Source organism: Salinisphaera sp. S4-8, from assembly GCF_040361235.1.
Lineage (GTDB): Bacteria > Pseudomonadota > Gammaproteobacteria > Nevskiales > Salinisphaeraceae > Salinisphaera.
On the sequence record NZ_APNF01000017.1, the window covers coordinates 1 to 49,771 of the forward strand.

A 49,771-nucleotide genomic window follows, 5' to 3' on the forward strand; every position below is an offset into this window, starting at 1 on the left:
TAAAACACCCTATGACCCGGCCCTGGCTGCTCAAAATGCTTGATCGTCCAGACGGTATCTACGCGGCTGTCTTTTCGCCTTATTCGCGTGTATTCGTGGACTGTTTTTTTAAAGCCCTGGCGATGAGATCGGTCTGGCTGCGGCACGCGAAATTCGTCTTGCACATCCATTTCGCGGGCTGCGTTCTTTGTTGGATTACGCTGCGCTAATTCAACCTACGCGGCTGTAACGGCGCGACATGGGCCCGCTTGGCGGCCTGTCTTATTCGGCTCCGGCGACGCCCGGCAAGGCGCGCAAATGTATACTCGCGCCTTTGATTCGTTAGTGCCAATGCAACGCCAAGGGGCCGCGTGTGAGTTCCGAGATCGCCAAACCCATCGTTTTGTCCGGTATCCAGCCATCCGGCGAGCTCACGCTCGGTAACTATATCGGCGCGCTCAAGCACTGGGTGGCCATGCAGGACACCCACGACTGCCTGTTCGCGCTGGTGGACATGCATGCGATCACCGTACGCCAGGACCCGGCCGCGCTGCGCGAGCGCTGTCACGAGTTTCTGTGTCTGTATCTGGCTGCGGGCATCGACCCGGAGCGCGCGACCATGTTCGTGCAGTCGCACGTCCCGGCGCATGCGCAGCTGGCCTGGCTTTTGAACTGTCATACGTCGATGGGCGAGCTCAATCGCATGACCCAGTTCAAGGACAAGTCGGCCAAGAACGTCGACAACATCAACGCTGGCCTGTTCGACTACCCGGTGCTGATGGCCGCGGATATTCTGCTGTATCAGACCGATGCCGTGCCGGTGGGCAACGATCAGAAACAGCATCTGGAACTTGCCCGTAATCTGGCCGAGCGCTTCAATGCGCGCACCGGTGAAGACCTGTTTACCGTGCCCGAGCCGATCATCCCGGAAGTGGGCGCACGCATCATGAGTCTGGGCGATCCGACCGCGAAGATGTCGAAGTCTGACGATGTCGAGGCCAATGTCATCAAGCTACTCGACGAGCCCAAGCGCGTGGTCAAGAAGATCAAGCGCGCGGTGACCGATTCCGACGGCGAAATCCGTTTCGACGAGGCAGAAAAGCCGGGCGTGTCGAATCTGTTGTCGATTTATTCCGCGGTCACGGATGAAACCATCGCCGAGCTGGAAAACCGCTATGCGGGCCAAGGCTATGGCGCGCTCAAGGGCGATCTGGCCGATGCGGTGGTGGCGTTCCTGGAGCCGCTCCAGCAACGCTATGCCGAATACCGCGAAGACACCGCCGGCCTAGATGCGCTGCTGGCCCGGGGCGCGGCCGCAGCCCGCCAGCGCGCTGAGCCAACCCTGGAGCGCGCGTTCGCGTTGACCGGGTTCTTACCGTCGGCTTGATCTTGGGGGTGAAGTTCGGAAAGGCGGTCCGCAAATGAACGCGAATTAACGCAAATTAAGACAACGGTGAGCCGTGGGACGCGGCATGCGCTGTCGCTCGGTGAACCGCCTGCTTCAAGCCGTTGTTTTATTTGCGAACGTTTGTATTCGACAAACTGCGCCCGATAACCACTGAGCGAGCGATCATTGAGCGAACAGGCCATCGACGACCAATACACCCGGTCCGCCCCAGGCGAGCCGAGCGTGGCCGTGCGCGTCGCGGGCGAGCCGCTCGAACAGCTGCCGGAGGATCTGTATATCCCGCCGGATGCGCTGCGGGTGTTTCTGGAGACGTTCGAAGGTCCGCTCGATCTGTTGCTGTATCTGATCCGCAAGCAGAATCTGGATATCCTGGATATTCCGGTGCATACCATTGCGCATCAGTACATGACCTATATCGAGGTCATGCAGGAGATGGCGATCGAGCTGGCCGGCGAATACCTGCTCATGGCCGCCATGCTCGCCGAGATCAAGTCGCGCATGTTGCTGCCCAAGCCCACCGAGGAAGAAGAGGAGGGCGAGGACCCACGCGCGGAACTGGTGCGCCGGCTGCAGGAATACGAGCAGTTCAAACAGGCCGCCGAACAGCTGGACGAATGGCCGCGTGCGGGTCGCGATATCGCCGTGGTTCAGCATGGCCCGGAACGCCTGCATATCGAACGCCCGCAGCCGGAAACCGATCTGGCCGCGCTGCTGCATGCACTACACGACGTACTCACCCGCGCCGAACTGTTTACCGAGCACAAGATCGAGCGCGAGCCGCTGTCGGTACGCGAACACATGAGCCGTATTCTCGAACGCCTGGGCAACGGTCAGCCCTGTGCCTTCGTGGCCCTGGTGGAAAGCAGCGAAGGGCGCCTCGGCGTGGTCGTATCGTTTCTGGCGATTCTCGAACTGGCCCGCGAAGCGCTGATCGCCATCGACCAGGCCGAGCCCTACGCCCCGGTCGCGCTGCGCCTGGCCGGCCCGCGCCCCGAATGAATCTCGACAAAGAGCCGAGCCCGTGAACAACGATCCTTCCACCCAGCCCGATCCGCAGACCGATACGGTCGAGCGTGAGACCGAGCGCACCGACCCGAACGAGCCGGTACTGGCCGAATCCGTGCTGCGCTGTATCGAAGCGCTGCTCATGGCTGCGGATGCACCGCTGTCGGTTGACCAGATCGTACGGCTGCTGGAAACCACGCATGCGTTGGAGCGCGCCGACGTGCGCACCGGTATCGAGGCATTGCAGGCACGCTATGCCGACAGCGCCATGGATCTGGTCGAGGTCGCCAGCGGTTGGCGCTTTCAGGTGGGCGCCGATTATTCGTCGCTGGTGGCGCGGCTGTGGGAAGAACGGCCGCCGAAGCTATCTCGCGCCATGCTCGAAACGCTGGCGCTGATCTGCTATCGCCAGCCGATCGCGCGGTCCGACATCGAAGCCGTTCGCGGTGTGTCGGTGTCGTCGAACATCGTGAAAACGCTGCAGGAATTCGGCTGGATCAAGGTCGTGGGCTATCGCGATATGCCGGGGCGGCCTGCCTTGTTCGGCACCACGCCCCAGTTCCTGGATGATTTCGGCGTGACCCGACTGTCCGATCTGCCCAGCCTGCCCGAAATCCAGGATCTGGATGCCCTCGATGCCGCGCTCGCGCGTCTGCAGTCCGACAACGACGCCGATTTGGCCGACGATGCGCACGCGGACCAAGCGACACAGAGCCTGGCGCAAAACGACGACCAGCCGCCCGCCGAGGCAGACGAAACCTCGGATGGCGACGACGGTGCGGATGATGCAGGTCAACAGGCCGGCGACGCACGTCCGCCAGACTAGGGCAATAACGGCGTCGGCGCCTTGGAATCACAGCGCGCGCGCCCATTGTCGTCTCAGCAGTTTTCACGCCGTCGTGCCTGGCGCGACGATCCGTTTCAAGCTTTACAAGACCTCTCAACGCCATGGCCGCATTGAACTCCGAGCGTGTACTGAGCGTGCACCACTGGAACGATTCGCTGTTCAGCTTCACTACCACGCGCGATCGCGCACTGCGTTTTGAAAACGGTCAGTTCGTGATGATCGGCCTACAGCAGGAGAAAAAACCGCTGCTGCGCGCCTACAGCATCGTCTCGCCCAACTACGAAGACCATCTCGAGTTCTTCAGCATCAAGGTGCCCAACGGCCCGCTCACCTCGCAGTTGCAGCACCTGAAAGTGGGCGACGAGCTACTGGTCAGCCGCAAACCCACGGGCACACTGCTGATTAGCGATCTGCATCCGGGCCGCAATCTGTATCTGCTGTCCACGGGCACCGGGCTTGCGCCGTTTCTGTCGATCGTGCGCGATCCGGCCACCTACGAGCGCTTCGAGCGCGTGATCGTGCTGCACGGCGTGCGTTACGAAAACGATCTCGCCTACCACGAGCTGCTCTCGCAGACCCTGCCCAACGACGAACTGTTGGGCGAGATGGTCAGCGCGCAGATGCGCTACTACCCGGTCGTCAGCCGCGAGCCCTATCCGCACCACGGCCGGGTGACCGATCTGCTCGACCAGGGCCAGGTCTGCGAAGACCTCGACCTCGAGCCGCTGGACCCGAAACACGACCGTGCCATGATCTGCGGCAGCCCGGCCATGCTCGCCGACTCCGCCGCGCTGCTCGACGCCCGCGGCTTCGAAGTCTCACCGCATATCGGCGCCCCGGGCGACTACGTCATCGAACGCGCCTTCGTCGATAAATAGCTTCTTGATTATCTGGGTAACCCAGCTGGCTGTTCTCAAGCAAGCAGGTTGTCCGCGAATGAACGCGAAGAAAAGCAAATAAGGCAAAGACAGATCACTCGAAGTTCGGGTGATCGGATGTCCCCGCCGCTCGCCCAGCTTTGTACATAATCAAGTTAGTGCTTTAGAACAACTGGCCTTCGGCGAGACGTGAAAACGGCGCGAAGCGGTATTCATACCCGCTCAATCCAGCCGTAACCCCCCCAAATAATCTGTGCAATCGGCGTAATCTGCGGATAACCAAAACCGGCAGCTCGTCGACCTGGGCATTTCGGTTCGCAAAAATTATTAACCGCAGATCAACGCAGATTCACGCAGATCAATGACCGGCGAGCGTGGCGATCGTTGTCGACGAAACGCTGAGATACCACCGCAAAAGCGCACGTTCAAACACTTGCAGTCTCGCGCCCAAGGTTCGCCGCATTATCCTGCCCGGCCTTCGATCTGCGTTGCATCTGCGTCGATCTGCGGACAGCTCTTCGACTAGACGTGAAATCAGCGCGAAGCCGTATTCGTACCCGCTCGATCAGCCTTGCCCCCCGAGTAATCTGTGCAATCGGCGTAATCTGCGGATAACCAAAACCATCGGCCCGTTGATCTGCGCGGTTCGCAAGAACTATTAACCGCAGATCAACGCAGATTTACGCAGATCGTGATGGGCAAGGGTGGCGATCATTTTCGACGAAACGCCGAGATAACGCCGCAAAAGGCGCACGTTCAAACACCGGCATTCTCGCGCCCAAGGTTCCCCGCATTATTCTTCCCGGCCTTCGATCTGCGTTGCATCTGCGTCGATCTGCGGACAAGTCTTCGACTAGACGGGAAAACGGCGCGAAGTCGTATTCGTACCCGCTCAATCCAGCCGTGACCGCCCCACCAGAAAGATAATCTGTGCAATCTGCGTAATCTGCGGATAGCCTTCTTCGCCTTCGCCTTCGCCTTCGCCTTCGCCTTCGCCTTCGCCTTCGCCTTCGCCTTCGCCTTCGCCTTCGCCTTCGCCTTCGCCTTCGCCTTCGCCTTCGCCTTCGCCTTCGCCTTCGCCTTCGCCGAAGTCGGCCCCAACTTGAATCGCCCGGTTAAACTAGTGCATTCGCTCACCGGCGCCCACAGGAAGCCCCATGCCCGAACGTCTACAGAAGCTGCTTGCCAGTGCCGGCTATGGCTCGCGCCGTCAGCTCGAACAGGTTATCGAGGCCGGGCGTATACGTATCAATAACAAGGTGGCCACGCTTGGCGACAAGGCCGACGCGCGCGACGAGATCCGCATGGACGGCAAGCGCCTGAATCTGGACGAGCGCCTGAATACGCGTACGCGTGTGCTGGCTTACAAGAAGCACGTCGATCAGGTCGTCACCCGCAAGGACCCGGAAGGCCGGCCGACCATCTTCAAGAGCCTGCCCAAGATCAAGGCCGGGCGCTGGTTGGCCATCGGGCGCCTGGACGTGAACACCTCGGGTCTGCTGCTGGTGACCACCGACGGCGAACTCAAGCGCCGGCTCGAACACCCCAGCTACGAGATCGTGCGTAGTTACGCGGTACGGGTACGGGGCGAGGTGGACGACGCCATGATCGAGCGTTTGCTCGAAGGCGTGGAACTTGACGACGGCGTCGCCCGTTTCGATTCGATTCGTGTCGCCGACGATGCGCACAAGGCCAACCGCTGGTTCGAAGTGACCGTACGCCAGGGCCGTAATCGCGTGGTGCGCCGGCTGTGGGCCTCGCAGGGCGTGACGGTCTCCCGGCTCATGCGCATTGGCTTCGGTCCGGTCGCGCTGCCCAGTGGCGTCAAGGCCGGCGGTTGGCGCGAACTCGACCGCAAGGAAGTGCGCGAACTGGCAGCACTCGTCGACTTGCAACGCTAGGTGGCGAACGACGAGCCGAGTGCATCGACGCTACGCGAGTTCCACGATCGTCTGCGCGCAGCCTACGGGCCACAGCACTGGTGGCCGGTTCAGGACGCGGATAATCCGCGCTTCGAAATTCTCGTGGGCGCGGTGCTCACCCAGCATACGGCCTGGACCAATGTGGAAATGGCGATCGCCACGTTGCTTGAGGCCGGCCCCTTGCAAGCGCAGGCGCTGCTCGCCCACGAAGACCTACCGCAGCTGATTCGCCGCGCGGGACCGCACAACATCAAGGCCAAACGCCTGCGCGCACTGTGCACATGGTTCGTCGAGCAGGGCGGTTTCGACACGCTGCAAAAACGGGACAGCGCCACGCTGCGCCGTGAACTGCTGGCCCTGCACGGGATCGGCCATGAGACGGCAGACGTGATCCTGCTCTACGCCTTCCAACGCCCGGCATTCGTCGCGGATGCCTATGCCTTTCGCATCATGGAGCGTTACGGCTGGACGAGCGGTACACGCAATTACGAACGGCTGCGCCGGCGTATCGAACAGGCGGGTCCGGCGGGCGACGCCGCTTTCTACGACGAACTGCATGCGCTGATCGTCGCGCATGCCAAACAGCGCTGCCACAAGCGCAAGCCGGACTGCGAGCACTGTGTGCTTCACGATCGTTGTGATCACGGGCGGGCCACCATTGCTGGAGCCGAGCGCGCCGTATAGCCGTGTAGGTTGGCTTAGGCCGCAGGCCGTAAGCCAACAAGGGCGAGCACGGTTGCCGCTTTCGGAGCGTGCGAGCCTGAGCGGTCTTGTCGGCTGCGTTCTGTGTGGGATTACGCTTTGCTACTCCAACCTACGGCGCTTTGTTTTCGCGCCCTGAGGCTCTTCTCTTGTCGTCCGCAAATCTACGCGAATAGGCGCAAATGATGCAGTTTTGTAGGTCGGGTAGCCGTGTAGGTGGATGAGATGGATCCGCTCCTCCTAATCGGCGTCAATGCGCCAGACTGATGATTCAGACAACAGTCGAAAAGGAGCGGATCCATGCAACAGATTACGGAACTGGGTATCGACATCGCAAAGAACGTCTTCGAGCTGTGCGGTCTCAACGCCGCCCATGAGGTCGTCTACCGCAAGCGCGTGCGCCGGCGTCAGTTTCTGGCCACGGTGCTTAATCTCGACGCCAAGCGCATCTATATCGAAGCCTGCGGCAGCAGCCACCACTGGGCGCGCCAGCTGCAGCGCGAGAACCGGTCGGTGACGTTGCTGGCGCCGCATCAGGTCAAGCCGTTCAACACCGGCAACAAGAACGATGCCAACGACGCATTGGCCATCGCCGTGGCCGGCACCCAGGCCAAGATTCGCCCGGTGGCGATCAAAAGCTTCGAGCAACAGGATATTCAAGCGCTGCATCGGGTGCGCGAGCAGGTCAAGAAACAGCGCACCGAAGTCATCAACCAGGCCCGCGGCCTGCTGGCCGAGTATGGCCAGGTGCTGCCCGTGGGCGTCTCCGGTTTCCGCCGCGGCGTGCCGGAACTGCTGGAAGAGGCCGACAACGGCCTGACCGATCGCCTGCGCGCGCTGGTGGCCGATCTGTACGATCATTTTCATGCGCTCGAAGCGCGCATGCAGCAATACGATCGGGACATCAAGGCGCTGGCGAATCAGATCGACTTCTGTCGCCGGGCGATGTCGGTCGGCGGTATCGGAGCCCAGACTGCGACCGCCTTTTACGCTACGGTCGGCGATGCGGCGTTGTTTGACAACGGCCGGCAGGTCTCGGCGTGGGTGGGACTGGTGCCCAAACAGCATTCCAGCGGCGATCGCCAATGGCTGGGCTCGATTACCAAACGCGGCTCGCGCTATCTGCGCACGCTGCTGGTTCACGGCGCCCGTGCGCTGTTGACCCGGGTTGCGCATTTGCCGGGGCGACGTGGCGACTGGGTACGTCAACGCGTGGCGCGCAACGGGCGCAACAAGGCGGCCGTGGCGCTGGCGAACAAGAACGCCCGCATTCTCTGGGCGCGGATGGACAGCGGCGACCGCTATCGCGCGGCCTAAGCCATGCGGGTGCAGACGAACATCAAAGCCACACCCAGCAATAGCCAAGGGCTGTGTATGCACTGACAACCGATCACGCGGGGCCCTGAATCGGTCACCGCCACGTGTCGGCAATCGCGCCTGATGAACAACAGGGCAAACCGACGCCCTTGAAACGCCGACTAAGCCACAGGCCTGCGAGGCCGATAGATCGATTTTGCGCTCGGGCGTACGCATACTCATCAAGGCCCGGCACCCAAGGATGTGCCAACACCGAGGCCGAATATACGGACGCCGCCTGCTCTGTTGATGATCGAGGTTGCTTACCGGAGCGGATCCATATATGGCTTAGGCCGATAGGCCGTAAGCCAACACGGCCGATGCCACGGGTGCCGGGCCAAACCCCGCGAGTCGAAAACTCAGTTGCAAAGCATTCGATGACGGTGCGACCACTGCAAGCGGGCAACGTATGGCGGCCAGCGACGTCTTGAATTGCGCCGGCCGTATCAACACCTATCAGCTTCGTTCTTTGTTGGATTACGCTTCGCTAATCCAACCTGCGGCACTGACGGGGTGTGAATACAGGCAGGCGCGTTTTCGATCGCTCAAGGTCGCGTTTATGCGCGGACCCGCCTGCTTTTGTCTTCGGGTTCGCAAGCGCGCTCCACAAGCGCGAAGCCGATCCTAGGTTGCGATTGGCTGCCCGTCGGCACCGACGATCTGGCCGGTGGTGCCGCGTGCGTTTGCCGAGAGCAGGTGGACATAGGTATCGGCGGCGGCTTCGGGCGCTTGCGCGTTGGGGTCGTCGCTTGGAAAGGCCTTGGCGCGGAGCGGGGTCTTGCGCGGGCCGGGGTCGATGCCGTTGAAGCGCAGGCGTCCGCTTTGTTCGTGTTCGACGGCGAACATCTGCACGAGCGCGGCCAGCGCCGCCTTGCTGACGCCGTAGGCGCCCCAGAAGGCTTTGGGCGTGGCCGCCGCCTCGTCGAGCGTAAAGATCACCGAGGCATCGTCCACGGATTGCAGCAGCGGCAGGCAGATCTGGGTGAGGGTGAAGGCAGCGGTCAGGTTGATATGCATGATCCGCTGCCAGCCGTCGATCGGGTGCGTGGCCAGTGGCATGAGGCCGTCGAAACGGGCGGCCAGATGCACGATTCCGTCGAGACGGCCGCAGTCGGCGGCGATGCCGTCGACCAGGCGCTGGTAGTCGTCTTCGCCGGCGCGGGTCACGTCGAGCGGAAACAGCGCCGGTTCCGGGCTGCCGTCAGCAACGATGGTGTCGAAAACGGGGGTGAGCGTGCGTTCACGTCGGCCCAGCAGCACACACTCGGCACCGGCGGCGGCGACTGCGCGCGCCACCACGGCCCCCAGGCCGCCCCCGGCGCCGGTTATCAGAATCACGCGGTCGGCGAGCGGTTTCGAGTCGGAAGATACAGTCATTGGGTTGGGTCGTTGGCTCTCAAGTCGGATGGGCGCCGGCCACGGCCTGGGCGTCGAGTTGTTCGAGTGCGGCACGCAGGCCCGCCACGGTGTCGACCACGACATCGGCCTGCCAGCCGTGGATGTCGTCGCCGGGCGGAATATAGCCGTAGGCCACGCCAATCGTGGCCATGCCGGCGACGCGCCCGGCTTCGATATCGCGATCGGAATCGCCGATATAGACACAGCGCGTGGCATCCACGCCAATACGTTCGCAGGCCAGATACATTGGCGCCGGGTCGGGCTTGGCCACGCCCGCGGAATCACCGCCGATCACACACCCCGGCGGCGGGTCGAAATCCATATGCGTCATTAACGGCAGCGCGAGCGCTTCGAGTTTGTTGGTCACCACGCCCCAGGCCAGGCCGCTGTCGGCGAGCTGGCGTACGAATTCGCGCATGCCGTCGAAGGGCTGGGTGTCACGGGTCATGCGCGCGCGATAGGTCTCGATGAAACGGTCGTAGTTGGCACGATAGTCGGCATCCTCGGGGGTGAGATCGAGGCCCTTGCCGAGCATGCCGCGCCCGCCAAAGGAGCACATGCGTGCCAATTCGGATAGTGGCATGGCATCGAGCCCAAGCTCGGCGCGCATATCGTTGATCGCGCCGGCCAGGTCCGGGGCGGTATCGAGCAGGGTGCCGTCGAGATCGAACAGCACCGCATCGAAGGCCTGTAACTTCATGCCGGGCTCGCCGCGGGTTTGCGCGCGTGCAGGAAGTAATTCACGTCCGGGCTTTGCGCCAGGCTGGCCCGCCGGGTGAGCGGGTTGTAGTGCATGCCGGCGATCTCCGCGACTTCCAGATGGGCACGTCGGCACCAGGCACCCAGCTCCGACGGACGAATCAGCTTATTGTATTCGTGGGTGCCGCGCGGCAGCAGGCCGAGCACGTATTCGGCGCCGCCGATCGCCAGCAGCCAGGCCTTGGCGCTGCGGTTGATCGTGGAAAAGAACAGATGGCCGCCGGGGGCAGCGAGCATGGCGCAGTCGTCGACCACATAGGCCGGCGTATCGACATGTTCGAGCATTTCGTAGCACACCACGATGTCGAAGGCGCCCGGCGCTTCGCGCATGAGATCACCGCTGGAGATGCAGCGATAGTCGATATCCAGCTCGCTTTGTTCGGCGTGTGCCTTGGCTGCTTCGATGAGTTCGGGGGCCAGATCGAGCCCGGTCACCTGGGCGCCGCGCCGGGCCAGTGCTTCCGAAAGAATACCCGCGCCACAGCCGACATCGAGCACGCGCTTGCCGGCCAGCGGCGCACGCCGGTCGATGAAATCGGTGCGCAGCGGGTTGATATCGTGCAGCGGACGCATTTCGCCCGTCGTGTCCCACCAGTGGTCGGCGAGACGCCCGAATTTGGCCAGTTCGGCATTCTGGTCGCTTGTCATGAGGGCTTCCTTGCATGGCTGGACAGCCGTTGCTGCCATTCGGCGGCACGTACTGCGATATCGGCTTCGTCGAGCGTGGTCAGTTGGCGGTCGGCGAGCAGCCGTTGTCCGGCCACCCAGGTGTCGCTGACCTGTTCGCGGGACACGTTATAAACCAGAGCGGCGATCGGGTCGAAGACAGGCCGGGTTTCGAGCGCGTTGAGATCGATGGCGCACAGATCGGCCATCTTGCCCGGCTCGATGGAGCCGGTGGTGTCGGCGATGCCCAGGGCTTCGGCGCCGCCCATCGTGGCCATGCGCAGCACCGTGTCGGCACTGACTGCGGCGGCGTCATCGGCGGCGATCTTGCCGATGAAGGCCGCGGTGCGCATTTCGCCGATCATGTCCAGATCGTTGTTCGAGGCGGCGCCGTCGGTGCCGAGTGCCACATTGATGCCGGCATCGAGAAGCTTCTGCACCGGGCACAGCCCGCTGGCCAGCTTGAGATTGGACTCGGGCGAATGCAGCACATGCACGCCGTTACGCGCGCACAGCGCGATCTCTTCGTCGGTGAGCTGAGTCATGTGCACGGCCAGAAAGTTCGGCGTGAGCAGACCCAGATCGTCGAGACGCGCGAGCGGACGCTGGCCATTCTTTTCCTGCGCGTCGTTCACTTCGAACGCGGTTTCGTGAACATGCATATGCACCCGCAGATCCATTTCGTCGGCATAGGTACGGATCTTTTTGAGCGGCGCGTCGGACACGGTATAGGGCGCGTGCGGGGCAAACACGGTGGAAATGCGTTCATGGCCGCGCCAGGCGTCGCGCAGGGCCAGACCTTTTTGTAGATATTCGTCTGCGTTGGCCGCCCACACGGTGGGGAAGTCGATCACGATCATGCCGACGCTCGCGCGCATGCCCGCAGCTTCCACACGTTCCGCGACCACGTCGGGGAAGAAGTACATGTCGTTGAAGCAGGTCGTGCCGCCTCTGAGCATTTCCGCCATCGCCAGATCGGTGCCGTCGGCGACGAACTCGGGCGACATGAACTCGCCCTCGGTTGGCCAGATGTATTCGGTCAGCCACGGCATGAGCGGCATGTCGTCGGCGATGCCGCGCATGAGATTCATTGCCGCGTGGGTATGGGTGTTGATCAGCCCCGGGATGAGCAGGTGCGTGTCGCGCTCGATGACCTCGCGGGCATCAAAGCGCGTGCGCGCCTCGTCGCTGGGCAACACGGCTTCGATCAGGCCGTGGCGAATGGCCACGGCATGGTTTTCGAGCAGCCGGGCATTGCCGCTTAGCGGGGCCACCCAGCGGGCATGAATAAGGGTATCGATCTGGCGCATGGAAACAGGCGTTCAGTGGGGAGCGCGAACGCCCGACACTCTAGCGCAGTCAAGCGGTTTTGGCACACGCGCTGTGCTAACATGACCGGCTTTACGCGACGGCGCTGAACCGCGTCGGACGACCGGCGAACGCCGCCGGATTCGTGCCGACTCCCAGCCCGTGGAACCGCACCGACCGCGGCCTGTGTTGCAGGCTGCTTGAACGAAAACAACTCTATGGCCGACGTCGCAAAAGAGATTCTTTCGATCAACCTCGAAGACGAGATGCGCCAGTCGTATCTCGACTATGCCATGAGCGTGATCGTCGGGCGTGCGCTGCCCGATGTGCGCGACGGCCTCAAGCCCGTGCATCGGCGTGTGCTTTATGCCATGCGCGAGCTCGGCAACGACTGGAACAAGCCGTACAAGAAGTCGGCCCGCGTGGTCGGCGACGTCATCGGTAAATACCACCCGCATGGCGATTCGGCGGTCTACGACACGATCGTGCGTATGGCGCAGGATTTCTCCATGCGCTATGTGCTGGTCGATGGCCAGGGCAACTTCGGCTCCATTGACGGCGACGCGCCGGCGGCAATGCGCTATACCGAAGTGCGAATGGCGCGCCTCGCCCATGAAATTCTGGCCGATATCGAAAAGGATACGGTCGATTTCATTCCGAACTACGACGAATCCGAGTCCGAGCCGGCGGTTCTGCCCACGCGCCTGCCCAATCTGCTGGTCAACGGCGGCACCGGTATCGCGGTCGGCATGGCCACCAATATCCCGCCGCACAACCTCACCGAGGTGGTGAATGCGGTGCTGGCGGTCATGGACGACCCGCAGATCAGCATCGCCGGTCTGATGGAACACGTGCCGGGCCCGGATTTCCCCACCGCGGCCATGATCAACGGCGCCGACGGTATTCGCGAAGCCTATGAAACCGGGCGCGGGCGTATCTACATGCGGGCCCGTGCGCACTTCGAGGATGTCGACGAGCGCGGCAAGCAGTCCATCGTGGTCACCGAGCTGCCTTACCAGGTCAACAAGGCACGGCTGCTCGAAAAGATCGCCGAGCTGGTCAAGGACAAGCGCATCGAAGGCATTACCGAGTTGCGCGACGAGTCCGATAAGGACGGCATGCGCATGGTCGTCGAGCTGCGCCGCGGCGAAACCCCCGAGGTCGTGCTCAACAACCTGTATCGCCATTCGCAGATGCAGACCGTGTTCGGCATCAACATGGTGGCGCTGGACGACGGCCAGCCGCGCACGCTGAACCTCAAGCAGCTGCTGGAAGCCTTCATCCGCCATCGGCGCGAAGTCGTCACCCGGCGTACCCAGTACGAGCTGGCCAAGGCCCGTGCCCGTGCCCATGTGCTGGAAGGTCTGACCATCGCGCTGGCCAACATCGACGAGGTGATCGCGCTGATCAAGGCCTCCAGTGGCCCGGCCGAGGCGCGCGAAGCGCTGATCAATCGCGAATGGCCGCCGGGGCAGGTCGTGGACATGCTCGATCGCGCCGGTGCGGCCTCCTCGCGCCCGGCCGACCTGTCCAAGGCTTATGGCTTGCAGGACAACGGCAGCTACCGGCTGACCGAAACCCAGGCCCAGGCGATTCTCGATTTGCGTCTGCACCGGCTCACCGGCCTGGAGCAGAGCAAGATCATCGAGGAGTTCGAACAGCTGCTCGACAAGATCGCCGATTACATCGAGATTCTGTCCAATATGGACCGGCTGTTCGAGGTCATCCGCGAAGAGCTGGAAGCGATCCGTCGCGACTACGGCGACGAGCGCAAGACCGAAATCCTCGACAGCCATCTGGATCTGACCACGGCCGATCTGATCACCCCGGAAGATGTGGTGGTCACGCTCACCCACGAAGGCTATGTGAAGTCCCAGCCGCTGGATGCCTATCGCGCCCAGCGCCGAGGCGGGCGCGGCAAGTCGGCCACCCAGACCAAGGATGCCGACTTCATCGACAAGCTGTGGGTCGCGCACACCCACGACACGCTGCTGTGCTTTTCCTCGGCCGGCAAGGCGTACTGGCTCAAGGTCTATGAGCTGCCCAGCGCCGGGCGCGGCGCGCGCGGCAAGCCGATCGTCAACCTGCTGCCGCTGGAAAACGACGAGCGCATCTCCCAGGTGCTGCCGATCAAGGACTTCAACACCAGCGAGAACGTGTTCTTTGCCACCCGCAATGGCACGGTCAAGAAGACCGCGCTGGAGCAGTTCTCGCGCCCGCGCTCCAACGGCATCATCGCCATCGATTTGCGCGACGACGATGCCCTGGTGGGCGTGGATCTGACCGGCGGCGACGATCAGCTGATGCTGTTCTCCTCGGGCGGCAAGGTGATTCGTTTTGCCGAACAGGACGTGCGCGAAATGGGCCGCAACGCAGCGGGCGTACGCGGTATCCGTCTGCCCGAGGACGAAGCGGATGCGGCCGTAATCGCGCTCATCGTGGTGCGTGAAGGCGATATTCTCACGGTCACCGCGCAGGGCTATGGCAAGCGCACGCCGGTGGATGATTATCCGCTGCGTGGGCGTGGCGGCCAGGGCGTGCTCGCGCTCAAGCAGTCGGACAAGAGCGGTGCGGTCGTGGGCGCGACCCAGGTGCTCGAAGACGATGAAATCATGCTGATATCCAATATGGGTACGCTGATTCGCACGGCCGTGGCCGAAATCTCGGTGCTCGGGCGCAACACTCAGGGTGTGCGCATTATTCGGGTGGCCGACGATCAGCACCTGGTGGGCGTCGACCGTATCGTCACCGAGGATGACGAAGACGACGACAGCGACGACGACGCCAGTGACGTCGCGGCGTCCGGGCCTGGCGGCGATGACGCGCCGGCCGACGACGACAACAGTTCGGAACCTGGTGCGGACTAACGTTCGCGCCCCGTCGATTTCCAAAGGAGATTTGTTCTATGGCACGCGTCTATAACTTCAGTGCAGGGCCGGCCACGCTGCCGGTGGAAGTGCTCGAAAAAGCCCAGGCCGATCTGCTGGATTGGCAGGGCACCGGCATGTCCGTCATGGAAATGAGCCATCGTGGCGATGCGTTCGTCTCCATTGCCGAAAAAGCCACCCAGGATCTGCGCAAGTTGCTGAATGTGCCCGAAGGCTACAGCGTACTGTTCATGCAGGGCGGGGCCGCGGGCCAGTTCGCCGGCGTGCCGCTCAACCTCATGGGCCGTTCGCAGAAAGCCGATTACGTCGTCACTGGCAGCTGGAGCAAAAAGGCGGTCAAGGAAGCCGGTAAATACGGCGATGCCCAGGTCGCGGCTGATTCCTCGGTCGACGGCGCGTTCACGGATGTACCGCCGCGCGCGGACTGGCAGCTGCGCGACGATGCGGCCTATGTTCACTACACGCCCAACGAAACCATCGAGGGCATCGAGTTCCCGGATGTGCCCGATACCGGGGATGTGCCGCTGGTCGGCGACTGGTCGTCGGCGTTTTTGTCCAAGCCGATCGACGTATCCAAATACGGCGTGATCTATGCCGGCGCGCAGAAGAACGCCGGCCCGGCCGGGGTCACGATGGTGATCGTGCGCGACGACCTCATGGGTAATCCGTTGCCCGGCGTGCCCATGGTATTCGACTACAAGAAGCAGGCCGATGCCGACTCCATGCTCAACACGCCGCCGTGTTTCGCCTGGTACATGGCCGGGCTGACCTTCGAATGGATTCTGAACAACGGCGGCCTCGAAGGCATGGCCGAGCGCAATCAGCGCAAGGCCGACAAGCTGTACGGATTTATCGATAGTTCCGATTTCTACAGCAACCCGGTCGCACCGCATGCGCGGTCGAACATGAACGTGCCGTTTCTGCTGGCCAACGAGGAACTCAACAAGACGTTCCTCGCGCAGGCCGAGGAAGCCGGATTGTCCACGCTCAAGGGCCATCGGTCGGTCGGCGGCATGCGGGCGTCGATCTACAACGCCATGCCGGAAGCGGGCGTCGATGCGCTGATCGACTTCATGCGCGGCTTCGAAAAAGCCAACGGATAAGACATATCGATCCGCAGATTGCGCGGATCGCGCAGATTTGAAGGCCGGCCGTAACCATTGTTTATCGCGCTTCTTCAACCTGCGTGGTCTGTGAAATCTGCGGATAAGTTTTCAAAAGAATTCGCGGATAAAGGTTAGTTATGACGTTCAAGATTCAGACGCTGAACAATATTTCGGCCAAGGGGCTCGATCGCCTGCCGCGCGATCTGTACGAAATCGCCTCGGAAATGTCCAAGCCGGACGCCATCATCCTGCGTTCGCACAACATGCACGACATGGCCATCGCCGATTCCGTGCGTGCCATCGGCCGCGCCGGCGCGGGCGTGAACAACATTCCCGTCGCCGAAATGAGCAAGCGCGGCGTGCCGGTGTTCAATGCCCCCGGCGCGAATGCCAACGCCGTGAAGGAACTGGTGCTCGCCGGTATGCTGCTGGCCTCGCGCAATCTCATGAGCGCCTGGCGCTATGTCGAGGAACTCACCTCGACTGGCGAAGAGCTCAAGAAGGAAGTCGAAGCCGGCAAGAAACGCTTCAAGGGCGTGGAACTGCCCGGGCGCACCCTCGGCGTGGCCGGGCTCGGCGCCATCGGCGTGAACGTGGCCAACGCCGCACAGGCGCTGGGCATGAGCGTGCAGGGTTTCGACCCGGGTATTACCGTTAACAACGCCTGGCGTCTGGCCGCCAATGTCTCGCAGGCACTGTCCATCGACGAGCTGCTCTCGCGTTCCGACTATGTGTCGCTGCACGTGCCGCTGGTCGACGACACCCGCGGGCTGGTCGATGCCAAGCGGCTCAAGCTCATGCGCAAGGGCGCGGTGCTGCTCAACTTCTCGCGTGCCGAAATCGTGGATGAAGACGCCGTGCTCGCCGCGCTGGAAAACGGCCGTCTGAGCTACTACGTTTGCGACTTCCCCTCCGAGAAGCTGCGCGGGCACGATCGCGTGATCACGCTGCCGCACCTGGGGGCGTCGACCGACGAAGCCGAAGACAACAGCGCGATGATGATCGCCGACCAGCTGCGCGACTATCTGGAAATCGGCAACATCCGTAACTCGGTGAACTTCCCCGAGGCGATCATGCCGCCGACCGCCAGCGCGCATCGCCTGGCCGTGGTCAACCACAACGTGCCCAACATGGTCGGCCAGATTTCGTCGACGCTGGCCCGTCATGGCCACAACATCGCCGATCTGCTCAACAAGTCGAAAGGCGAGGTCGCCTATACGCTGGTGGATGTCGATGCGCCCGTGGCCGACGAGGCCATCGACGAACTGCGCGGTATCGAAGGCGTGCTGTGCGTGCGTTATCTGGGTGCCGTGGGTAGCGACGCGGCGTAAGCAATGAGTGCGTCGCAAGACAAGTCCGACGATCAGGCGCTGGCCGGCGCGCGCGAGCGTATCGACGCGCTGGATGCCCAGATCCAGGCGCTGATTGCCGAGCGTGCCGGCGTGGCGCTGGAAGTCGCACGGATCAAGACCGAACGACAGCGTACGGACTTCTATCGCCCCGAGCGCGAGGCCGATGTGCTGCGCCGGGTCGCCGAGCGCAATGACGGCCCGCTCGACGATGCCACCATCATGCGTTTGATGCGCGAGGTAATGTCGGCCTGCCTGGCGTTGGAATCGCCGATGAAGGTGGCCTATCTCGGCCCCGAAGGGACCTATACGCAGGCCGCGGTCTACAAGCACTTCGGCCATTCGGTACGGGCGATGCCGCTGCCGGCCATCGACGAGATCTTTCGCGAGGTCGAGGCCGGCAATGCCGATTTCGGCGTGGTACCGGTGGAGAATTCCACCGAAGGCGTGGTCAGTCATACGCTCGACCAGCTGGTGGGCAGTTCGTTGCAGATCTGTGGCGAGGTCGCCCTGGCGGTACATCATCATCTGCTGTCGCGCGCCGCGGATCTGACCGGTGTGAAACGGGTGGTCGCCCATGCCCAGTCGCTGGCGCAGTGTCGCAAGTGGCTCGATCGCCAGCTGCCCGGCGTGGTACGCGAAGCCGTGTCGAGCAACGGCGAAGCTGCGCGCCGCGTGGCCGGGGAAAATCAGGCGGCTGCAATCGCGGGGCGGGCGGCGTCGGAGTTCTACGAACTGCCGATGCTGGCCTCGAATATCGAGGACGAGCCGAACAACACCACCCGGTTTCTCGTGCTCGGCAAGCAGAAAGTGCCCGCCACGGGTAACGATATGACCTCGATTCTCGTGGCCATTCGCAACGAGCCCGGCATGCTCCATCGGCTGCTCACGCCGGGCGCGCAGGCCGGGGTTGATCTCACCCGTATCGAGTCACGCCCATCGCGGCGCCAGGCCTGGGACTATAATTTCTTCATCGATCTGGAAGGCCATATCGATGAACCGCGGGTGCGACAGGTCCTTGACGCCATCGAATCACAGGCCGCGATGCTCAAGGTCCTGGGCGCCTATCCGCGCGCCGTGGATACCGCCTCGAGCTGAGAAGTCACGTTCGATTCAGCCGTTAACTAGTTGAATGATATGACCAAGAGTCTAGACGAACAGGCGCATGCCGGTATTCATGGCCTGCATGCCTATGTGCCTGGCAAGCCGATCGACGATCTCAAGCGCGAATTGGGCCTGAGTTCGATCATCAAGCTTGCCTCGAACGAAAATCCGTTCGGGGTCGCCCCCGCGGTCAAGCAGGCCTTTGCCGACTTCGTGGAACACGGGGCGGCGGATCTGCATCGCTATCCGGATGGCGGCGGCTATGCGCTCAAGCAGAAAATTGCCGCGATCCACGATATCGACCCGGCACGGGTGACGCTCGGCAACGGCTCGAATGACGTGCTCGAACTCACCGCCCGGGTATTTCTGGGGCCGGGCAAGAACGCCGTTTTCTCGCAGTACGCGTTTGCGGTCTATCCCATCGTCGCCCAGGCAGTAAATGCCGAAGTGCGCGAGGTGCCCGCGCTCGGGCCCGACGCCGATATGCCCTACGGCCATGACCTCGACGCCTTTATCGAGCATATCGACGACAACACCGGGGTGGTGTTCATCGCCAGCCCGAACAACCCGACCGGCACCTGGCTGGCCCCGCAGGCCATCGAGGCGTTTCTCGAAGCGGTACCGCCTGGGGTGATCGTGCTGCTCGACGAGGCCTATCTCGAATACCAGGCCGATAGCGAACGCCCGGATAGCCGTGCGCTTGTAGATCGTTTTGATAATCTGATTGTTACGCGTACTTTCTCGAAAATTTATGGCATGGCGGGTTTGCGGGTCGGCTATTCGCTGAGCTCGGCGAAAGTGGCCGACTGGATCAATCGTATCCGTCAGCCGTTCAATGTGAATACGGTCGCACTGTATTGTGCCGAGGCCGCACTGGCCGACGAGGAATTCGTGCGCTATTCGATCCAGACCAACGCGGTCCAACGGGCCTCGCTGGCACGTGAACTCGAAGCGCGTGGGCACCACTGCCTGCCGTCACAGGCCAATTTTCTCACCTTCGACTGCGGGCGCGCGTCCACGCCGGTCTATGAAGCGATGCTGCACGAGGGCGTGATCGTACGTCCGCTACAAAGTTACGCTCTGCCTGAGCATTTGCGCGTAACCGTCGGAAGCGAAGAGGAAAATCGTGTATTTCTCGCCGCGCTGGATGCGGTGATGGAAGGCGAATGAGCACAGCCGGAGCCAGCCTGCATTCGGAGCGTGTCTGTGTCATCGGTCTGGGGCTGATCGGCGGCTCGGTGGTTCATGCATTACGCGCGAACGGTTTTAGCGGCGAGATCGCGGGCGTCGTAGCCGACCTCGAACAGGCGCGCCAGGCACGCGAACTCGGGCTGGTCGACGCGCCGACCACGGATATCGCCGCGGCGGTCGCGAATGCCACGCTGGTGGTGGTCGCGGTGCCAATCGGCGCGATGGCCGATGTGTTCGCCCAAATCGCACCCGCACTGGCCGACGATGCGGTGGTCACCGATACCGGCAGCACCAAACTGAGCGTCATCCGCGAAGCCGAGGTCTGCCTGGGCGAGCGTATGGGCCGCTTCGTGCCCGGCCATCCGATTTCCGGCACCGAGCGCAGCGGGCTTGACGCGGGCTTTGCGACATTGTTCGCGGGCCGGCGCGTGATTCTCACGCCCACGCCGGCCACCGACAGCGATGCGCTGGCGCGGGTGGCGGCCCTATGGCATGCGGTGGGTGCGCGGGTCAGCGAAATGGACGGCGCCCACCACGACGAAGTACTCGCTGCGACCAGCCATCTGCCCCATCTGCTGGCGTATACGCTGGTGGATACGCTCGCGCGCATGGCCGAACGCACGGAGATTTTCGAATACGCGGCCGGCGGTTTCGCCGATTTCACCCGTATCGCTTCGAGCAGCCCGTCGCTTTGGGCCGATATCGTCACGGCCAACCACGATGCCATTCTGCCGGTGCTGGATCGCTATATCGGCGATCTGGACGCGGTGCGCAGCGCGATTGCCGGAGGCGAGCGGGACCGGCTCGCAGCCATTTTCACCCGCGCCAAGACGGCGCGCGACGGTTTTGCCACGGGACAAACCTGACTATGCGGCGTTTTTATCTACAGCCGGGCGGGGCGCTCAACGGCGAGATCAGCGTCCCCGGCGACAAGTCGGTTTCGCATCGCGCGGTGATGTTGTCGGCGATCGCGCACGGGCGCTCGCGTATCACCGGTTTTCTCGAAAGCGCGGATTGTCTGGCGACCCTGCATGCCTTCGAGGCCATGGGTGTGAGCTTTACGCGTGACGGCGCGGCGCTGGTGGTCGATGGCGTCGGCCGCGATGGCTTGCAAGCCCCGGCCACCGCGCTGGATCTTGGCAACTCGGGTACCTCCATGCGCCTGATGTCCGGACTGATGGCGGGCCAGCGTTTCGATAGCCGCTTGGTGGGCGATGCCAGTCTGTCGCGCCGGCCCATGGCACGCGTGATCGAGCCGCTCACGCGCATGGGCGCGCATATCGAGGGCCAGGAGGGCGGGCGCGCGCCGCTGTCGATACATGGTAGTCAGCGCCTGCAAGGCATCGATTACACGCCGCCCGTGGCCAGCGCCCAGATCAAGTCCTGTGTGCTGCTGGCCGGACTCTATGCGCAAGGCATCACGCGTGTGACCGAACCCGGCATCAGCCGCGATCATACCGAACGCATGCTCTCGGCCTTTGGCGTGCGCATCGAACACGAGGCGCGCACGTTGTCGATCACCGGCGGGCAAACGCTCGAAGCCGCAGATGTCGCCGTGCCGGCCGATCTGTCGTCGGCGGCCTTTTTCATCGTCGGCGCCACGATTGCCCAGTCCAGCGAGATCGTCTTGCCGGGCGTGGGCATCAACCCGACCCGGCGCGGGGTAATCGACATTCTTGTCCGCATGGGCGCGGATATCCGCCTGTACGACGAGCGTATCCAGGCGGGCGAGCCGGTCGCCGATATCGTGGTGCGCAGCGCGGCCCTCACGGGCGTGGATATCGGCGGTGCAGAGGTCGAGCTCGCCATCGACGAATTCCCCGCGATCTTCGTTGCCGCTGCCTGCGCCGAGGGCACGACCCGTCTGACCGGCGCGGCCGAGCTGCGGGTCAAGGAATCCGACCGTATCGCGGTGATGGCCGATGGCCTGCGCCAGTTGGGCGTCGAGGTCGAGGTGGCCGACGACGGGCTGACGATTGTGGGCCGCGGCGCGGCGACAGCCTTCGGTGGTGCGCGCATCGCATGCCACGATGACCACCGGATCGCGATGGCCTTTGCCATGGCCGCGCTGCGCGCCCATGCGCCCATCGAAATCGACGACTGCGATTTCGTCGATACGTCGTTTCCCGGCTTCGTGGATCTCGCCGCCGTCGCCGGGCTGCAGATCCAGGCCAGCGAGGTGTCGGTATGAGCGCTGCGCCGGTCATGACGCTGGACGGGCCGGGCGGAGCCGGCAAGGGCACGCTCGCCTCCGCACTGGCGCGCGAGCTCGGCTGGTGGCTGCTCGATAGCGGCGCGCTCTACCGGCTCGTGGGCCTGGTCGCGTTGCGCGATGGCCTGGATGCCGCGTTGCCGACCGACTGCGCGACCGCCGTGGCGGCCTCGCGCGGGCTGGATATCGTGTTCGAACCCGATCGCGGCGCGGGCCAGCGGGTGCGCCTGGCCGGCGAGGATGTCACCGACATCATCCGCAGCGACGCCGTGTCCGATGCCGCCTCCAAATGGGCGGTACAGCCGGCAATACGCGAGGCGCTACTGGCGCGCCAGCGGGATTTCGCCAGCGCGCCCGGGCTGATCGCGGACGGGCGCGATATGGGCACGGTGATCTTTCCCGATGCCGATCTGAAACTCTATATCACCGCGTCAGCCGAAGAGCGCGCCAGGCGGCGGTTTGCGCAGTTGTCGGACCAGCATGTTGATGCTAATCTTGACCGGATATATCGAGAGATATTGGAGCGGGACGCGCGTGATGCTTCACGTGAAGTCGCGCCCCTGAAGCCGGCGGTCGATGCCCACGTCATCGATACCACCGGCGAAAGCGTGACGACGTCACTCGACAAAGTACGCCGCCTCGTACGCGAAAAAGGCTGGATTCACGCATAAGCCGGCTTTTTCAAACGGGACCGTTCGCGGCGCAAGGCCGTTGATCGGAGTGTTTTATCAACCACGGAATGGCGCTCGCTTTTTTCAAGCGCCGTAGGATCTTTTCCCCTCATGTCTGAAAGTTTCGCCGAACTATTCGAGCAAAGTCTGCAGGGTCGTACCATGCAGCCCGGTTCCCTCATCAACGCCGAGGTGCTGGAAGTCAAGAACGATGTCGTCATCGTCGACGCGGGCCTCAAGTCCGAAGGCGTTATCCCGGTCGATGAATTCTACGACGAAAACGGCGAACTGACGGTCGCCGAAGGCGACAAGGTCGAAGTCGCACTGGAAGCCGTCGAAGACGGTTTCGGCGCCACGCGCCTGTCGAAGGAAAAGGCCCAGCGTATCCGCACCTGGGACTTCCTCACCGACGCCTACGAAAACAGCGAATCCGTGGTCGGTCATATCAGCGGCAAGGTCAAGGGCGGTTACACCGTCGACGTTGGCAACATCCGCGCGTTCCTGCCCGGTTCGCTGGTCGATGTGCGCCCGGTGCGCGACACGACCTATCTCGAAGGCAAGCCGCTCGAGTTCCGTGTCATCAAGCTCGACCGCCTGCGTAACAACGTGGTGGTTTCGCGTCGCGACGTGCTCAAGGAAGAGTACAGCGAAGAGCGCAAGCAGCTGCTCGACACGCTTCAGGAAGGCATCGTGCTCAAGGGTATCGTCAAGAACCTGGTGGACTACGGCGCGTTCGTGGACCTGGGCGGCATCGACGGCCTGCTGCATATCACCGACATGTCGTGGAAGCGCATCAAGGACCCGACCGACGTCGTCAACGTGGGTGAAGAGATCGAGGTCAAGGTGCTCAAGTTCGATCGTGAGCGCACCCGCGTTTCGCTCGGTCTGAAGCAGCTCGGCGACGATCCGTGGGTCGATATCGCCCGCCGCTACCCGGAAAACACCCGTCTGTTCGGCAACGTCACCAACATCACCGACTACGGTGCCTTCGTGGAAATCGAAGAAGGCGTGGAAGGTCTGGTGCACGTCTCGGAAATGGACTGGACCAACAAGAACGTCAACCCCGGCCAGATCGTGGACGTCGGTGACGAGGTCGAGGTCATGGTGCTCGAGATCGACGAAGAGCGTCGTCGTATCTCGCTGGGCATGAAGCAGTGCAAGTCCAACCCGTGGGAAGACTTCGCCGCCAACCACCAGCGCAACGACACCGTGCGCGGCCAGATCAAGTCGATCACCGATTTCGGTATCTTCGTGGGTCTGCCGGGCAATATCGACGGCCTGGTGCACTTGTCGGATCTGTCCTGGAACGAAGCCGGCGAAGAAGTGGTGCGCGAATACTCGAAGGGCGACGAGGTCGAAGCCGTGGTGCTGTCGATCGACGCCGACCGCGAGCGCATCTCGCTGGGTATCAAGCAGCTGGCGCAGGATCCGATCGGCTCTTTCGTTGCGGATAACCCGAAGGGCAGCGTCGTGTCCGGCACCATCGCCAGCGTCGATGCGCGCGGCGCGACCGTGGATCTGGGCAACGACGTGGTCGGCTATATCCGGGCCTCGGATATTTCCCGCGATCGCGTGGAAGATGCGCGTACCGCGCTGTCGGAAGGCCAGGAAGTCGAAGCCCGCTTCGTGGGCGTGGATCGGCGCAACCGCACCATCAGCCTGTCGATTCGTGCCAAGGACGAAAAGGACGAGCAGCAGGCGATGCGCGATTACGCGGATACCGACGCTTCCACTGGCACCACCAGCCTTGGCGAACTGCTCAAGGAGCAGATCGACGCCAGCGACCGCAACAACTAAAACCATAGCGGTTGAAAAAATAAGGGTGTAAATAACGCGGGGCGCTTGCGCGCGCCCCGCGTTTTAACTACCTTTTCATCAGGGGCATGCCATTCGGCATGTGATGGGGGCGGCGTTTCCAGGGAGAGAACGCTGGATGACTAAATCAGAGCTGATCGAACGGCTGGTCCAGCGTCAGGCGCATATGTCGCACCGTGACGTCGAACTGGCTGTCAAACTTCTACTCGACGACGTGATCGCCGAACTGGCATCGGGCGGGCGAGTGGAAATCCGGGGCTTCGGCAGTTTTTCGGTACACCATCGCCCGGCGCGGCGCGGTCGTAACCCGAAAACCGGCGAATCCGTGGATATTCCGCGCAAGTATGTGCCCCACTTCAAGCCGGGCAAGGAATTGCGCGAGCGGGTGAACACGAACAATTCATAGGCGGTCGAAACCCCTCCATTCAAACGGTGGGCTCGCCGCACAAGCAACGGGAATTAAATGCTACGCCTGATTCGTAATCTGATCGTGGTCGTGGGGCTCGTTCTGGGCGTGGCGTTCGGTTTCTTCAACTACGATCTGGTATCGGTCGATCTGCTGTGGACGACGACCGAGGCTCCGCTGGTCGTGCTTCTCGTTGTGGCATTCGTTCTCGGTCTGGCGATCGCCGCGCTGGTATGCGTAGGCAAGATCGCGCGTCTGCGTACACAGCTTTCGAGCGCGCGCCGCCGTCTCAAGGACGCACAGACCGAAATCTCCAATCTGCGGAGCATGCCCATTCACGATGCTTGACGGCGCCTGGTGGGTGCTGCTGGCGCTGCTGCCGCTTGCCGCCGCCTCCGGCTGGTACGTGCGTGGCCGCGCCGAACGCGGTGACGAACCCACGCCACCGGTCAACGCCGACTATTTGCGCGGCATCAGTCAACTCGTCAACGAAGATGCCGACCAGGCCATCGCAACGTTCGTACGGGTACTGGAAGTCGATAACGACACCGCGGAAACGCATCTCGCGCTGGGTAATCTGTTTCGTCGCCAGGGCGAGGTGGATCGCGCACTGCGCATGCACCAGAACCTGGTCGCACGGCCGAACCTCAAGGCTATTCATCGCAATCAGGCGCGCTACGAGCTGGCCCAGGACTATCTGCGCGCCGGCGTGCTCGACCGCGCCGAGGGCCTGTTTCGCGAGCTGGCCGACCAGAACCTGTTTCTCGAGCGCTCGCTGTCCGGGCTGATCGCGATCTACGAACAGGAACGCGACTGGGATCAGGCCATCGCGACCACGCGGCGCCTGGAAACGGTGCGCGGCACCTCGCTGCGGCCGGTCATTGCTCAGTATTTCTGCGAACTGGCCGAACAGGCGCGTAGCGCGGGCCAGCGCGATCGCGCGCGTAACCATCTCAAATCGGCGCGTCAGTCGTTTCGCGATTGTGCCCGGGCGAGCCTGATCGGTGGGCTGATGGCCGAGCAGGATGGAGATTTCCGGGGCGCGATTCGTATTTACCGGCAGGTGATGCGCCAGGATGTGGACTTCATTAGCGAGATCATCCGGCCGATGCGTCGCTGTTTCGAGGCGCTGGACGATACTGCCGGCTATGCCCAGTTTCTATGCGATGTCATGCCGCTCTACGACGGCGCGCATCCGCATGTGGCCTATGCCCGTTTTCTGCATGCCCAGCACAAGACCGACGAAGCCATCGCCCATATCTCGCAATATCTGCAGACCGAGCCGAACTGGATCGGTTTCTATCATCTGCTCGATCTGACCTGGTCGCAGACCCGCAGTACGCTCACCGGCCCGCTCGACAGCCTGCGCCAGTCACTTGGTCAGATCATTGAACGCCAGCCGACCTACCACTGCGGGCAGTGCGGGTTTTCCGGCCGCTATCTGCACTGGCAGTGCCCGAGCTGTCGGCAGTGGAATACGATCGTGCCGGTACGCGACGTACGCCCGGTGGAATCTTCGCCCACCCGCGCAACACGTCAGCCCTAGCCTCGTTCACCCCTGAATCGACGCGCGTTGCGCGCACGTGGCTCAATAGCGGGCGTCGGCACTGACCTGTTCGCGGCATTCGCGCTCCGACCAGGTGGTATGGCAGGCCTTGACCATCTGGTCGAGCAGGGCGCGCAGGCGCGCCTTGTCGAAGGCGTTGAGCTCGGCGGTCTGCAGGGCGGTGCGTAGCTGATTGATCGCCGGGCCATAGGCGCCGCGCAGTTCGTAGTATTTGGCCTGGCGATAGTAGGCTTCGCCCAGGTTGTCCTGCTGGCCGGCCACACGCGCAAGCATCTGCTGGGCTTCGGACGATTGGGCCAGCAGGTCGCGATCCTGGAGCAGGAAGGTTCGCATGGCCTGCAGATCGCCTTCGTTCATGAGCAGTTCGGCATAGTCGATCTTGACCGCCACGCTGTTGGGAAAGGCGCTGCGCGCGCGCTCGAGCAGATCCCTTGCTTGTGCGCTCTGTCCCGCCTGGGCCCGGGCATCGGCCAGGGCGAGTAGATAGGCCTCGCTCTGCGGCGCCTGGGCGAGCAGCGGTTCGAGCAGAGCAGTCGCGTCGCTCGTGCGCCCGAGCTGAAGCAGGGTCAGGGCATAGCCGTAATCGAGGGCGGGCGTGTGGCCCTCGTCGGCGCGGCGCTGTTCGTAATAGCGCAACAGGTCGCTGTACTGCTTGCTCACCAGCACCCGCGCGCGTTCCTTCATCAGCGGGTAGGCGTCGCTTTCGTGTACGTCGGTATCTGCATAGTCACGTGCGCGGGTCTCGGCCTCGGCCATACGCGTATTGCTTACCGGGTGCGACAACAGGATTTCCGGCAACTGATTGCCGTACAGCCGCGAGCGGCGCTGCATCTTTTCGAAGAAGCTGGCCATGCCATCGGGGTTGTAGTCGGCCTCGGCCATGGTGCGAATGCCGATCCGGTCGGCCTCGAACTCGTGCGCGCGGGTGAAGTTCGTCTGCTGCTGGTTGAGATTCGACACGCCGGCGGTCACGGCGGCACTGAGCGCGTCGGGGTCGCCGCCGCCGGCGATCGCCGCCACCAGGATCGCCGCAGCCGTGGCCCAGCCCATGCCCGAAGTCGACTCGATCTGGCGCGCGATATGACGCTGGGTGACATGCGCCATTTCGTGGCCCATGACGCCGGCAAGCTCGCTTTCGTTATCGGTTTCGGTAATCAGCCCGGCATTGACGCCAATATAGCCGCCTGGCAGCGCAAAGGCGTTGACCTGGCTGCTGTCGATCGGATAGAAACGAAACGCACTGGCATCGGCATCGGTATGCGCGGCTAGGCGCGTGCCCACGCGGGTGAGATATTCGCGCAGCTGGATGTCTTCGATGATCAGATGGCGCGCGAGTAGCTGTGCGACCACCTGACGGCCGATCTTGTCTTCCTCGGCAGGGGACATGTAGTTGTCGGCGGGCTGGCCGATGCTGGGCAGCTGATAGTCGCGCGCGCTGACGGCCGTGCTCACGGTCAGCAGTGCTGCCATGACTACGAGCAGAACACGGGTCGATCGAACAGTGGCAACAATCACGAGGTAAGCATGTCGGTGGTGCGGGAACACGATATTTCGACCGCAGATTAGCGTGTTTCGTTCATTCGATTAAACTGGATACCAAGGAACCGAACGATCTATTCATACACGGATCGCGTTTGCGCCCCGAAGGCATCGACACAAGGCGCGTGGCGTCGCGTTGGCGCCGTGCGATGACCCGGCCATGTAACACCCACCAGCCGCGGTTGGTGTCAAAATGGCGGGGCCCGTGTCCGGCGCCTATCGCGCCGTCACGGCTTACGTATTTGCGAATGCAAACGGTCATAGCGGCGCTTTGTCGGTCGCTCAAAACACGCCGGCGCGGGGATAAATCTTCGGGTTGGCCAAAGAAACTGTCATTCAGCGTGCGGGTTCGCCTATTGCCCCAGCACACAGGAGCCCATGTGCCCACTAATCTGTCCGCGTCGATTGTGTTCGTGCCCTCGGTGGCGCCGTTAACGGCAGGGCAAGTGCAATGAACGTGGTACGCGAATGGTTCAGCCGCCATTTCTCCGACCCGCAGGTGGTCGCGCTGGCGTTGATTCTGGTCAGCGCCCTGGTGCTGGTGATGGTCTTCGGTGCGCTGCTCACGCCGGTGCTCGCCGCAGTGGTCATCGCCTATCTGCTGGATTCGCCCGTGATCTGGCTCGAGCGCGTGCATGTACCGCGCTGGGCCGGCGCGGCGCTGGTCTCTACGGCATTGCTGATTGGCGTGGTGTGGGTGAGCTTTGCGTTGCTGCCGCTGCTCACCCGCCAGGCCGGCCAGAGTCTCACCGAGGTACCGGGGCTGATCAGTAGCGCCCAGGACTGGATCGCGGCCTTGCCGAAGCGCTATCCCGCGCTGATCACCAACGAACAGATCAACGCCATGATCAACAGCATGACGTTTGATGTCGGCTCGCTGCGCCAGACCGTGGTCAGCCGCTCGCTGGTGGTCGGCATGAGCCTGCTGTATCTGGCGGTCTATCTGCTGCTCGTGCCGTTGATGGTGTTTTTCATGCTGCGCGACAAGGATCAGATCCTGCGCTGGTTCGCCAACTTCGGCCCGCGTAATGGCCGGCTCGTGCGCAATGTCTGGGCCGACGTGAACGCACAGCTGGGCAACTACGTACGCGGCAAGGCGGTGGAAATCGTCATCGTCTGGATCGTGGCCTATGTCGTATTTTCCCTGCTCGGGCTCAAGTACGCCATGCTGCTGTCGGCCCTGGTGGGTTTTTCCGTTCTGGTGCCCTATATCGGCGCCTTCGGCATGACCGTACCGGTGATGCTCGTGGCCTATGCCCAATGGGGATTCGAAGCACCCACGCTCTATGTCCTCATTGCCTACGGCATTCTGCAGATGCTCGATGGCAATGTGCTGGTGCCCGTGCTGTTTTCCGAGGCAGTGAATCTGCACCCGGTGGCCATCATTACCGCGGTGTTGTTTTTCGGCGGTATCTGGGGCTTCTGGGGCGTGTTCTTCGCCATCCCGCTGGCCACGGTCGTACACGCCGTGATCAAAGCCTGGCCGCGCCGCGCGGCGGTGCTGCCGGAACTCGACAGCCCCCGCGACGAGCAATCGGCGGGCTAGCAAAGACACCGTGGCCTCGACCGACGCCATACCCGTAACGCGTACGGCGTAGGTTGGATTAGCGACGCGTAATCCAACACCGAATGCGGCGCCGATAGCCACTCCGCCACCACGGCTCGAACGGCCTCGGTGGCCCGTTCCGTGTTGGCTTACGGCCTGTCGGCCTAAGCCAACCTACGTGACTAGCCTAGTGGCGTGTCGCAATGAACACGCCGCTTTCTGCAGCTGCCGAGTTATGCCGCGGCGGCGGGTTCGAGTAATTCGATCCAGTGGCGTACCGGCACGCCGGCCGCGGATTCCAGATGCAGCTGGCAGCCGATATTGGCGGTAACGATGACATCCGGATCGCCGGCCTGGAGCGAGGCGAGCTTGTTCTCGCGCAGCTCGTTGGCCATGGTCGGCTGCAGGATCGAATAGGTACCGGCCGAGCCGCAGCACAGATGCGGGTCGCGCACATGGGTGAGCTTGTAGCCCGCCTGGGTGAGAATTTCCGCCACGTTGTCGTGCAACTGCGGCGCGTTCTGCAGCGTGCACGGCGGGTGATAGGCCACCTGGCGGCCGTGGCCCAGATCGCCGAGCGCACTCAGGTCTTCCTGGGCGAGGATATCGCTTAGATCGCGTGCCAGTTCGGAAACACGCGCGGCCTTGTCGGCGTATTCGGGGTCATTGCGCAGCATATGCCCGTATTCGACCACCGATGCGCCGCAGCCACTGGCCGTGAGCACGATCGCCTCGGCGCCGTCTTCGATATAGGGCCACCAGGCATCGATATTGCGCCGTGCGAAGTCGTTGGCCTCTTCGCGATGGGCCAGATGCTGCGACAACGCGCCACAGCAGCCGCTGGCCTTGGGCGCGACCAGACGCACACCGAGCTGCGAGAAGATACGCGCGGCATGGGCGTTGGTATTGGGGGCGGCCACCGGCTGTACACAGCCGTCGAGCACGATCATCGTGCGGGTCGTGTTCTCGGCGCTCGGCCAGGCCAGCGCCTTGCGCCGCGGCGGCATCTTCTGCTTGAGCGGCGCCAGCGGGCCCACCAGCAACGGCTTGAACAGATGCCCCAGCGCGAAGAAGAAGGCAAAGCGGTTGCGATACGCCACGATATGACGCAGCAGCCAGCGCAGGATGCGCTCGTGCATCGGCCGCTGAACCTGTTGTTCGACCAGATCGCGGCCGATGTCGGCCAGCTTGGCGTATTCCACGCCGGAAGGGCAGGTGGTTTCGCAGGCACGACAGGTCAGACAACGATCCAGATGGGTCTGCGTTTTCTCGGTGGGCGTTTCGCCCTCGAGCATCTGCTTGATCAGATAGATACGCCCGCGCGGGCTGTCGCGCTCGTCGCCCAGCAGCTGGTAGGTGGGGCAGGTCGCGGTACAGAAACCACAGTGAGTACAGGCACGCAGAATACGATCGGCTTCCTCGCCGTCGGGCGTGTCGCGCAATTGCGGGATGATGGACGTCTGCATGGTCGGCTCTTCTAGAGTTCGGGGTAGATACGGCCCGGATTGAGAATACCGGCCGGATCCATGGATTTTTTCAGGCGCTGCTGCAAGGCCAGGATCGATTCACCCATCGGATGAAAACGCGGGGTGGCGTCGCCGCGATAGACCGTGGCATGGCCGCCCGCGTCCTTGACGATACGCCGCAGCGCCACCGCGTCCATATCCGAACGCACCCAGCGCTGGGCGCCGCCCCAGTCGAGCACGCACTCGCCGTCGATATCCAGCATGGTCGCGGCCGGCGGCACCGACACACGCCACAGGGCGCCGTCGCTGGCGGTAAAAAACGGACGCTGGTGTTCGCGTACGGCACGCCAGAAGGGGCGGTCGTCTTCCAGCGTTTCGCCGCCCAGTTTTTCACAGGCGGATTCCACCGACGACGTGGCGCCAGCCAGGCGCAGATAGCTCTTGCCGTCTTCCCAGTAGGCGCCGGTGATCGGCCAGGGCTTGAGCTGCCAGTCGCTGATTCGGGTCAGCGCTTCGCTCGTCGTTTGTTCGAATACGCGCGTGACCTGGGCGCGCGGCACCGGCAGTACCTTGAGGCTGATATCGAGCAGCACGCCCAGTGTGCCGTAGGCGCCAGCCATCAGGCGCGACAGATCGTAGCCGGCGACGTTTTTCATCACCTCGCCGCCAAAGCGCAGGATCTGGCCCTGGCCGTTAACGATGCGACAGCCCAGCACGAAGTCGCGGGCCGCACCGGTAAACGGCCGCGCCGGGCCGGACAGCCCGGTGGCAATGGTGCCGCCCAGGGTGGCGTTGTCGCCAAAATGCGGCGGCTCGAAGGCCAGCATCTGGTGCGACTCGTCGAGTACCGCTTCGAGCTCGGCGAGCGGTGTGCCGGCCCGCGCGGTCATCACCAGTTCACCCGGTTCGTAGTTCACCACACCGGTATGCCCGGTCACGTCCAGTGTTTCGCCCTGCACGCGTTCGCCGAGGAAATCCTTGCTGCCGCTGCCGCGCAAGTGCAACGGGGTCGCGTTGGCGAACGCCTCGCTGACGCGCTCGCTGAGTTGTTGGCTCTGATCGGCAGAGGTCGTCACAGTCGCTCCAGTTCGGGGAAGGGCAGTTCGCCGTTGTGCACATGCATGGCGCCGAATTCGGCGCAGCGATGCAGGGTGGGCACCGCCTTGCCGGGGTTGAGCAAGCCCTTGGGATCGAAAGCCTGCTTGACGGCATGGAACTGGGTCAGCTCGTCGGGCGGAAACTGCACGCACATCTGGTCGATCTTTTCCACGCCCACGCCGTGCTCGCCGGTGATCGTGCCGCCATGTTCCAGACACAGCTCGCAGATCGCGCCGCCGAATGCCTCGGTGCGCTCCAGCTCGCCTTCGATGTTCGCATCGTAGAGGATCAGCGGGTGCAGGTTGCCATCGCCGGCATGAAACACATTGGCCACGCGCTGGCCGTATTTCTCGGACAGCTCGCCGATGCCGATGAGTACGTCGGCCAGCGCCTTGCGTGGAATGGTGCCGTCCATGCAGTAATAGTCCGGCGAAATCCGGCCCATGGCCGGAAAAGCGGCCTTGCGCCCGGCCCAGAAAACGGCACGCTCGGCATCATCGCGTGATACGCGCACTTCCGTCGCGCCTTCGCGCTCGACGACTTCGCGTACATCGGCGATATGTTCGTCCACCTCGGCATGGGTGCCGTCGACTTCGCACAGCAGAATCGCGGCCGCGTCGGTCGGATAGTCCGCGTGTACGAATTCCTCGGTCGCTACGATCGCCGGGTTGTCCAGCATTTCCAGCCCCGCGGGCACGATGCCGGCCTGGATAATCGCGGCGACCGCATCGCCGGCCTTGCGTACATCGTCAAACGCGGCAAGCACCACCTGGGCCCGTTCCGGCTTGGGCAGCAGCTTGACCACCACCTGCACGATCACGCCCAGCAGCCCCTCCGAGCCGGTCATCAGCGCGAGCAGATCGTAGCCGGGCGTATCCAGCGCTTCGCTGCCGATGGTCATGCGCTCGCCGTCGACGGTGACGATTTCCAGCTCGACGATGTTGTGCGTGGTCAGTCCGTATTTCAGGCAGTGCACGCCGCCCGAGTTCTCGGCTACGTTGCCGCCGATCGAACAGGCAATCTGCGACGACGGGTCGGGTGCGTAGTACAGCCCGAGATGCGAAACGGCTTCCGAAATCGCCAGATTGCGGACGCCCGGCTGGACCGTGGCGCGGCGGTTGGCGGTATCGATATCCAGAATCTGCTTGAACTTGGCCAGCGACAGCAGCACGCCGTTATCCATGGGCAGTGCGCCGCCGGACAGGCCCGTGCCCGCGCCGCGGGCAACCACGGCCACGTCGTTGGCGTGGCAGACCTGCATGGCGATCTGCACCTGCTCGATGGTTTCCGGCAGGATGACGATCATCGGCAGTACGCGATAGGCGGATAGCCCGTCGCATTCGAAGGGACGTAAATCCTCTTCCGCGTGCAGCACGACATGTTCGGGCAGCTGGGCGACGAGTTTGTCGATCAGCTGCGCCTTGTCCGGGCGCGAGGCGAGAACCTGTTCCGCGGCGTCCGCGATAGCGGTATCGGCCATGGGCGATCTCCGAAGAAAAAGGGCCGGATGCGGCGGGCGCGCCGCATCCGCAAGGGACTAAAGTTTATCAGAGGCGTACTGGGCCAGACGCGAGCGCTCGCCTCGTGCCAGGGTTACGTGACCGGCATGGCGCCAGTTGCGAAACCGGTCTACGACATTGGTCAAACCGGACGTCGTCTCGGTCAGATAGGGCGTATCGATCTGGGCGAGATTGCCCAGGCAGACGAACTTGGTGCCCGGCCCGGCGCGGGTGATCAGTGTCTTCATCTGCTTGGGGGTGAGGTTCTGGGCTTCGTCGAGAATGACGAATCGCTCCAGGAACGTGCGCCCACGCATGAAGTTGACCGAGCGGATCTTGATGCGCTTGGCCAGCAGTTCGTTGGTCGCCGCGCGTTCCCAGTCGGAACCCCCGCCAGCGCCGGTGAGCACTTCGAGGTTGTCCATGAGCGCGCCCATCCAGGGCGTCATCTTTTCTTCCTCGGTACCGGGCAGAAAGCCGATATCGTCGCCCACGGGCACGGTCACCCGGGTCATGATGATTTCGCGATAGCGCGATTCATCCAGGGTCTGGGCCAGGCCCGCGGCGAGCGTAAGCAGCGTCTTGCCGGTGCCGGCCGCACCCAGCAGGGTGACGAAATCGATATCCGGGTCCATGAGCAGATTGAGCGCGAAGTTCTGCTCGCGATTGCGCGCATGCACGCCCCAGACGGCCTGTTTGCCGACGCGATAGTCCTGGGCGAGTTCGAGAACCGCGCTGTCGCCTTCGATATCGCGGGTGATCAGCTCGATATCGTTGTCGTGCTCGAAATGCAGCAGCTCGTTGAGATGCCAGTCGGCGATCTGCGGGCCGCGCAGGCGGTAGAAGGCGTTGCCGGCTTCGGTCCAGGACTCCATGGTCTGGCCGTGGGTATCCCAGAAATCGGCGGGCAGGGTGGCATGCCCGGTATAGAGCAGGTCAAGATCCTCGAGGACCTTATCGTTGATGTAGTCCTCGGCCTCGATACCAACCACCGACGCCTTGATACGCAGGTTGATGTCCTTGGACACCAGCACCACTTCCGAGTCGCCGAACACATTGCGCAGCGACAGCGCGCTCAGCAGGATGGAATTGTCCGCCTTGTTGCCCGGCAGCATCGTCGGCAGCGTGCCTTCGGCCGGGCGCGTTTCGAAGTACAGCCGGCCGCTGGCCTGCGGGGCGTCGCTGCTGCCATTGCCGTTGAACGTGACGTCGGTATTTAGGGCCAGGCCGGCGTCGATTTCCGCATGGCTCTTGTGTGCCATCAGCTCGTCGAGAAAACGACTCACCTGACGCACATTGCGGGCCACCTCGGAGACGCCTTTCTTGCCGGCGTCGAGTTCCTCGAGCACGACCATCGGAATGAAGATGTCGTGTTCCTGGAAACGAAACAGCGCGGTCGGGTCGTGCATGAGCACGTTGGTATCGAGAACGAACACGCGGCGGGACATCGCGATCCCTCGTCGGTTGTGGTGCGCGGGCAGGTCGGCGCTCAGGCGAGTGCGCGTACGGCGGCCAGGACTTCGTCGGCATGGTCGGCGACCTTGACGCCGCGCCAGACATGGCGGATCACGCCGTCGCCATCGATCACGAACGTGCTGCGTTCGATGCCGATATGGGTGCGCCCGTACATGTTCTTTTCCTTGAGCACGCCGAACGCGTTGCAGAGTTTTTCATCCGCATCGCTGATCAGGTCGAAGGGGAAATCATATTTGGCGCGGAAGTTCTCGTGCTTGCGCAAGGAATCGCGCGATACGCCCACGATCTCGGCACCGGCGGCCTGGAACTCGGCGTAGCGATCACGAAACGCCTCGCCTTCCTGGGTACAGCCAGGCGTGTTATCGCGCGGATAGAAATAGAGCACGAGCGTGCGGCCGGCAAAATCCGACAGCGAGAGTTTCTTGTCGCCGGTGGCCGGGGCCGAGAATGCGGGAGCATTGTCCTGGGTTTGCAGGGTCATGATCGCGATGAACTCCGTTGAACGTGATGGCGGCGCGGGCTCGTACGGAACCTCGATTGGTCCTAGGTCTTGATCGGGTCGAGCAGCCCGTCCGCGTGCAGGTCGTCGCAGACATCCATGAACGCGTCGCGCAGGGTCTGCGGGTGATGGGCCGTGGGTACGTTGATGGCTAGATGCAGGGTGCACATCAAAGCCCCGGTCAGCCCGGATTCATAAGACTGTGCGCTGATCTCGACCACCTGGGTGCCCTGATCGGTGAAGAAGTCGAGCAGTTCGCCGAGCAGCCCGGCTGCCTGTGGCGCGACGACCTCGGCGGCGTAAGGGCGAAAATCCGGCTGCGCCTCGGCCGGGCGCGAATGCTGGAACTGCACCGCCAAACCCAGATGCTCGGCCAGGCCGGGCAGCGCGCTTTCCATCTTGCCCATCGCACTCCAGTTGCCGCGTAGCAGCATGGACGCGGAAAACTGGTCGCCCAGCGGGGTGATCCGGCATTCGCTGATTTCGCAGCCCCGCCGCGCGATCGCGCCCACCAGATCGCGTGCGAGTTTGTCGCGATTGCTGCCCAGCGCCACGATCGAAAGGTATTTCTTGATTTCCGGCATGAGGCTGACGTTGTCTCGACGGGCTAAAAGCCGGCTATGGTAGCACTACACGTGGCGTGTTCACGTGGTTACAATGCGCGCCCAATCGCTGTAGGAGAGAACAGTGGGTCAGGCCAATGCACAACTGGGTGGCAGCATGGTGGCGATCGTCACGCCCATGCATGCCGACGGCAGTGTCGACTGGGACAGTTTCGAAAAGCTCATCGACTGGCATATTGCCGAGGGCACCGACGGCATCGTGGCGGTGGGCACCACCGGCGAATCCGCCACGCTCGGCTTTTCCGAACACGATGAAGTCATCGAACGGGCGGTCGAACTGGTCGACAAACGAGTGCCCGTGATTGCCGGCACCGGCGGTAACGCGACCGACGAAGCCATTCGCCTGACGCGTCATGCCAAGCGCGTGGGCGCGGACGCCTGCCTGCTGGTCTGCCCCTACTACAACAAACCCACGCAGGAAGGGCTGTATCGGCATTTCCATGCCATCGCGATGGCCGTGGATATTCCGCAGGTGCTTTATAACGTGCCCAGCCGTACCGGCGTGGACATGCTGCCGGAGACGGTCGCGCGCCTGGCGCATATCGACAACATCGTCGCGCTCAAGGAAGCCAAGGGCTCGCTCGAGCGTATCCATGCGCTGATCGAGGAAGTCGGCGACGGTATTGATATCTTTACCGGCGACGACGGCACCGCGATGGAGTCGATGCTGGTGGGCGGCAAGGGCGATATCTCGGTCACGGCCAACGTGGCGCCGCGCCTGATGCACGAGATGTGCGCCGCCGCCATCGCGGGCGACCGTCAGAAAGCCGAAATGCTCGACGCCAAACTGCAACCGCTGCACAGCGCGCTGTTTCTCGAACCCAACCCCATTGCGGTGAAGTGGGCGCTCTACCAGATGGGCTATATCGGCCCCGGTATCCGCCTGCCGATGACGCCGCTGGCCGCGCACTTCCACGAGCCGGTGCGCGATGCCCTGCGAACGCTCGGTCTGCTGGACGAGGCTGCGGCGGGCCAGCGCCACGGCGGTTTGTGATCGCCAGCCGACTGACTTAAGCTGGATACAACATATCAATCGAACCACAACGGGTTCAGAGCATTAAAAAGTATGCGTAAGTTGCTGATTGCCACTGCATTCGTCGCCGTTGCCGCCCCGGGTGCGGTGCTCGCACAGAACACCGGTGCGACCGGTTCGACGGGCGCGGCCGATACGACCGCCACGCCGAACACGTCGGGCAATGCCACGGCCGGCGGCAATGCCACGGCCGGCGGTAATGGTTCGGCCGGTGGCAGCACGTCCACCAGCGGCGGCGCGGTCGCGGGTGGCGGTGCCGCCGGCACGGGCGCAGCGGTCACCAGCCCCGCGGTGCTCGCAGGTGTCGGTACCGCAGCGGTTGTTGGGGGCGCGCTGGCGCTGTCGAACAGCGGCGGCGGCGACGATGATGACGAGAACGTAACCACCGGAACCACGGGTACCGCCGGCACGAATTAATACATAAATCCGGCTATGTTTTAGCTTGCGTTTAACTGGGCAACCAGATAAATTGCGCGTAAGGCTATACATTCGGCCGTTCACGGGAGTCATAACGATGAAGAATATTCTTGCAGCGACTGCTATCGCCATGTTCGCCGCCTCGCCGATGGCTTTCGGTCAGGGGTCGGGTGCAACGAGCGGTTCCGGCGTCGCTTCGGGCGGTGCTGCCGGCGCGGCGGGCGCCAGCGTTGCCGCGGGTACCACGCTGGCGGTGGTGACCACCGCGGCCGTTATCGGCGGCGTGATTGCTGCTTCGAACAGCGGCAGTGACGACGACGAAAACATCACGGTGCCCACCGGCACGACGGGTACCACCCCGTAGTACGACGGGATGAGTTGCCTCCAAAGGCTTCTTCTTGAAGGCCGCCTTCGGGCGGCCTTTCTGTGTGTAGCCGTATTACTCGTTGTCGTGTCCGTGACCGGCTGTGCCGACGGCCGTCGAAACAGTCCTTTCGTTTCAACGTTTGCGACATTTCTGCCGGGCGGCGGCGGGGATGTGGGCAAGCAGGCTGCAGCGATTCCCTATGCGTCGGTGAATCTGTCCATCGGGCGGGCCGGGGGGCTGCTCATACTGGCCGAGAAGACCGACGATCTGACATTCTGGCAGTCCAGTACGCGCGAAACCGTCGTGTTTCGCGACGGATATCTGGCGTCGACACAGGGCTTGCAGGGCAACTTGCTGTATAGCCGGATGGGCGATGGCCAAAGCGGCCCCATGGCGCTGTGGCGTGTCGCCGACAACGGCCAGACATTACATTATGCCGTCGAACGCGGCTGGCGCGATGCAAAGGGCAATACGCATGCCGCGCAGGGCGAAGCGAGCTTTGAATGCGAAGCCGAGCCCGAGCCGCGAGAACTGCCGTTGACCACGCTGGATCTGACCCGTTGCGTGGAGAGCGTGGCGTGGACCGACGGCGCGAAAACGCGCTCGGTGGTTTGGCGTGAGCCAGCCACGGGCCGGATCTGGGCGGGGGATGTCGCCGCATGGCCCGGCGGTTTGAGGGTAACCTGGGACGTGGCGCGGCCCTGGTGGTAACGCGAAAATATTAAGCGCGCATCGCGCGTGAATGGGGAGAAGCAGGGCATGCAAAGCCGCGTCAAGAACGCTGGGCGCTATCGGTGGGCGCTGACCTGCGGCGTGGGCGTGTGTGCGCTGGCACTCTCGATCGCCACGCATGCCGATTCCGCGGTACCCGACAGCGCAGCGCAACCGCCGCCGACGGCGGGTTTTGCCACGGTGCTCGATGCATGGCTGGGTTTCCCGGGATTGGCAGCCACCGATAGCCCGTACACCTACCTGCGTGCGGACCAAACCGCAGAAAACACCCGGATCCGACGCCAGGATCTGGACCGCGAACTCGACGACCTGCGCTGGCGCCTCGAGGCCGGCGGCTATGCCGGTTTCGTTCAGGCTGTCGATCAATGGAAGACCCAGTTGGCCGCGATTCGTGTGTTTCGCGAGCCGGGGGACTGGGGCCCGGCCTGGCTCATGGCCAACCCGCATCGCAATCCGCCGATCGATCGGATCGCCGCCATTGGTGCCTGTAGCACGCCCGACTGGGTGGAGGTCTGGTCCGGTCAGGGCATCCAGCGCACGCCGTGGCGTACCGATCTCATGTTGTCCGATCTGGCCGACAGCGGCGTGATGAATACCCGTGGGGTACGCGTGGTGTCGGTGGTGGCGCCGGACGGGCAGGTGCGACGTCTGGGTCAGGCGGCCGACAACTATGCCGATACCGAGCTGTTGCCGGGGGCGCGGGTCGTCGTGCCGCTGCCGCTCAACGGCGAGGCATTTCCCTGGATCCGGGATGCCATCGCCCGAATCCTCGCCCATGCGCCGTCCGGCCAGGACTGTACTGAAATGAGATTCGCGCAGACAGGGGCGCCACAATGAGCGCCGATTCCAACCGGCTTAACTTGCTGCAGCGTCACGCCTGCGCGGTTTGTGGGGCGTTGCTAGTCTTTCTGCCCGCCGCGCATGTCTGTGCGCAGGACGGCGACACGTCCGACGGCGATCCGCTACCGGTTTTTCAGGCCGACTACGGCGGCGTGGGCCTACTGGAAACACCCACCGCACGGATGGCACCGGTCGGTACGTTTTCGTTCACCTACAGTGAAGTCGAGCCCTATACGCATTATGCGTTCAGCTTCCAGCCATTCGAATGGATGGAAGCTGGCTTTCGCTATACCCAGATCGAAAACCGGCTCTACGGCCGGTCGATCGCCGGCAACCGCGACTATCTGGACAAGGGCGTCGACCTCAAGCTTTCGCTGGTCGACGAGGGTGCCTATATGCCGCGGCTCGCCGTCGGCTTTCGCGACTTCGGCGGCACCGGCCTGTTCGGCAGCGAATACCTGGCCGCCAACAAGCGCTGGTACGACTTCGACTTCAGCCTCGGGGTGGGCTGGGGCTATCTCGGCTCGCGCGGCGATTTCAGCAACCCGGTCGGTATCGTCGCCGACCGCTACAAGGAACGCATCAACGAAGACACCGGTCAGGGCGGCGACTTCAACCTCAAGCAGCTGTTCTCGGGCCGCCCCAGTGTGTTCGGCGGTATTGCCTATCACACCCCGTTCGAGCCGTTGACGCTGCAGGTCGAATACGAGGGCAACGACTACAAAAGCGAGCCGCTCGACAATCCGCAGGATCAGGATTCGCCGATCAACATCGGCGCCCGCCTCAAGGTCAACGACAACCTGACGCTGTCGGCTGCCTGGGAGCGCGGCAATACCGCCATGCTCGGCGCCACCCTGAGCGTGAATCTGGCCACGCTCAAGCAGCCCAAGAACGATCCGGCGCCGGTAGCCGTCGGCGAGCCCGGTGCCGCGCGCGAGCAGGGCGAGGGCTGGGACGAGGCCGCGCAGCAATTGTCCGCCAACGCCGGTATCGCCACCCGGCGTATCTCCCGCGACGGCAACGCGCTGGTGGTGGAAGGCTCACCCAACCGGTACCGCAATACAGCCGAAGCCGAGCTGCGCGCCAACCGGATTCTGCATAACTTTGCCGATACCGATATCGACCAGTTCCGCTACCGATGGGTCGAGCGCGGCATCGTCGCCCGCGAGGACATATTGCCGCGCGATCCGCTACCGGCCGAACCGTTCATCGTGGAGCCGAGCAGCGTATTCAGCGATCAGGACTACCGCTACGGCGTCGCCGCGGTGGCCGCTTCGGCCAAGCGGGCAGCGCGCGAAGACGAGCAAACACTCTACGAGGACTTCGGCGACGTCTTCAGCTGGCGGTTCACCCCGGGCCTGCGCCAGAACTATGGCGGGCCGGATGGCTATCTCTATCAGATACTCGCCAAGCTCGACACGCAGCTCAAGACCGACGAACACGGCTGGTTCTCGGGCACGCTCGGCTACACGCTGCTCGATAACTTCGACAATTTCGACTATATCGCCGACTCCGATCTGCCACGGGTACGCACCTACGTCGCCAATTACCTCGACGAAACCGAGCTCGGCGTATACAACCTGCAGTACACCCGCACCGCACGTCTGGCCGACAACTGGTTCGGCATGGCCTATGCCGGCTATCTGGAACAGATGTATGCCGGCGCGGGCGGCGAGGTCATGTACCGCCCGTTCAACAGCGATGTGGCCTTCGGCATCGATGCCAACTGGGTGCGCCAGCGCGATTTCGATACCCAGTTCGGCCTGCGCGACTACGAAACCTGGGTCGGCAATGCCACCGCCTATATCGACACCGGTTTCAAGGACGTACTGGCCAAGATCAGTGTCGGCCGGTATCTGGCCAAGGACATCGGCACCACGCTCGATTTCTCGCGGCGCTTCGAGTCGGGGGTACGCCTGGGCGCGTTCGCGACCTTCACCGACGCCGGCGACGACTACGGCGAAGGCGGTTTCGACAAGGGCATCTACCTGAGCATGCCGCTCGATCTGTTCTTCAACAAATCGTCGCGCAGCTACGCGTCGGTCGGCTGGCAGCCGCTCACCCGCGACGGCGGGGCGCAACTGGCACGCCGTTACTCGCTCTACGGCCTGACTGACATGCGTGCGATCGACGACTACTGGGAAAGCTACGAAGACGTGCGGCGCTAAGTTCGTGCGCCGGCGCGGCGTCCGCATGCGAACGGCGGGGCCGAGCGGTCGTGTGCGGCGCGCAACCGGTAGCGCGGCAAGCTGTGATCGCGTGCGCGCGGGAATCATCCGACCCGCGACGCGTTGCAGTACGAGGCGAGCGCCGCGTGTCGCCTCATGGTGTCATCAGGATAAGGTTGGGCAAGTCGCGGATCACACAGGTCTGTGCGCAGCCGCGACGGCCCGCCAATGGTAGGATGCGCGAATTGTCAGCGCGCTGGCGCCAGTATTCGGCGACCGATTCAGTGGAGTGTTCGTGAATAAATTGCTTTTCCCGGTTTTAGCTTCGGGCCTGCTTGGGCTCGCCGCGTGCAGCACGACACCGGCCTGCCTGAAGACACAGTCCTATATGAACGCGCAGTCGTTCCCGCCGTTGAAAAGCCCGGCGGGCCTGGACGTGCCCCAACCCGATCCGAGCATGCGCATCCCCGATGTGGCGACAGGCCCGGTCGGCCATTTCGATGATGTACCCGCCGGCCGCGACGCCGAAGACCCGGCCGCGCGTTGTCTCGTCACGCCACCGGCGATGAACAGCTAGCTGTGTAAACCCACCAGGTTGTTCACGTCCAAGCCGAGTCGGCTAATGGGTGTTTTGTAATCGAGGCGGGCATGTGGGCGGTGCCAGGCGTAGGTTGGATTAGCGCAGCGTAATCCAACAAGGAACGCAGCCCCCAGAGCCAATCAGGCCGCCGTGCTTCAAATTGGCCTCGAGGCTTGCCGCATGTTGGCTTACGGCCTGCCGGCCTAAGCCAACCTACACGGCCTCGATCAGGCGTAGGTTGGATTAGCGAAGCGTAATCCAACACCGAACGGAGCCCCTTATGGCGTGTACCCGCCAGGCTTTGGCTGGTCACGGTGCCAGCCCCCTGTTGGCTTACGGCCGTTGGCCTAAGCCAACCTACGCGGCTTCGCAGGTGAGAGTCGGCAAATGAACGCCAAGCGCGCAAATGATGGATCGGGATTGCCAATAACGACCAATAGCGAACGTAGGGCGTAGGTTGGATTAGCGAAGCGTAATCCAACACCGGACGGAGCCCTTTATGGTGTGTACCCGCCAGGCTTCGGCTGGTCACGGTGCCAGCCCCCTGTTGGCTTACGGCCGTCGGCCTAAGCTAACTCTACGCAGCTTCGACCGCTCCGGTGTCTGACAATGTTGGCCTACGGTCTGCGGGATCAAGCCAACCTACTTCGCCGAGGTGGCCACGAGCCGTAGGGCGGCGCGCACAATCGAAGCTCGCCGGTGAGGAGATTCAACAATCCCTGCCGCTGCGCCACCCCGGAAGGGCTTTTTTTACGTTACAATGCGCGTCGCCGTAGGGGAGAGGTGTCCGAGCGGTCGAAGGAGCACGCCTGGAAAGCGTGTGTGCGGTAACCCCGTACCGAGGGTTCGAATCCCTCCCTCTCCGCCACCCCGGCAAACCCTACCGGCAGGGGTAGGTTGGATTAGCGAAGCGTAATCCAACAAAGAACCCCGCCTCGATATCGACTCGCCCACCAGCGCTTGCGCTGGCTACGAAGCGAATCCGCTATTGGCTGACGGCCCGGCGGGCCGAGCCTGTCGATGCCAATACGGCACGCCAGTTGGGCAAAGCGCAGCGGGTAACGTCCGCTGCGCCTGGCGCGTCTTTAATAGGTAATCCCCGGATCGCCGCTCTGAATGGAGTCGTCGCCGACCTCGCCGCCTTGCGGCTTTTCTTCCTGGTCTTTCGAATCGTCGGCCTGGGGCTGCGCGTCATCCATCGTGGGATGGTCGACGTGCTGATCCGTAGTTTGCGAGTCGAGCGCGCTATCTTCGTCAACGCGTTGGCAGTTGACATCGCCCTCGGCGGATTTACGGCACTCGGTGTCGGCCATGGCGGGCGCAGCCGCGCTGCACAATACGATACCAAGGCCGATAAGAAGCGTTTTCATGGGCATAAAAAGGTGGGATGGATTCTTGCCCACCAATAGAACATTGTCTGCACTGGCGCGCAAACGCGCGTTTGCGACCGAGCGAGAACAGGTAAAAGTTTCGTATTGCGCGCAACTTGGGTACCGCATTAAAACGAGTTTGTGATAAACACTGTGCAACGGCGTACCGAGTAAAGTTTTCCGCGAGCGCCGTGGCACCGACCCGCCGATAGCAAGCGGGCAGCCGAAAACAATGCTTCGAGTGCGCCGGCAGCGCCCCTTGCGCGGCCGGCGCGCCGTTAAAATGGGGCTCGTATTTTGGGGGATAACGCGTTGCAAAGCGTTTATATGTTCGGGGAGTACCACGCGCCGTTGGTGGCGCTGTCGCTTCTCGTGGCAACGCTTGCCTCGTTTACGGCCTTCGATGTGGTCAGTCGCATGGGCGCGCGCGAGAGTTGGCGCGCCTACGGGTGGTTGCTGGCGGGCGCGCTCGCGCTCGGCACCGGGGTGTGGGCGACGCATTTCGTAGCCATGATCGCCTTCGAACTGCCGGTGAGCATCAGCTACGACCTGCCGCTCATTCTGTGTTCCTGGGCGATTGCGGTGCTCACCAGCGGGGTGGCGCTAAACGCATCGACGCGTGCCGGCTCGCCGCGACGGCGTGTAGTCGTGGGTGCACTCGCGCTGACCGTGGGTATTGCGAGCATGCACTACACCGGTATGGAGGCAATGCATGTCCAGCCGCGCAGCGAATATCACTTCGATATTATCGCGGTATCGATCGCAGCCTCGTTCGTGGCCTGTCTTGTCGCCCTGTGGATGGCCTCGTTTCTGCGCCGGCCGCGTGCGCGCGGCGGCTTTGCGCGCAAGATTGGCGCGTCGCTCATTCTTGCCGGCGGCATTGCCGCGGTTCACTACATCGGCATGGCCGCCACGCGTTTCAGCGTCGGCAGCGCGTTCGGTACGCCCAGCGCACTGGATTCGGTATTGCTGGCGACGCTGGTCGGTGCCTCGACGCTGGTCTTTCTCGGCATCGCGCTGGTGGTTTCGATCCAGGATCGGCGCATCGAGTCGGAAACCGCGGAACTGGTCGCATCACTGAGCCAGGCCAACGCCGAACTGTTACACCGTAGCCGCCACGACGCGCTTACGGGCTTGCCCAATCGCTCGATGCTCAATGAACGCATCGACAAACGCCTGGAGCGCTGGAAGACGACGGGCGCGGGTTTTACCGTGGCCTATATCGATCTCGACGGCTTCAAGGCGATTAACGATCATCTGGGCCATCGCGCCGGCGATGTCCTGCTCAACCGGATCGCGGAGCTGCTCCGCCAATCGCTGACCCCGCAGGACATGGTCGCGCGCATGGGCGGCGACGAGTTCGTGGTGCTCATGGACAGTGTCGACGACGCCCGCGCGGCGAGCGCGGTCTGCGGGCGGATCTTGAGCGCGATCACTGCCGTGGAATATCAGGGCGTGGAGCTGGCGGCGAGCGTGGGGTATGCCGTGTGTCCCAACGACGGTGCCGAGGCAGAAATGCTCGTGGCCGCTGCGGATATGGCGATGTATCGCGGCAAGCTGGCCGGCAAGAACCGGGTCCAGCGCTATCGTGAAGATATGGGCGCGCGCATGTCCGACGACTTTGCCCTCCAGGGCGAACTGCGCGAGGCCATTCGCGGTGACGGTCTGGCGGTGTATTTCCAGCCGCGCTTTCATACCCGCGAACGTACGCTCATGGGCGCGGAGGCGCTGGTGCGCTGGCCGCATCCGGTACGCGGGTTCATATCTCCGGAGCGTTTCATCGGCATTGCTGAGCGCTGCGGTCTGATTACCGAACTCGAGATCCGGGTGCTGGATCTGGTGGGCGGGCATATCCGCAGCTGGCTGGATGCCGGGCTGCACGTGCCGCCGATTTCGGTCAATCTCTCGGCGGTGCGTATCCGCGATGAAGCGCTGCCGGATCACGTCCAGGCCTGTCTGGATAAATATTCGCTCGACCCGGGCTATATCAGCTTCGAGATTACGGAGTCGCTGGCCGTGCGCGAGATCGTGCAGGCGCGCAGCGCGCTGGGCATGTTCAAGCACATGGGTATCGAGGTCGCCCTCGATGATTTCGGCACTGGCTACTCGAGCCTGTTCTATCTCAAACAGTTGCCGATCCAGCAGATCAAGATCGATCGCGGCTTCATCGCCGACTTGCCCGATGTGAGTGAGTCCAAGGCGGAAATCGTCGAATGGATCATCCGGCTGTCGCACGAACTCGGGCTCAAGGTCGTCGCCGAGGGCGTGGAAACCGAAACGCAGCTGCACTATCTCCAGCAGATCGGCTGTGACGAGGTGCAGGGCTTTCTGCTCAGCCGGCCGCTGCCGGCGGAAGGCTTCCGGCAGTTGCTCATCCCGCAGGGCGCATAGCGCCTGGCAGGGCGCCGAAGCAGCATGTGCTGCACCCGGGTAGCTCAAGTACGTGTTTTTGTGTATCGTCTGCGCCCACAGGACAGCCAGCCTCGCGGCTGCGCATCGTTCTCACGCTTTCGAGGGTGGCCCGCGTCGGTGCCCCCGCGACGACATGCCGTGAACCCCGTCAGGCCCGGAAGGGAGCAGCGGCAGCGGCAGACTCGGGCGCCGGGGTGTCGCTGGCGCGGGCCGCCACCTTTACGCTTGAAACCGGCGGCCGTGGCCGCGATAGTCGTGCCTATGAGCCCTCATCGTGCGATGACCATCCGCGCCGTGTACCCGAGCGAATCATGATCGAGTCTTTTGCGCAATTGTTTGCCAGCCACGCGCATAGCGTATGAGTTTTCAGGCACTTGCCCGAACCTGGCGGCCGCGGCGCTTCGACGAGCTCGTCGGCCAGGCGCATGTGGTGCGCGCGCTCACCCATGCGCTCGAGCAGGACAAGCTGCACCACGCATTGCTGTTTTCCGGCACGCGCGGTGTGGGCAAAACCACGCTGGCGCGCATCATCGCCAAATGTCTGAACTGTGAATACGGCACCAGCGCGCACCCCTGTCGTGGCGATGAAGGCTGTGCGACCTGCCGCGAGATCGACGAGGGCCGGTTCGTCGACCTGATCGAGGTCGACGCCGCATCGCGTACCGGTGTGGACGATACCCGCGAGCTCATGGACAACGTCCAGTACGCACCGACGCGCGGGCGTACCAAGGTGTATCTCATCGACGAGGTACACATGCTTTCCAAGCATTCGTTCAACGCGCTGCTCAAAACGCTCGAAGAGCCGCCGCCGCGGGTGCAGTTCTTGCTCGCCACCACGGAACCGGAAAAGATTCCGGTGACCATCCTCTCGCGCTGTCTGCAGTTCCCGCTCAAACGCCTGCCGGTGGCGGAGATCGCCGCGCAGTTGCGCCATATCGTCGATGCCGAATCCATTACCGCCGAAGAACAGGCGCTGGTGGAAGTCGCCCGGGCCGCCGATGGCAGCATGCGCGACGGGCTGTCGCTGCTCGATCAGGCCATCGCATTCAGTGGTGGCGCGCTCGAGGCCGAACCGGTGCGCGACATGCTGGGCACTATCGGCCAGGGGCGGGTGGTCGAACTCGTGGAAGCGATCGTGGATGCCCGCGCGCCGGCCGCGCTCGAGGCGCTGGCCGCGTTGTATGCCCAGGGCATCGATATGCGCTACCTGCTGGAAGCGCTGGCCACCGCCTGGCAACAGATCGCCACCATTCATGTCGTGGGCGAGGCCACCGACGAAAGCAGCCAGATATGGGAAGCGGTCGCAGGCCGGGCCGATCCCGCGAACGTGCATCTGTTCTACGACATCGCGCTCGCCGGCGTACGCGATCTGGCCCATGCGCCGGACCCGCTGGTAGGCGTGAAGATGAGCGTACTGCGCATGCTCGCGTTTGCGCCGGCCGGAACGGACGTAGGCACGGCGGCACCGCCCCAGCAATCCAGCGCGCCGCCGCAACCCACACAGCCCGAAGTCCAGGCCAAACCGCAAAGCGCACAGACGCCCGCCAGCGGCATCGCTCAAGTTCGTGCCCAGCTGAACGGTAGCGCAAAGAAGGCAACGCCCGCGCCAGCCGATCGCAAACCGGACGAAAAACCACAGCCTGCCGAGCCGCAGCCGCACGTCGACGATGCCGGTCAGGCGCGCGCGCCAGCGGCAGAGCCCACGGCTGCGCCGGCCCCGACAGTGGCCGAGCACGAAGCGGCGCCGCCACACGCGCAGACAACCGCCCACGGCACCGCGCCAGACGCGCGAGACGATACCGGCCCTATCGACACAACCGAGCCGCCGGCCGCGGCGATATCGCAGCCGGCAACCGTCGACGAGCGTTCTGCGCCGGTCGTACCGTCCCAGCCTGAGCCTGAGCCCGAGCCCGAGGCGGCATCGAACATGGGTGCCGACGAATGGCACACGCTCGTCGAGCGCCTGTCGCTGGGCGGGTTTGCCGCGCAACTGGCGCATAACGGCATCTGTCGCCGGCTCGACGAAAATCAGATCGTGCTGGCACTGGCCCGGTCCAATGAATTTCTCGCCACGCCCAATAACAAGGACGCTCTGCAGCAGGCCCTGGCCAGCGAATGGGCACCGAAAGAGGCGCCCCGGGTCGTCATTGAATATGTCGACGAGGCTCGTGATACACCGGCCCAGCGCATCGAGGAGGATGCCCAGGCGCGCCAGCAGGCCGCCATCGCCTCGATCGAGAACGACCCCTTTGTTAAACAGCTACGCGAGCGCCTTGGCGCACAACTGCGCGCAGAAACCATCAAGCCCCATCGCAACAAAGACGCGATGCCCAACCGAGACGAACTATGAAAGGTCAACTAGGCAAGATCATGCAGCAGGCCCAGGCCATGCAGGGCAAGATGCAGGAAGCCCAGGCCGAGCTCGCCAAGATGGAAATCACCGGCGAATCTGGCGCCGGCCTCGTCAAGGTCGTGATGAACGGCAAGCACGAGGTCAAGAATGTGGTCATCGACCCGAGCGTGTTCGAAGAAGACCGCGAATTCGCCGAAGACCTCATCGCCGCGGCGATCAACGACGCCGTGCAACGCGTGAGTGCCGCGAGCAAGGAAAAGATGTCGGAAATGACCGGCGGGCTCGACCTGCCGCCCGGCATGAACCTGCCGTTCTGAGCATGCTGCGTATCGTGTTGGTGGCCAGCTCAGGGCAGGGTTAGCCGGCATGGCGTTCTCCCCGGCGCTCACCAGCCTGATCGATGCCCTGCGCATACTGCCGGGCGTCGGCGCGAAAAGCGCGCAGCGCATGGCGTTTCACATGCTGCAGCGTGAACGCGAGGGCGCGGCGCATCTGGCGCGCAGCATCGAACAGGCGGTCGAAAACGTCCACCACTGCAAGTCCTGCCGCATGTTTACCGAGCACGAGATTTGCGATATCTGTGCCAACGAACGCCGCGATGCCTCGGTGGTATGCGTAGTGGAAAGCCCGGCCGATGTCATGGCCATCGAACAGAACACCGACTTCGGCGGCCGTTATTTTGTGCTGCTCGGTCGGCTGTCGCCCATCGATGGGGTTGGCCCGAACGAACTCGGACTGGATATTTTGCGCCAGCGGCTGGCGGAAGGCACCGTGGAAGAGGTGATCCTCGCCACCGGGGCCACCGTCGAAGGCGAAGCCACGGCCCAGTACGTGGCCGATCTCGCCCGCCAGCACAATGCCGGCGTGTCGCGAATCGCCCACGGCGTGCCCATCGGCGGCGAACTCGAATATGTCGACGCCGGCACCCTCAGCCAGGCCTTCAGCGGCCGCCGCGCCCTCTAGCGCACGCCTCAAGTAGTCAAGTAGGTTGGATTAGCGCAGCGTAATCCAACAAAGAACGCAGCCTACAGATCCAACCAGGCCACCGCGCCTGCAATCGCCCACGAGGCTTGCCCATGTTGGCTTACGGCCTGTCGGCCTAAGCCAACCTACAAGACTACAAGACCTGGATCCGGCGTAGGTTGGATTAGCGAAGCTGTATAGACCGGAGACATAGGTAACAGGTGTGCCAGGACATGGGTTACACCTCGACGCC

At 63.3% G+C, this 49,771-nt stretch carries 44 protein-coding genes, 1 tRNA gene and 1 other RNA gene; 34 read left to right on the forward strand and 12 right to left on the reverse strand.

Annotation, left to right across the window (positions count from 1 at the left end):
- The 8 genes from S4A8_RS17740 to S4A8_RS17775 all read left to right on the forward strand — a co-directional run.
- Window positions 1–209 (forward strand): hypothetical protein (locus tag S4A8_RS17740; RefSeq protein WP_353221163.1); only part of this gene is annotated, 209 nt, incomplete at its 5' end.
- A gap of 155 nt (window positions 210–364) precedes the next feature.
- Window positions 365–1,366, forward strand: coding sequence for a tryptophan--tRNA ligase (gene trpS / locus S4A8_RS17745; RefSeq protein ID WP_353180726.1), 1,002 nt, complete (start codon window positions 365–367; stop codon window positions 1,364–1,366).
- 201 nt (window positions 1,367–1,567) lie between these two features.
- On the forward strand, window positions 1,568–2,386 hold the full coding sequence (locus tag S4A8_RS17750; RefSeq protein WP_353180725.1) for a segregation and condensation protein A: 819 nt from the start codon (window positions 1,568–1,570) through the stop codon (window positions 2,384–2,386).
- Window positions 2,387–2,408: 22 nt separating this feature from the next.
- A complete protein-coding gene (scpB, locus tag S4A8_RS17755) occupies window positions 2,409–3,218 on the forward strand; it encodes an SMC-Scp complex subunit ScpB (protein ID WP_353221164.1) in 810 nt (269 codons plus the stop codon).
- Window positions 3,219–3,340: 122 nt separating this feature from the next.
- Entirely contained in the window at window positions 3,341–4,117 is a 777-nt protein-coding gene (locus S4A8_RS17760) for a ferredoxin--NADP reductase (protein ID WP_353221165.1), read from the forward strand.
- A gap of 1,157 nt (window positions 4,118–5,274) precedes the next feature.
- Window positions 5,275–6,018: a pseudouridine synthase gene (locus tag S4A8_RS17765; RefSeq protein WP_353180720.1), complete on the forward strand. Its 744-nt coding sequence runs from the start codon at window positions 5,275–5,277 to the stop codon at window positions 6,016–6,018.
- The gene (locus S4A8_RS17770; protein WP_353221166.1) at window positions 6,019–6,723 is read left to right on the forward strand and encodes an endonuclease III domain-containing protein; all 705 of its coding nucleotides are present in this window, start codon (window positions 6,019–6,021) and stop codon (window positions 6,721–6,723) included.
- Between the two features lie 318 nt (window positions 6,724–7,041).
- Complete coding sequence (locus S4A8_RS17775) at window positions 7,042–8,058, forward strand: IS110 family RNA-guided transposase (protein WP_353221167.1); 1,017 nt, start codon at window positions 7,042–7,044, stop codon at window positions 8,056–8,058.
- Between the two features lie 663 nt (window positions 8,059–8,721).
- Here the strand turns inward: S4A8_RS17775 and S4A8_RS17780 are convergent.
- Genes S4A8_RS17780 through S4A8_RS17795 form a run of 4 tightly spaced genes read right to left on the reverse strand, consistent with a single transcriptional unit; the run spans window position 8,722 to window position 12,230 of the window.
- Complete coding sequence (locus tag S4A8_RS17780; RefSeq protein WP_353221168.1) at window positions 8,722–9,474, reverse strand: SDR family NAD(P)-dependent oxidoreductase; 753 nt, start codon at window positions 9,472–9,474, stop codon at window positions 8,722–8,724.
- Between the two features lie 19 nt (window positions 9,475–9,493).
- Window positions 9,494–10,195 (reverse strand): HAD family hydrolase, encoded by a 702-nt coding sequence (locus S4A8_RS17785; RefSeq protein WP_353221169.1) that lies wholly within the window; start codon window positions 10,193–10,195, stop codon window positions 9,494–9,496.
- Window positions 10,192–10,902 (reverse strand): bifunctional 2-polyprenyl-6-hydroxyphenol methylase/3-demethylubiquinol 3-O-methyltransferase UbiG, encoded by a 711-nt coding sequence (gene ubiG, locus S4A8_RS17790; RefSeq protein WP_353221170.1) that lies wholly within the window; start codon window positions 10,900–10,902, stop codon window positions 10,192–10,194. Before ubiG ends, S4A8_RS17785 begins: the two co-directional genes overlap by 4 nt.
- A complete protein-coding gene (locus S4A8_RS17795) occupies window positions 10,899–12,230 on the reverse strand; it encodes a TRZ/ATZ family hydrolase (protein ID WP_353180715.1) in 1,332 nt (443 codons plus the stop codon). The genes ubiG and S4A8_RS17795 overlap by 4 nt, the downstream gene beginning before the upstream one ends.
- A 216-nt stretch (window positions 12,231–12,446) precedes the next feature.
- Between S4A8_RS17795 and gyrA the strand changes: the two genes are divergently transcribed.
- From gyrA to lapB, 12 genes are all read left to right on the forward strand, one after another.
- Window positions 12,447–15,095 carry a DNA gyrase subunit A gene (gene gyrA / locus S4A8_RS17800; RefSeq protein WP_353180714.1) on the forward strand — a complete coding sequence of 883 codons (2,649 nt, stop codon included), beginning with the start codon at window positions 12,447–12,449 and terminating at the stop codon, window positions 15,093–15,095.
- 38 nt (window positions 15,096–15,133) lie between these two features.
- On the forward strand, window positions 15,134–16,219 hold the full coding sequence (gene serC / locus S4A8_RS17805; RefSeq protein WP_353180713.1) for a 3-phosphoserine/phosphohydroxythreonine transaminase: 1,086 nt from the start codon (window positions 15,134–15,136) through the stop codon (window positions 16,217–16,219).
- 140 nt (window positions 16,220–16,359) lie between these two features.
- Entirely contained in the window at window positions 16,360–17,553 is a 1,194-nt protein-coding gene (locus S4A8_RS17810; RefSeq protein WP_353180712.1) for a phosphoglycerate dehydrogenase, read from the forward strand.
- A 3-nt stretch (window positions 17,554–17,556) separates the two neighbouring features.
- Window positions 17,557–18,669 carry a prephenate dehydratase gene (pheA, locus tag S4A8_RS17815; RefSeq protein WP_353221171.1) on the forward strand — a complete coding sequence of 371 codons (1,113 nt, stop codon included), beginning with the start codon at window positions 17,557–17,559 and terminating at the stop codon, window positions 18,667–18,669.
- Window positions 18,670–18,708: 39 nt separating this feature from the next.
- The gene (gene hisC / locus S4A8_RS17820) at window positions 18,709–19,845 is read left to right on the forward strand and encodes a histidinol-phosphate transaminase (protein ID WP_353221172.1); all 1,137 of its coding nucleotides are present in this window, start codon (window positions 18,709–18,711) and stop codon (window positions 19,843–19,845) included.
- A complete protein-coding gene (locus S4A8_RS17825; RefSeq protein ID WP_353221173.1) occupies window positions 19,842–20,732 on the forward strand; it encodes a prephenate dehydrogenase in 891 nt (296 codons plus the stop codon). The genes hisC and S4A8_RS17825 overlap by 4 nt, the downstream gene beginning before the upstream one ends.
- Before the next feature lie 2 nt (window positions 20,733–20,734).
- The gene (gene aroA / locus S4A8_RS17830; RefSeq protein WP_353221174.1) at window positions 20,735–22,057 is read left to right on the forward strand and encodes a 3-phosphoshikimate 1-carboxyvinyltransferase; all 1,323 of its coding nucleotides are present in this window, start codon (window positions 20,735–20,737) and stop codon (window positions 22,055–22,057) included.
- Window positions 22,054–22,749: a (d)CMP kinase gene (gene cmk / locus S4A8_RS17835; protein ID WP_353221175.1), complete on the forward strand. Its 696-nt coding sequence runs from the start codon at window positions 22,054–22,056 to the stop codon at window positions 22,747–22,749. Before aroA ends, cmk begins: the two co-directional genes overlap by 4 nt.
- 111 nt (window positions 22,750–22,860) lie before the next feature.
- Complete coding sequence (gene rpsA / locus S4A8_RS17840) at window positions 22,861–24,546, forward strand: 30S ribosomal protein S1 (RefSeq protein WP_353180706.1); 1,686 nt, start codon at window positions 22,861–22,863, stop codon at window positions 24,544–24,546.
- Window positions 24,547–24,682: 136 nt separating this feature from the next.
- Window positions 24,683–24,970: an integration host factor subunit beta gene (locus S4A8_RS17845; RefSeq protein ID WP_353180705.1), complete on the forward strand. Its 288-nt coding sequence runs from the start codon at window positions 24,683–24,685 to the stop codon at window positions 24,968–24,970.
- A 57-nt stretch (window positions 24,971–25,027) separates the two neighbouring features.
- Window positions 25,028–25,318, forward strand: coding sequence for a lipopolysaccharide assembly protein LapA domain-containing protein (locus S4A8_RS17850; RefSeq protein WP_353180704.1), 291 nt, complete (start codon window positions 25,028–25,030; stop codon window positions 25,316–25,318).
- Window positions 25,311–26,516: a lipopolysaccharide assembly protein LapB gene (gene lapB, locus S4A8_RS17855; protein ID WP_353221176.1), complete on the forward strand. Its 1,206-nt coding sequence runs from the start codon at window positions 25,311–25,313 to the stop codon at window positions 26,514–26,516. The genes S4A8_RS17850 and lapB overlap by 8 nt, the downstream gene beginning before the upstream one ends.
- Before the next feature lie 42 nt (window positions 26,517–26,558).
- Here the strand turns inward: lapB and S4A8_RS17860 are convergent, their stop codons facing one another.
- Window positions 26,559–28,007, reverse strand: a complete 1,449-nt coding sequence (locus tag S4A8_RS17860) for a M48 family metalloprotease (RefSeq protein ID WP_353180702.1) — start codon at window positions 28,005–28,007, stop codon at window positions 26,559–26,561.
- Between the two features lie 520 nt (window positions 28,008–28,527).
- On the opposite strand from S4A8_RS17860, the gene S4A8_RS17865 reads away from it, so the two are divergent.
- Window positions 28,528–29,622: an AI-2E family transporter gene (locus S4A8_RS17865; protein WP_353221177.1), complete on the forward strand. Its 1,095-nt coding sequence runs from the start codon at window positions 28,528–28,530 to the stop codon at window positions 29,620–29,622.
- A gap of 233 nt (window positions 29,623–29,855) precedes the next feature.
- On the opposite strand, the gene glcF is transcribed toward S4A8_RS17865, so the two are convergent.
- The 6 genes from glcF to S4A8_RS17895 form a co-directional block, all read right to left on the reverse strand.
- Complete coding sequence (gene glcF, locus S4A8_RS17870) at window positions 29,856–31,088, reverse strand: glycolate oxidase subunit GlcF (protein WP_353221178.1); 1,233 nt, start codon at window positions 31,086–31,088, stop codon at window positions 29,856–29,858.
- 11 nt (window positions 31,089–31,099) lie between these two features.
- A complete protein-coding gene (glcE, locus tag S4A8_RS17875) occupies window positions 31,100–32,164 on the reverse strand; it encodes a glycolate oxidase subunit GlcE (protein ID WP_353221179.1) in 1,065 nt (354 codons plus the stop codon).
- A complete protein-coding gene (locus S4A8_RS17880; RefSeq protein ID WP_353180698.1) occupies window positions 32,161–33,666 on the reverse strand; it encodes an FAD-linked oxidase C-terminal domain-containing protein in 1,506 nt (501 codons plus the stop codon). The genes glcE and S4A8_RS17880 overlap by 4 nt, the downstream gene beginning before the upstream one ends.
- Window positions 33,667–33,723: 57 nt before the next feature.
- Entirely contained in the window at window positions 33,724–35,133 is a 1,410-nt protein-coding gene (locus tag S4A8_RS17885) for a PhoH family protein (RefSeq protein ID WP_353221180.1), read from the reverse strand.
- Window positions 35,134–35,174: 41 nt separating this feature from the next.
- Window positions 35,175–35,642, reverse strand: a complete 468-nt coding sequence (locus tag S4A8_RS17890) for a peroxiredoxin (protein WP_353221181.1) — start codon at window positions 35,640–35,642, stop codon at window positions 35,175–35,177.
- A gap of 62 nt (window positions 35,643–35,704) precedes the next feature.
- Window positions 35,705–36,244, reverse strand: coding sequence for a glycine cleavage system transcriptional repressor (locus tag S4A8_RS17895; RefSeq protein ID WP_353221182.1), 540 nt, complete (start codon window positions 36,242–36,244; stop codon window positions 35,705–35,707).
- A 136-nt stretch (window positions 36,245–36,380) separates the two neighbouring features.
- Here S4A8_RS17895 and dapA point away from each other — a divergent pair, with 136 nt between their 5' ends.
- The 8 genes from dapA (at window position 36,381) to S4A8_RS17935 (ending at window position 43,288) form a co-directional block, all read left to right on the forward strand.
- On the forward strand, window positions 36,381–37,277 hold the full coding sequence (dapA, locus tag S4A8_RS17900) for a 4-hydroxy-tetrahydrodipicolinate synthase (protein ID WP_353221192.1): 897 nt from the start codon (window positions 36,381–36,383) through the stop codon (window positions 37,275–37,277).
- A gap of 72 nt (window positions 37,278–37,349) precedes the next feature.
- Window positions 37,350–37,733: a hypothetical protein gene (locus S4A8_RS17905; protein ID WP_353221183.1), complete on the forward strand. Its 384-nt coding sequence runs from the start codon at window positions 37,350–37,352 to the stop codon at window positions 37,731–37,733.
- 97 nt (window positions 37,734–37,830) lie between these two features.
- Window positions 37,831–38,097, forward strand: coding sequence for a hypothetical protein (locus S4A8_RS17910; RefSeq protein ID WP_353221184.1), 267 nt, complete (start codon window positions 37,831–37,833; stop codon window positions 38,095–38,097).
- 174 nt (window positions 38,098–38,271) lie between these two features.
- Window positions 38,272–38,811, forward strand: coding sequence for a YjbF family lipoprotein (locus S4A8_RS17915; RefSeq protein WP_353221185.1), 540 nt, complete (start codon window positions 38,272–38,274; stop codon window positions 38,809–38,811).
- A gap of 48 nt (window positions 38,812–38,859) precedes the next feature.
- Window positions 38,860–39,669, forward strand: coding sequence for a hypothetical protein (locus tag S4A8_RS17920; protein ID WP_353221186.1), 810 nt, complete (start codon window positions 38,860–38,862; stop codon window positions 39,667–39,669).
- The gene (locus S4A8_RS17925) at window positions 39,666–41,840 is read left to right on the forward strand and encodes a YjbH domain-containing protein (protein ID WP_353221187.1); all 2,175 of its coding nucleotides are present in this window, start codon (window positions 39,666–39,668) and stop codon (window positions 41,838–41,840) included. The genes S4A8_RS17920 and S4A8_RS17925 overlap by 4 nt, the downstream gene beginning before the upstream one ends.
- A 295-nt stretch (window positions 41,841–42,135) precedes the next feature.
- Entirely contained in the window at window positions 42,136–42,417 is a 282-nt protein-coding gene (locus S4A8_RS17930) for a hypothetical protein (RefSeq protein ID WP_353180690.1), read from the forward strand.
- A gap of 780 nt (window positions 42,418–43,197) precedes the next feature.
- Window positions 43,198–43,288 (forward strand) — tRNA-Ser (locus S4A8_RS17935).
- A gap of 217 nt (window positions 43,289–43,505) precedes the next feature.
- On the opposite strand, the gene S4A8_RS17940 is transcribed toward S4A8_RS17935, so the two are convergent.
- The gene (locus S4A8_RS17940; protein ID WP_353221188.1) at window positions 43,506–43,733 is read right to left on the reverse strand and encodes a hypothetical protein; all 228 of its coding nucleotides are present in this window, start codon (window positions 43,731–43,733) and stop codon (window positions 43,506–43,508) included.
- Window positions 43,734–44,102: 369 nt separating this feature from the next.
- Between S4A8_RS17940 and S4A8_RS17945 the strand changes: the two genes are divergently transcribed.
- From S4A8_RS17945 to recR, 5 genes are all read left to right on the forward strand, one after another.
- Complete coding sequence (locus S4A8_RS17945) at window positions 44,103–46,181, forward strand: putative bifunctional diguanylate cyclase/phosphodiesterase (RefSeq protein WP_353221189.1); 2,079 nt, start codon at window positions 44,103–44,105, stop codon at window positions 46,179–46,181.
- Window positions 46,182–46,314: 133 nt separating this feature from the next.
- Window positions 46,315–46,411, forward strand: an RNA gene (gene ffs, locus S4A8_RS17950) — signal recognition particle sRNA small type.
- Between the two features lie 149 nt (window positions 46,412–46,560).
- Window positions 46,561–48,552, forward strand: a complete 1,992-nt coding sequence (dnaX, locus tag S4A8_RS17955; RefSeq protein ID WP_353221190.1) for a DNA polymerase III subunit gamma/tau — start codon at window positions 46,561–46,563, stop codon at window positions 48,550–48,552.
- Window positions 48,549–48,872, forward strand: coding sequence for a YbaB/EbfC family nucleoid-associated protein (locus tag S4A8_RS17960; protein ID WP_348767345.1), 324 nt, complete (start codon window positions 48,549–48,551; stop codon window positions 48,870–48,872). The genes dnaX and S4A8_RS17960 overlap by 4 nt, the downstream gene beginning before the upstream one ends.
- Window positions 48,873–48,921: 49 nt before the next feature.
- On the forward strand, window positions 48,922–49,518 hold the full coding sequence (recR, locus tag S4A8_RS17965) for a recombination mediator RecR (RefSeq protein WP_353221191.1): 597 nt from the start codon (window positions 48,922–48,924) through the stop codon (window positions 49,516–49,518).
- The last annotated feature ends 253 nt before the right edge of the window (window positions 49,519–49,771 follow it).

What these genes read in the sequence shown, in the direction of transcription:
- S4A8_RS17810 (WP_353180712.1), top strand. Translation starts at nt 16,360, where the DNA reads ATGACGTTCAAGATTCAGACGCTGAACAATATTTCGGCCAAGGGGCTC.
- hisC (WP_353221172.1), top strand. Translation starts at nt 18,709, where the DNA reads ATGACCAAGAGTCTAGACGAACAGGCGCATGCCGGTATTCATGGCCTG.
- S4A8_RS17765 (WP_353180720.1), top strand. Translation starts at nt 5,275, where the DNA reads ATGCCCGAACGTCTACAGAAGCTGCTTGCCAGTGCCGGCTATGGCTCG.
- S4A8_RS17890 (WP_353221181.1), bottom strand. Translation starts at nt 35,642, where the DNA reads ATGACCCTGCAAACCCAGGACAATGCTCCCGCATTCTCGGCCCCGGCC.
- S4A8_RS17780 (WP_353221168.1), bottom strand. Translation starts at nt 9,474, where the DNA reads ATGACTGTATCTTCCGACTCGAAACCGCTCGCCGACCGCGTGATTCTG.
- S4A8_RS17895 (WP_353221182.1), bottom strand. Translation starts at nt 36,244, where the DNA reads ATGCCGGAAATCAAGAAATACCTTTCGATCGTGGCGCTGGGCAGCAAT.
- dnaX (WP_353221190.1), top strand. Translation starts at nt 46,561, where the DNA reads ATGAGTTTTCAGGCACTTGCCCGAACCTGGCGGCCGCGGCGCTTCGAC.
- S4A8_RS17865 (WP_353221177.1), top strand. Translation starts at nt 28,528, where the DNA reads ATGAACGTGGTACGCGAATGGTTCAGCCGCCATTTCTCCGACCCGCAG.
- serC (WP_353180713.1), top strand. Translation starts at nt 15,134, where the DNA reads ATGGCACGCGTCTATAACTTCAGTGCAGGGCCGGCCACGCTGCCGGTG.
- S4A8_RS17960 (WP_348767345.1), top strand. Translation starts at nt 48,549, where the DNA reads ATGAAAGGTCAACTAGGCAAGATCATGCAGCAGGCCCAGGCCATGCAG.
- S4A8_RS17825 (WP_353221173.1), top strand. Translation starts at nt 19,842, where the DNA reads ATGAGCACAGCCGGAGCCAGCCTGCATTCGGAGCGTGTCTGTGTCATC.
- recR (WP_353221191.1), top strand. Translation starts at nt 48,922, where the DNA reads ATGGCGTTCTCCCCGGCGCTCACCAGCCTGATCGATGCCCTGCGCATA.
- ubiG (WP_353221170.1), bottom strand. Translation starts at nt 10,902, where the DNA reads ATGACAAGCGACCAGAATGCCGAACTGGCCAAATTCGGGCGTCTCGCC.
- S4A8_RS17845 (WP_353180705.1), top strand. Translation starts at nt 24,683, where the DNA reads ATGACTAAATCAGAGCTGATCGAACGGCTGGTCCAGCGTCAGGCGCAT.
- S4A8_RS17860 (WP_353180702.1), bottom strand. Translation starts at nt 28,007, where the DNA reads ATGGCAGCACTGCTGACCGTGAGCACGGCCGTCAGCGCGCGCGACTAT.
- S4A8_RS17880 (WP_353180698.1), bottom strand. Translation starts at nt 33,666, where the DNA reads ATGGCCGATACCGCTATCGCGGACGCCGCGGAACAGGTTCTCGCCTCG.
- dapA (WP_353221192.1), top strand. Translation starts at nt 36,381, where the DNA reads ATGGTGGCGATCGTCACGCCCATGCATGCCGACGGCAGTGTCGACTGG.
- S4A8_RS17795 (WP_353180715.1), bottom strand. Translation starts at nt 12,230, where the DNA reads ATGCGCCAGATCGATACCCTTATTCATGCCCGCTGGGTGGCCCCGCTA.
- S4A8_RS17910 (WP_353221184.1), top strand. Translation starts at nt 37,831, where the DNA reads ATGAAGAATATTCTTGCAGCGACTGCTATCGCCATGTTCGCCGCCTCG.
- S4A8_RS17905 (WP_353221183.1), top strand. Translation starts at nt 37,350, where the DNA reads ATGCGTAAGTTGCTGATTGCCACTGCATTCGTCGCCGTTGCCGCCCCG.
- lapB (WP_353221176.1), top strand. Translation starts at nt 25,311, where the DNA reads ATGCTTGACGGCGCCTGGTGGGTGCTGCTGGCGCTGCTGCCGCTTGCC.
- aroA (WP_353221174.1), top strand. Translation starts at nt 20,735, where the DNA reads ATGCGGCGTTTTTATCTACAGCCGGGCGGGGCGCTCAACGGCGAGATC.
- rpsA (WP_353180706.1), top strand. Translation starts at nt 22,861, where the DNA reads ATGTCTGAAAGTTTCGCCGAACTATTCGAGCAAAGTCTGCAGGGTCGT.
- S4A8_RS17775 (WP_353221167.1), top strand. Translation starts at nt 7,042, where the DNA reads ATGCAACAGATTACGGAACTGGGTATCGACATCGCAAAGAACGTCTTC.
- S4A8_RS17760 (WP_353221165.1), top strand. Translation starts at nt 3,341, where the DNA reads ATGGCCGCATTGAACTCCGAGCGTGTACTGAGCGTGCACCACTGGAAC.
- S4A8_RS17885 (WP_353221180.1), bottom strand. Translation starts at nt 35,133, where the DNA reads ATGTCCCGCCGCGTGTTCGTTCTCGATACCAACGTGCTCATGCACGAC.
- S4A8_RS17925 (WP_353221187.1), top strand. Translation starts at nt 39,666, where the DNA reads ATGAGCGCCGATTCCAACCGGCTTAACTTGCTGCAGCGTCACGCCTGC.
- S4A8_RS17920 (WP_353221186.1), top strand. Translation starts at nt 38,860, where the DNA reads ATGCAAAGCCGCGTCAAGAACGCTGGGCGCTATCGGTGGGCGCTGACC.
- S4A8_RS17940 (WP_353221188.1), bottom strand. Translation starts at nt 43,733, where the DNA reads ATGGCCGACACCGAGTGCCGTAAATCCGCCGAGGGCGATGTCAACTGC.
- glcF (WP_353221178.1), bottom strand. Translation starts at nt 31,088, where the DNA reads ATGCAGACGTCCATCATCCCGCAATTGCGCGACACGCCCGACGGCGAG.
- cmk (WP_353221175.1), top strand. Translation starts at nt 22,054, where the DNA reads ATGAGCGCTGCGCCGGTCATGACGCTGGACGGGCCGGGCGGAGCCGGC.
- S4A8_RS17850 (WP_353180704.1), top strand. Translation starts at nt 25,028, where the DNA reads ATGCTACGCCTGATTCGTAATCTGATCGTGGTCGTGGGGCTCGTTCTG.
- S4A8_RS17785 (WP_353221169.1), bottom strand. Translation starts at nt 10,195, where the DNA reads ATGAAGTTACAGGCCTTCGATGCGGTGCTGTTCGATCTCGACGGCACC.
- gyrA (WP_353180714.1), top strand. Translation starts at nt 12,447, where the DNA reads ATGGCCGACGTCGCAAAAGAGATTCTTTCGATCAACCTCGAAGACGAG.
- pheA (WP_353221171.1), top strand. Translation starts at nt 17,557, where the DNA reads ATGAGTGCGTCGCAAGACAAGTCCGACGATCAGGCGCTGGCCGGCGCG.